At 70.6% G+C, this 56,071-nt stretch carries 52 protein-coding genes, 6 pseudogenes and 1 riboswitch (1 of these 59 cut by a window edge); of the genes and pseudogenes, 15 read left to right on the top strand and 43 right to left on the bottom strand.

The window, feature by feature from the left end; genetic code table 11:
- Nucleotides 1-66, bottom strand: the 5' portion of a protein-coding gene (locus ACIQM0_RS35725; RefSeq protein WP_401294787.1) for an ATP/GTP-binding protein. The gene continues 2,385 nt to the left of window position 1, outside the view; only the first 66 of its 2,451 coding nucleotides appear in the window; it begins with the start codon at nt 64-66; its stop codon lies beyond the left edge, outside the window.
- Between the two features lie 245 nt (nt 67-311).
- Between ACIQM0_RS35725 and gabT the strand changes: the two genes are divergently transcribed.
- Together gabT and ACIQM0_RS35715 are read left to right on the top strand one after the other, a co-directional pair.
- Nucleotides 312-1,652: a 4-aminobutyrate--2-oxoglutarate transaminase gene (gabT, locus tag ACIQM0_RS35720; RefSeq protein ID WP_401294785.1), complete on the top strand. Its 1,341-nt coding sequence runs from the start codon at nt 312-314 to the stop codon at nt 1,650-1,652.
- A 149-nt stretch (nt 1,653-1,801) separates the two neighbouring features.
- Nucleotides 1,802-2,617: a phosphatase PAP2 family protein gene (locus ACIQM0_RS35715; protein WP_401294784.1), complete on the top strand. Its 816-nt coding sequence runs from the start codon at nt 1,802-1,804 to the stop codon at nt 2,615-2,617.
- Here ACIQM0_RS35715 and ACIQM0_RS35710 read toward each other — a convergent pair.
- The 8 genes from ACIQM0_RS35710 to ACIQM0_RS35675 all read right to left on the bottom strand — a co-directional run bounded on the left by ACIQM0_RS35710 (nt 2,568) and on the right by ACIQM0_RS35675 (nt 12,271).
- On the bottom strand, nt 2,568-4,397 hold the full coding sequence (locus tag ACIQM0_RS35710; RefSeq protein WP_401294782.1) for a chitinase: 1,830 nt from the start codon (nt 4,395-4,397) through the stop codon (nt 2,568-2,570). The genes ACIQM0_RS35715 and ACIQM0_RS35710 overlap by 50 nt on opposite strands.
- Before the next feature lie 60 nt (nt 4,398-4,457).
- On the bottom strand, nt 4,458-4,940 hold the full coding sequence (locus ACIQM0_RS35705) for a hypothetical protein (RefSeq protein WP_401294780.1): 483 nt from the start codon (nt 4,938-4,940) through the stop codon (nt 4,458-4,460).
- Nucleotides 4,941-5,098: 158 nt separating this feature from the next.
- Nucleotides 5,099-6,514: an NAD(P)/FAD-dependent oxidoreductase gene (locus ACIQM0_RS35700; RefSeq protein ID WP_401294778.1), complete on the bottom strand. Its 1,416-nt coding sequence runs from the start codon at nt 6,512-6,514 to the stop codon at nt 5,099-5,101.
- A 23-nt stretch (nt 6,515-6,537) separates the two neighbouring features.
- Nucleotides 6,538-7,341 carry an ABC transporter permease gene (locus tag ACIQM0_RS35695; RefSeq protein WP_363025160.1) on the bottom strand — a complete coding sequence of 268 codons (804 nt, stop codon included), beginning with the start codon at nt 7,339-7,341 and terminating at the stop codon, nt 6,538-6,540.
- Entirely contained in the window at nt 7,341-8,267 is a 927-nt protein-coding gene (locus tag ACIQM0_RS35690; RefSeq protein WP_363025159.1) for an ABC transporter permease, read from the bottom strand. Before ACIQM0_RS35690 ends, ACIQM0_RS35695 begins: the two co-directional genes overlap by 1 nt.
- On the bottom strand, nt 8,264-9,412 hold the full coding sequence (locus ACIQM0_RS35685) for an ABC transporter ATP-binding protein (protein ID WP_401294776.1): 1,149 nt from the start codon (nt 9,410-9,412) through the stop codon (nt 8,264-8,266). The genes ACIQM0_RS35690 and ACIQM0_RS35685 overlap by 4 nt, the downstream gene beginning before the upstream one ends.
- 50 nt (nt 9,413-9,462) lie before the next feature.
- Nucleotides 9,463-10,713 (bottom strand): spermidine/putrescine ABC transporter substrate-binding protein, encoded by a 1,251-nt coding sequence (locus ACIQM0_RS35680; RefSeq protein WP_401294774.1) that lies wholly within the window; start codon nt 10,711-10,713, stop codon nt 9,463-9,465.
- Nucleotides 10,714-10,756: 43 nt separating this feature from the next.
- The gene (locus ACIQM0_RS35675) at nt 10,757-12,271 is read right to left on the bottom strand and encodes a gamma-aminobutyraldehyde dehydrogenase (protein WP_401294772.1); all 1,515 of its coding nucleotides are present in this window, start codon (nt 12,269-12,271) and stop codon (nt 10,757-10,759) included.
- A gap of 206 nt (nt 12,272-12,477) precedes the next feature.
- On the opposite strand from ACIQM0_RS35675, the gene ACIQM0_RS35670 reads away from it, so the two are divergent.
- Nucleotides 12,478-13,050, top strand: a complete 573-nt coding sequence (locus ACIQM0_RS35670; RefSeq protein ID WP_401294770.1) for an NADAR family protein — start codon at nt 12,478-12,480, stop codon at nt 13,048-13,050.
- An 88-nt stretch (nt 13,051-13,138) separates the two neighbouring features.
- Here the strand turns inward: ACIQM0_RS35670 and ACIQM0_RS35665 are convergent, their stop codons facing one another.
- Nucleotides 13,139-13,948, bottom strand: a complete 810-nt coding sequence (locus tag ACIQM0_RS35665; RefSeq protein ID WP_401294768.1) for a DUF4190 domain-containing protein — start codon at nt 13,946-13,948, stop codon at nt 13,139-13,141.
- A gap of 124 nt (nt 13,949-14,072) precedes the next feature.
- Between ACIQM0_RS35665 and ACIQM0_RS35660 the strand changes: the two genes are divergently transcribed.
- From ACIQM0_RS35660 to ACIQM0_RS35650, 3 genes are read left to right on the top strand one after another with little or no spacing between them, the layout of a single operon-like run.
- Complete coding sequence (locus tag ACIQM0_RS35660; RefSeq protein ID WP_401294766.1) at nt 14,073-15,107, top strand: adenosine deaminase; 1,035 nt, start codon at nt 14,073-14,075, stop codon at nt 15,105-15,107.
- A gap of 24 nt (nt 15,108-15,131) precedes the next feature.
- A complete protein-coding gene (locus ACIQM0_RS35655) occupies nt 15,132-15,836 on the top strand; it encodes a glycerophosphodiester phosphodiesterase (protein WP_401294764.1) in 705 nt (234 codons plus the stop codon).
- 13 nt (nt 15,837-15,849) lie between these two features.
- A complete protein-coding gene (locus ACIQM0_RS35650) occupies nt 15,850-16,707 on the top strand; it encodes an SAM-dependent methyltransferase (RefSeq protein ID WP_401294762.1) in 858 nt (285 codons plus the stop codon).
- An 85-nt stretch (nt 16,708-16,792) separates the two neighbouring features.
- Here ACIQM0_RS35650 and ACIQM0_RS35645 read toward each other — a convergent pair.
- The 4 genes and pseudogenes from ACIQM0_RS35645 to ACIQM0_RS35630 form a co-directional block, all read right to left on the bottom strand.
- Nucleotides 16,793-18,583, bottom strand: a pseudogene (locus ACIQM0_RS35645) (glycosyl hydrolase family 28-related protein); the annotation flags it as partial.
- Between the two features lie 180 nt (nt 18,584-18,763).
- Nucleotides 18,764-19,063, bottom strand: a pseudogene (locus ACIQM0_RS35640) (mycodextranase); the annotation flags it as partial.
- A 303-nt stretch (nt 19,064-19,366) separates the two neighbouring features.
- Nucleotides 19,367-20,530 carry a spermidine/putrescine ABC transporter substrate-binding protein gene (locus ACIQM0_RS35635; protein WP_401294837.1) on the bottom strand — a complete coding sequence of 388 codons (1,164 nt, stop codon included), beginning with the start codon at nt 20,528-20,530 and terminating at the stop codon, nt 19,367-19,369.
- A gap of 184 nt (nt 20,531-20,714) precedes the next feature.
- A complete protein-coding gene (locus ACIQM0_RS35630) occupies nt 20,715-22,154 on the bottom strand; it encodes a gamma-aminobutyraldehyde dehydrogenase (RefSeq protein ID WP_401294760.1) in 1,440 nt (479 codons plus the stop codon).
- Between the two features lie 163 nt (nt 22,155-22,317).
- On the opposite strand from ACIQM0_RS35630, the gene ACIQM0_RS35625 reads away from it, so the two are divergent.
- From ACIQM0_RS35625 to ACIQM0_RS35605, 5 genes and pseudogenes are all read left to right on the top strand, one after another.
- Nucleotides 22,318-22,824 carry an Lrp/AsnC family transcriptional regulator gene (locus tag ACIQM0_RS35625; RefSeq protein ID WP_363025139.1) on the top strand — a complete coding sequence of 169 codons (507 nt, stop codon included), beginning with the start codon at nt 22,318-22,320 and terminating at the stop codon, nt 22,822-22,824.
- A complete protein-coding gene (locus ACIQM0_RS35620; protein WP_363025138.1) occupies nt 22,809-24,188 on the top strand; it encodes an aspartate aminotransferase family protein in 1,380 nt (459 codons plus the stop codon). The genes ACIQM0_RS35625 and ACIQM0_RS35620 overlap by 16 nt, the downstream gene beginning before the upstream one ends.
- A 256-nt stretch (nt 24,189-24,444) precedes the next feature.
- Nucleotides 24,445-25,182: an ATP-binding cassette domain-containing protein gene (locus ACIQM0_RS35615; protein WP_363025136.1), complete on the top strand. Its 738-nt coding sequence runs from the start codon at nt 24,445-24,447 to the stop codon at nt 25,180-25,182.
- Nucleotides 25,164-26,348: a hypothetical protein gene (locus ACIQM0_RS35610; RefSeq protein ID WP_401294757.1), complete on the top strand. Its 1,185-nt coding sequence runs from the start codon at nt 25,164-25,166 to the stop codon at nt 26,346-26,348. The genes ACIQM0_RS35615 and ACIQM0_RS35610 overlap by 19 nt, the downstream gene beginning before the upstream one ends.
- A 63-nt stretch (nt 26,349-26,411) precedes the next feature.
- A pseudogene (locus ACIQM0_RS35605) lies at nt 26,412-26,879 on the top strand (Rossmann fold nucleotide-binding protein); the annotation flags it as partial.
- A gap of 171 nt (nt 26,880-27,050) precedes the next feature.
- On the opposite strand, the pseudogene ACIQM0_RS35600 reads toward ACIQM0_RS35605, so the two are convergent.
- Nucleotides 27,051-27,653 (bottom strand): annotated as a pseudogene (locus tag ACIQM0_RS35600) (glycosyltransferase 87 family protein); the annotation flags it as partial.
- Between the two features lie 578 nt (nt 27,654-28,231).
- Here ACIQM0_RS35600 and ACIQM0_RS35595 point away from each other — a divergent pair.
- Both ACIQM0_RS35595 and ACIQM0_RS35590 read left to right on the top strand, forming a co-directional pair.
- On the top strand, nt 28,232-29,452 hold the full coding sequence (locus tag ACIQM0_RS35595) for a sensor histidine kinase (RefSeq protein WP_401294755.1): 1,221 nt from the start codon (nt 28,232-28,234) through the stop codon (nt 29,450-29,452).
- A complete protein-coding gene (locus ACIQM0_RS35590) occupies nt 29,446-30,159 on the top strand; it encodes a response regulator (RefSeq protein ID WP_401294753.1) in 714 nt (237 codons plus the stop codon). Before ACIQM0_RS35595 ends, ACIQM0_RS35590 begins: the two co-directional genes overlap by 7 nt.
- A 13-nt stretch (nt 30,160-30,172) precedes the next feature.
- On the opposite strand, the gene ACIQM0_RS35585 is transcribed toward ACIQM0_RS35590, so the two are convergent.
- The 5 genes from ACIQM0_RS35585 to ACIQM0_RS35565 all read right to left on the bottom strand — a co-directional run bounded on the left by ACIQM0_RS35585 (nt 30,173) and on the right by ACIQM0_RS35565 (nt 35,564).
- A complete protein-coding gene (locus ACIQM0_RS35585; protein WP_401294752.1) occupies nt 30,173-31,198 on the bottom strand; it encodes an ABC transporter ATP-binding protein in 1,026 nt (341 codons plus the stop codon).
- A gap of 2 nt (nt 31,199-31,200) precedes the next feature.
- A complete protein-coding gene (locus tag ACIQM0_RS35580; RefSeq protein WP_401294835.1) occupies nt 31,201-32,814 on the bottom strand; it encodes an ABC transporter permease in 1,614 nt (537 codons plus the stop codon).
- Nucleotides 32,815-32,900: 86 nt separating this feature from the next.
- Nucleotides 32,901-34,004, bottom strand: coding sequence for a thiamine ABC transporter substrate binding subunit (locus ACIQM0_RS35575; RefSeq protein WP_401294750.1), 1,104 nt, complete (start codon nt 34,002-34,004; stop codon nt 32,901-32,903).
- An 82-nt stretch (nt 34,005-34,086) separates the two neighbouring features.
- A riboswitch (TPP riboswitch) is annotated at nt 34,087-34,203 on the bottom strand.
- Nucleotides 34,204-34,244: 41 nt separating this feature from the next.
- A complete protein-coding gene (gene rlmN, locus ACIQM0_RS35570; RefSeq protein ID WP_306086762.1) occupies nt 34,245-35,351 on the bottom strand; it encodes a 23S rRNA (adenine(2503)-C(2))-methyltransferase RlmN in 1,107 nt (368 codons plus the stop codon).
- Nucleotides 35,352-35,423: 72 nt separating this feature from the next.
- Nucleotides 35,424-35,564 carry a hypothetical protein gene (locus ACIQM0_RS35565; protein WP_401294748.1) on the bottom strand — a complete coding sequence of 47 codons (141 nt, stop codon included), beginning with the start codon at nt 35,562-35,564 and terminating at the stop codon, nt 35,424-35,426.
- A 211-nt stretch (nt 35,565-35,775) separates the two neighbouring features.
- Between ACIQM0_RS35565 and ACIQM0_RS35560 the strand changes: the two genes are divergently transcribed.
- Complete coding sequence (locus ACIQM0_RS35560; RefSeq protein ID WP_401294746.1) at nt 35,776-36,303, top strand: hypothetical protein; 528 nt, start codon at nt 35,776-35,778, stop codon at nt 36,301-36,303.
- Between the two features lie 71 nt (nt 36,304-36,374).
- Here ACIQM0_RS35560 and ACIQM0_RS35555 read toward each other — a convergent pair whose 3' ends face one another.
- The 5 genes from ACIQM0_RS35555 to rpsB form a co-directional block, all read right to left on the bottom strand.
- Nucleotides 36,375-37,460 (bottom strand): phosphatidate cytidylyltransferase, encoded by a 1,086-nt coding sequence (locus ACIQM0_RS35555; protein ID WP_401294744.1) that lies wholly within the window; start codon nt 37,458-37,460, stop codon nt 36,375-36,377.
- Complete coding sequence (gene frr, locus ACIQM0_RS35550; RefSeq protein ID WP_362966856.1) at nt 37,460-38,017, bottom strand: ribosome recycling factor; 558 nt, start codon at nt 38,015-38,017, stop codon at nt 37,460-37,462. Before frr ends, ACIQM0_RS35555 begins: the two co-directional genes overlap by 1 nt.
- Before the next feature lie 168 nt (nt 38,018-38,185).
- Complete coding sequence (gene pyrH / locus ACIQM0_RS35545; protein WP_329613641.1) at nt 38,186-38,962, bottom strand: UMP kinase; 777 nt, start codon at nt 38,960-38,962, stop codon at nt 38,186-38,188.
- A 158-nt stretch (nt 38,963-39,120) separates the two neighbouring features.
- Complete coding sequence (gene tsf, locus ACIQM0_RS35540) at nt 39,121-39,957, bottom strand: translation elongation factor Ts (RefSeq protein WP_401294741.1); 837 nt, start codon at nt 39,955-39,957, stop codon at nt 39,121-39,123.
- Between the two features lie 99 nt (nt 39,958-40,056).
- Nucleotides 40,057-41,007, bottom strand: coding sequence for a 30S ribosomal protein S2 (rpsB, locus tag ACIQM0_RS35535; RefSeq protein ID WP_073739114.1), 951 nt, complete (start codon nt 41,005-41,007; stop codon nt 40,057-40,059).
- A gap of 276 nt (nt 41,008-41,283) precedes the next feature.
- Here rpsB and ACIQM0_RS35530 point away from each other — a divergent pair.
- A pseudogene (locus ACIQM0_RS35530) lies at nt 41,284-41,802 on the top strand (murein hydrolase activator EnvC family protein); the annotation flags it as partial.
- Between the two features lie 227 nt (nt 41,803-42,029).
- Here the strand turns inward: ACIQM0_RS35530 and ACIQM0_RS35525 are convergent.
- From ACIQM0_RS35525 to ACIQM0_RS35440, 18 genes and pseudogenes are all read right to left on the bottom strand, one after another.
- Nucleotides 42,030-42,605, bottom strand: coding sequence for a TetR/AcrR family transcriptional regulator (locus ACIQM0_RS35525; RefSeq protein ID WP_401294833.1), 576 nt, complete (start codon nt 42,603-42,605; stop codon nt 42,030-42,032).
- A 142-nt stretch (nt 42,606-42,747) separates the two neighbouring features.
- Complete coding sequence (whiG, locus tag ACIQM0_RS35520) at nt 42,748-43,584, bottom strand: RNA polymerase sigma factor WhiG (protein ID WP_123461958.1); 837 nt, start codon at nt 43,582-43,584, stop codon at nt 42,748-42,750.
- Nucleotides 43,585-43,874: 290 nt separating this feature from the next.
- A complete protein-coding gene (dprA, locus tag ACIQM0_RS35515) occupies nt 43,875-44,984 on the bottom strand; it encodes a DNA-processing protein DprA (protein ID WP_401294831.1) in 1,110 nt (369 codons plus the stop codon).
- A gap of 221 nt (nt 44,985-45,205) precedes the next feature.
- Nucleotides 45,206-46,831, bottom strand: coding sequence for a YifB family Mg chelatase-like AAA ATPase (locus ACIQM0_RS35510; protein ID WP_401294738.1), 1,626 nt, complete (start codon nt 46,829-46,831; stop codon nt 45,206-45,208).
- Complete coding sequence (locus ACIQM0_RS35505) at nt 46,831-47,190, bottom strand: YraN family protein (RefSeq protein ID WP_401294736.1); 360 nt, start codon at nt 47,188-47,190, stop codon at nt 46,831-46,833. Before ACIQM0_RS35505 ends, ACIQM0_RS35510 begins: the two co-directional genes overlap by 1 nt.
- Nucleotides 47,191-47,274: 84 nt before the next feature.
- The gene (locus ACIQM0_RS35500; protein WP_003965949.1) at nt 47,275-47,583 is read right to left on the bottom strand and encodes a DUF2469 domain-containing protein; all 309 of its coding nucleotides are present in this window, start codon (nt 47,581-47,583) and stop codon (nt 47,275-47,277) included.
- Nucleotides 47,584-47,646: 63 nt separating this feature from the next.
- Nucleotides 47,647-48,135: an NUDIX hydrolase gene (locus ACIQM0_RS35495; RefSeq protein ID WP_401294734.1), complete on the bottom strand. Its 489-nt coding sequence runs from the start codon at nt 48,133-48,135 to the stop codon at nt 47,647-47,649.
- Nucleotides 48,125-48,865 carry a signal peptidase I gene (lepB, locus tag ACIQM0_RS35490; RefSeq protein ID WP_401294732.1) on the bottom strand — a complete coding sequence of 247 codons (741 nt, stop codon included), beginning with the start codon at nt 48,863-48,865 and terminating at the stop codon, nt 48,125-48,127. Before lepB (ACIQM0_RS35490) ends, ACIQM0_RS35495 begins: the two co-directional genes overlap by 11 nt.
- Nucleotides 48,866-48,914: 49 nt before the next feature.
- Nucleotides 48,915-49,820, bottom strand: a complete 906-nt coding sequence (gene lepB, locus ACIQM0_RS35485; protein WP_401294829.1) for a signal peptidase I — start codon at nt 49,818-49,820, stop codon at nt 48,915-48,917.
- Between the two features lie 209 nt (nt 49,821-50,029).
- Nucleotides 50,030-50,929, bottom strand: coding sequence for a signal peptidase I (lepB, locus tag ACIQM0_RS35480; protein ID WP_401294827.1), 900 nt, complete (start codon nt 50,927-50,929; stop codon nt 50,030-50,032).
- A complete protein-coding gene (gene lepB, locus ACIQM0_RS35475; protein ID WP_401294730.1) occupies nt 50,826-51,902 on the bottom strand; it encodes a signal peptidase I in 1,077 nt (358 codons plus the stop codon). Before lepB (ACIQM0_RS35475) ends, lepB (ACIQM0_RS35480) begins: the two co-directional genes overlap by 104 nt.
- Complete coding sequence (gene lepB / locus ACIQM0_RS35470; RefSeq protein ID WP_401294728.1) at nt 51,895-52,665, bottom strand: signal peptidase I; 771 nt, start codon at nt 52,663-52,665, stop codon at nt 51,895-51,897. Before lepB (ACIQM0_RS35470) ends, lepB (ACIQM0_RS35475) begins: the two co-directional genes overlap by 8 nt.
- Nucleotides 52,666-52,710: 45 nt before the next feature.
- Complete coding sequence (rplS, locus tag ACIQM0_RS35465; protein ID WP_401294726.1) at nt 52,711-53,061, bottom strand: 50S ribosomal protein L19; 351 nt, start codon at nt 53,059-53,061, stop codon at nt 52,711-52,713.
- Nucleotides 53,062-53,188: 127 nt separating this feature from the next.
- Nucleotides 53,189-54,010: a tRNA (guanosine(37)-N1)-methyltransferase TrmD gene (gene trmD / locus ACIQM0_RS35460; RefSeq protein WP_401294724.1), complete on the bottom strand. Its 822-nt coding sequence runs from the start codon at nt 54,008-54,010 to the stop codon at nt 53,189-53,191.
- Complete coding sequence (gene rimM / locus ACIQM0_RS35455; protein WP_363025082.1) at nt 54,010-54,639, bottom strand: ribosome maturation factor RimM; 630 nt, start codon at nt 54,637-54,639, stop codon at nt 54,010-54,012. Before rimM ends, trmD begins: the two co-directional genes overlap by 1 nt.
- A gap of 79 nt (nt 54,640-54,718) precedes the next feature.
- On the bottom strand, nt 54,719-54,958 hold the full coding sequence (locus ACIQM0_RS35450) for an RNA-binding protein (RefSeq protein ID WP_024492228.1): 240 nt from the start codon (nt 54,956-54,958) through the stop codon (nt 54,719-54,721).
- Nucleotides 54,959-54,960: 2 nt separating this feature from the next.
- Nucleotides 54,961-55,404 (bottom strand): 30S ribosomal protein S16, encoded by a 444-nt coding sequence (gene rpsP, locus ACIQM0_RS35445; protein WP_401294722.1) that lies wholly within the window; start codon nt 55,402-55,404, stop codon nt 54,961-54,963.
- 157 nt (nt 55,405-55,561) lie between these two features.
- Nucleotides 55,562-55,939 (bottom strand): annotated as a pseudogene (locus ACIQM0_RS35440) (hypothetical protein); the annotation flags it as partial.
- Nucleotides 55,940-56,071 lie beyond the last annotated feature (132 nt).

Here is a 56,071-nt window from a genome sequence, read left to right as displayed (position 1 = left end):
GGAGCGGCCGTCGGGCGGCTGCGCACCCCGCGTGCCCCGGGCGCCGTACGTGCCTTCGTTGTCCATGAACCATTGCCCCCTGACCAGCCAGGTCCGACCGCTGCACGGCCAATCTAGTGCGCGGACACGGGGAGTTCAGCAACGCGCCCGGATAGTGAAGGGGAACGGGCCGCCCCGTCCCCCGTACCGCCTTCTGTCCGCCGCGGACAAGGACACGCCCCCCACCACTCCCGATCGGAGCATGCCCGCGCCCCGTCCCCGCCCCTAGCCTGCAGAAACAGAAGCGTCCGAAACACCCCCAGGAGCCCCGCATGACCGCTATTCCGCAGGAGCGCCGCCTCGTCACCGCCATTCCCGGCCCGAAGTCGGTGGAGCTGCAGGCCCGCCGTCTCGCGACGGTCGCCGCCGGTGTGGGCTCCACGCTGCCGGTGTTCATCGCCCGTGCCGGTGGCGGGGTCATCGAGGACGTGGACGGCAACCGGCTGATCGACTTCGGCTCCGGCATCGCCGTGACGTCGGTCGGCGCCTCCGCCGAGGCCGTGGTGCGGCGCGCGTCGGCGCAGCTCGCCGACTTCACCCACACCTGTTTCATGGTCACTCCGTACGAGGGGTACGTCGAGGTCTGCGAGCAGCTCGCCGAGCTGACGCCGGGCGACCACGCGAAGAAGTCCGCGCTGTTCAACTCGGGCGCGGAGGCCGTCGAGAACGCGGTGAAGATCGCCCGTGCGTACACCAAGCGCACCGCCGTCGTCGTCTTCGACCACGGCTACCACGGCCGGACCAACCTCACCATGGGCATGACGGCGAAGAACATGCCGTACAAGCAGGGCTTCGGCCCGTTCGCGCCCGAGGTCTACCGGGTGCCGGTGGCGTACGGCTACCGCTGGCCGACCGGTGCCGAGAACGCCGGCGCGGAGGCGTCCGCCCAGGCCATTGACCAGATCACCAAGCAGATCGGCGCGGACAACGTCGCCGCGATCATCATCGAGCCGGTGCTCGGTGAGGGCGGGTTCATCGAGCCGGCCAAGGGCTTCCTCCCGGCGATCGCGCGGTTCGCCCAGGACAACGGCATCGTCTTCGTCGCCGACGAGATCCAGTCCGGCTTCTGCCGCACCGGCCAGTGGTTCGCCTGCGAGGACGAGGGCATCGTCCCCGACCTGATCACCACCGCCAAGGGCATCGCGGGCGGCCTCCCTCTGTCCGCGGTCACCGGCCGCGCCGAGATCATGGACGCGGCGCACGCCGGCGGCCTCGGTGGTACGTACGGCGGGAACCCGGTCGCCTGCGCCGGGGCCCTCGGCGCCATCGAGACGATGCGCGAGCTCGACCTGAACGGGAAGGCCAAGCGCATCGAGGAGGTCATGAAGGGCCGGCTCGCGGAGATGCGGGCGAAGCTGCCGAACGGCGAGCTCATCGGTGACATCCGCGGCCGCGGCGCGATGATCGCGATCGAGCTGGTGAAGTCCGGCACCAAGGACCCGAACCCGGAGGCGGCCGCGCAGCTCGCGAAGGCCTGTCACGCCGAGGGCGTCCTCGTCCTCACCTGCGGCACGTACGGCAACGTCCTGCGCTTCCTGCCGCCGCTGGTGATCGGCGAGGACCTGCTGGGCGAAGGTCTCGACGTCATCGAGCAGGCGTTCGCCACGGTCTGAGGCCGGCGGGTCCCGGAGGCGGCGCGCGGCGTTTCCTCCGGGGATGCCCGGCGCCCCGGTGAGGGCCTGTGAAGAAGGTGTGCGGGGGCGATGGCGGGATACCGTTCCCGCTGTCGGTCCCCCCATCGCCTGACGTACGGTTTCCGCAGATGAGAGAAACACCCCGCCCGCAGGGGACTGCGGGCGATACCGGGTCGGAGCTCCCCCAGCGCCGTCCTGGTCGTGCCTTCGCGCACACCACTGGAGCCTCGGGCTCCGGAACTCCTCACCGATCGGATGGCCGCCCGCCCCACACCCCCCGGGGCGCGCGGCACACCGGTCCTACCGTCCGGCCCGGAACAACCCCCCCTGTTCCGGGCCGGACGGCTCTTCTCGTTTCCGTGGTGTCGGGCCTGCTGGCGCTGTTCGCGCTCACGACCTGGCAGATCGCGGCCGGCGGCCCGCTGCGCGGCCTCGACGAGCGCGCAGGCCGGGCCCTGGTCGGTCACGGTCCGGCCCGGCTCACCGAATTCCTCGCCGATCTCGGCAATACGCAGATCGCGCTGCCGGTGCTGGGCTGCGCGATCGTCTGGAGCCTGGTGCGCGGTGAGCGCCGCGAGCCGTTGTACGCGGCGCTCACCATGGCCGCGGTGCCGCTGTTCGTCGTCCCGCTCAAGGACTGGATCGCCCGCCCCGGGCCGCTGACCGACGCCACCGGCTACTACCCCTCGGGCCATGCGGCGACCGCGGCGGTGGCGTACGGGGCCGCCGCGCTGCTGCTCGCCCCGTATGTGAGGCGCTCATGGATGATGCCCGTCGCCGCTGTCCTGCTGACGGCGGCGACGGGCATCGGTCTGGTGCTGCGCGGCTATCACTGGCCGCTGGACGTGCTGGGCAGCTGGTTCCTGTGCGGGCTGCTGCTCCTCCCGCTGGTGCTCAGCCGCCGAAGTAGGCGTCGAAGTTCTTCGAGAACTCCCAGTTGTTGAAGCGGTCCCAGTTGATCGACCAGGTCATCAGTCCGCGGAGTCCGGACCAGGTGCCGTGGGTGGCGTACGAGCCGCAGTCGGTCTTCTTCGTCAGGCAGTTCAGCGCCTTGGTGACCTCGGCGGGCGAGGTGTGGCCGTTGCCCGCCTGGGTGGAGGCCGGCAGGCCGATGGAGACCTGGTCGGGACGGAGACCGGGGAAGACCTTGGTCTGGTCGCCCGCCACCGGGAAGCCGGTCAGCAGCATGTCGGTCATCGCGATGTGGAAGTCGGCGCCGCCCATCGAGTGGTACTGGTTGTCCAGACCCATGATGGAGCCCGAGTTGTAGTCCTGGACGTGCAGCAGGGTGAGGTCGTCGCGCAGGGCGTGGATCACCGGGAGGTAGGCGCCGGCGCGCGGGTCCTGGCCGCCCCACGGGCCCGAGCCGTAGTACTGGTAGCCGAGCTGCACGAAGAAGGTCTCGGGGGCCATGGTGAGGACGAACTTCTCGCCGTACTTGGCCTTGAGGGTCTTCACCGCGGAGATCAGGTTGACGACGACCGGCGTGGTGGGGCTGCGGAAGTCGGTGTCGCCGGTGTTCAGCGAGAGCGAGTGGCCCTCGAAGTCGATGTCCAGTCCGTCCAGACCGTACTCGTCGATGATCTTGCTGACCGAGGAGACGAAGGTGTCACGGGCGGCGGTGGTGGCGAGCTGCACCTGTCCGTTCTGGCCGCCGATGGAGATCAGCACCTTCTTGCCCGCGGCCTGCTTGGCCTTGACGGCCGCCTTGAACTCGGCCGCGGACTCGACGTTCGGGCACTCGGCGACCGGGCAGAGCGAGAAGCGGATGTCGCCGGAGGTGACGGAGGTCGGCTCGCCGAAGGCCAGGTCGATGACGTCCCAGGAGTCGGGGACGTCCGCCATCCGGGTGTAGCCGGAGCCGTTGGCGAAGCTGGAGTGCAGATAGCCGACGAGGGCGTGGGCCGGCAGGTCCGTGTTGCCGCCTCCCCCGCTGCCGGCGGTCTTGGTGGTGGCGGGCACCGCGGCGGACTTGGCGGACTCGCCCGCCGCGTTGGTGGCGGTGACCTGGAAGCTGTACGCGGTGGAGGCCGCGAGACCCGTCACGGTCGCCGAGGTGCCGGTGGCGGAGAGGACCTTCGTGCCGCCCTGGTAGACGTTGTAGCCGGTGGCGCCCGCGGACGCCGTCCAGGACAGCGGGACCGAGGACGCGGTGGCCGTGCCGGCCTTGAGGCCCGCGGGCACCGCCGGGAGCGCGACCGGATCGCCGCCGGGGCCGACGAGGGTGAGGTCGTCGGCGTAGTAGGCGGGGGTGCCGTACCAGCCGTGCGTGTAGACGCTGACCGAGGTGGTGGACGCGCCGGTCTTGAACGTGGTGGTGAGCTGCTTCCAGCTGCCGGCGGACTGCGTCCAGGTGGACACGTCGGTCGTGCCGGTGCCGTCCGCGCCCAGGTAGACGTAGCTGCCCTGCACCCAGGCGCTCAGCGTGTACGTGGAGCTGGGCTTGACCGTCACGGTCTGGGAGCACTTGGCGTTGTCGCTGCCGGCCGGGGTCGCCTTCAGCGCCGAGGTGCCGCCGTGCACGGGGCTGCTGACAGCGGCTCCGCTGCCGCCCGTACAGCTCCAGCCGTCCAGGCCGGCCTCGAAGGTTCCGTTGCGCGCCAGATCGGCGTCGGCCGCGGCGGCGCTCGGCGCCGAGGCCGCCAGGCCGCCGGCGGCCAGCAGGGCGGCCGTGAAGGCGGCCAGAAGTCCGGTAATGCGAGCGGGGGGTCCCGTGCGTTCCACAACGGCCTCCGTGCAGGGGGGAATTGAGTGGCCACAACATGGTCCAGACCAATCCGGTTGTCAAGACCTCTGGCATCCGCCCGCCTCATCGATGTCCCCCGCCGCGGCCGCTCCCGCGGCCTCGTGCATCGCGAGTTCCAGCAGCGTGGCGTCGGTGAGCGTGCCCGATCCGTCGGGCGGGATCAGCCAGCGCACCCCGCCGGCGGCCCGCCGCGGATACGGCACCACGATCCAGGTGCCCTGGCCCGCGCCCCTGATCCCCGTGCCGATCCAGTGGTCGGCGGTGCCCGGCGGCACGAAGAACCCGATGCGGGCGTCGCCGAAGTCGGCGAGGACCGGCCCCGGCCGGTCGATGAGCCGGGTGAGCACATCGAGCGTCGGACGGCCCAGCTCTCCCGGCAGAATCAGCACGTCCCAGCGCTTGCCGGCAGGAAGGAGCGCGATCCCCTGCGGATTGCGCTCCCACTCCCACCGGCAGGCACCGGGATCCGGTGCCACCGACACGAGCCACTCGACCGCTGCCTTGACCTCCGAGCCAGTCATGGCCCGCCTCCGTTCCGTCTCGCACGGCAGGGTTCTGCCGCTGCGTTCACGGGAGAGAGCGGGGCGGGACCGATCCATTACGCGGGTTTGGCTACCAACCAGTAGTGAACTGGGTCACGGTGGGCCCGGCCGAGCGACGCCGCAGGTCACAGGCGGGTTCAGCTGTCGAAGCCGAGCCCCATCCGGTCCATCGTCCGCAGCCACAGATTGCGGTGGCCGCCGTTGTCGTCGGCCCTGGCCAGGGAGCGCTTCGTGAGCTCGATTCCGGCCCACGCGAGGGGCTCCGGCGGAAACGGCATCGGCTTGCTGCGCACCATCTCCAGCGCGGTCCGCTCCGTCCGCTCGCCGGCGAGGAGGTCGAGCATCACATCGGCGCCGAACCGGGTGGCTCCGACGCCGAGTCCGGTGTATCCGGCGGCATAGGCGACCCGGCCCTGATGGGCCGTACCGAAGAATGCGGAGAATCGGGAACAGGTGTCGATGGCGCCGCCCCAGGCATGGGTGAAACGCACTCCCGCCAATTGCGGGAAGCATGCGAAGAACTGCCCGGCGAGCTTCAGGAACGTTTCCGGCCGCTGGTCGAGATCGGCACTGAGCCGCCCCCCGAACGGATAGATCGCGTCGTATCCGCCCCACAGGATCCGGTTGTCCGCGGAGAGCCGGAAGTAATGGAACTGGTTGGCGCTGTCCCCCAGACCCTGCCGGTTCCGCCAGCCGATGGCGGCGAGCTGTTCGGCGGTCAGCGGCTCCGTCATCAGCGCGTAGTCGTAGACCGGGACGGTGTACGGGCGCACCCGCTTCACGAGCGACGGGAAGATGTTCGTGCCGAGGGCGACGCGGCGGGCGAGGACCTTTCCGTACGGGGTGCGGACCGCCATTCCGGTTCCGGTTCCGGCCAGCTCCAGGCCGCGGGTGTGCTCGTAGATCCGCACTCCCAGGTCGAGACAGGCCTGCTTGAGTCCCCAGGCCAGCTTGGCGGGGTGCAGCATCGCGACCCCGCGGCGGTCCCAGAGGCCACCCAAGAATGTCGGTGAGTCGACATGGGCGCGCAGTGCGTCACGGTCGAGGAACTCCACGCCGCCGAAGCCGCGCCGCTCCAGCTCCTGGTGCCATTCCCGCAGCTCTTCGAGCTGGTGGGGCTGGGTGGCGACATCGATTTCGCCGGTGCGCTCGAACTCGCAGTCGATGCCGTAGCGGGCGACCGCCTCCTCGATGGCGTCGAGGTTGCGCGCGCCCAGCTCCTCCAGTTTCCCGATCTCCTCGGGCCAGCGCTCCAGCCCGTTGGACAGGCCGTGGGTGAGGGAGGCGGCGCAGAATCCGCCGTTGCGGCCGGAGGCGGCCCAGCCCGTCTCGTGCCCCTCGATCAGTACGACATCGCGTTCCGGTTCGCGCTCCTTGGCGAGCAGCGCGGTCCACAGTCCGCTGTAGCCGGCGCCGATGACGAGGAGATCGCAGTGTTCGTCGCCGATGAGCGCGGGGAGCGCTTGTGGCCTGCCGGGGTCGTCCAGCCAGAACGAGACCGGCTTCGCGTCGGCGAGTGACTGGGCGGCGGTGCGCATGGCAACTGGGGCCATGGTTTCCAACTCCTTCGGGACTTTCAGGGTCGTGCGCTGTTCTTTCGCCGGTTCGCGATGAGCTGGCCGGCGAGAACCACCAGTACCGCAATGATGAACATTGCCGTGCCGATGACGTTGATCTGCACGGGCGTGCCGCGCTGTGCCGAGCCCCAGACGAACATGGGGAAGGTCACGGTGGAGCCCGCGTTGAAATTGGTGATGATGAAATCGTCGAAGGAGAGCGCGAATGCGAGCAACGCTCCCGCGGCGATTCCGGGGGCGGCGATCGGCAGGGTGACCCGTACGAAGGTCTGTACGGGCCCGGCGTACAGATCGCGCGCCGCCTCCTCCAGCCGGGGGTCCATCGACATGACGCGCGCCTTGACCGCCGTCGTGACGAAGCTGAGGCAGAACATGATGTGCGCGATGAGGATCGTCCAGAAGCCCAGCTGCGCGCCCATGTTGAGGAACAGCGTGAGCAGCGACGCGGCCATGACGACCTCGGGCATCGCCATCGGCAGGAAGATCAGCGAGTTGATCGCGCCGCGCGCCCGGAAGCGGTAGCGGACCAGGGCGAAGGCGATCATCGTGCCGAGCACGGTCGCGCCGACCGTGGCCCAGACGGCGATCTGGAGGGAGAGCGAGAGCGAGCCGCACATGTCGGCCACCCCGCAGGGGTCCTTCCAGGCGTCCAGCGAGAAGCGCTGCCAGGAGTAGTTGAACCGCCCGTTGGGCTTGTTGAAGGAGAACACCATCACGACGATGTTCGGCAGGATCATGTAGGCGAGGGTCAGCAGACCCGCGATGACGATGAGGTGGCGTCGCAGCCAGCGCAGTACGGGCATCAGACCAGGTCCTCCGTCCCGGAGCGGCGGATGTAGAGGGTGACCGCGATCAGGACGACCGCCATGAGGATGAACGAGAGCGCGGCCGCCGTCGGGTAGTCGAGGACGCGCAGGAACTGGGTCTGGATGACGCTGCCGACCATCTTGGTGTCGGTGGAGCCCAGCAGTTCCGCGTTGACGTAGTCGCCGCTGGCCGGGATGAAGGTCAGCAGGGTGCCGGAGACCACGCCCGGCATGGAGAGCGGGAACGTCACCTTGCGGAAGGTGGTGGCGGGGGTGGCGTACAGGTCCCCGGCGGCCTCGTGCAGCCGGCCGTCGATCCGTTCCAGCGAGGTGTAGAGCGGCAGGATCATGAACGGCAGGAAGTTGTACGTGAGGCCGCAGACCACGGCCATCGGTGTGGCGAGCACCCGGTTGGACTCGGTCCAGCCGAGCCAGCTGGTGACGTCCAGGACGTGCAGGGTGTTCAGCACGTCGACGACCGCGCCGCCGTCCGCGAGGATCGTCTTCCAGGCGAGCGTGCGGATCAGGAAGCTGGTGAAGAACGGGGCGATGACCAGCACCAGCACCAGGTTGCGCCAGCGGCCGGCCTTGAAGGCGATGAGGTAGGCGAGCGGGTAGCCGAGCAGCAGGCAGAGGATCGTCGCGGTGCCCGCGTACAGCAGGGACCGGATGAACTGCGGGTAGTAGTCGGTCAGCGCGTCCCAGTACGTCTGGAAGTGCCAGGTGACCTCGAAGCCCTTCTCCAGGGATCCGGTCTGTACGGACGTCGACGCCTGGTAGATCAGCGGCAGCGCGAAGAAGACGACGAGCCACAGGATGCCGGGGAGCAGCAGCCAGTAGGGGACGAGGCGCTTGCGGGTGGAGGGCTTGCGCACCTTCGGCTCCTCGACGGGAGCGGGCGGCGCCTCCTGGGTGACGCTCACGCCGCGTCCTCCACGGTCTCCACACCGGCGTCGATGTCCTGGGTGGCGTCCAGGCCGAAGGTGTGTGCCGGGTTCCAGTGCAGGACGACCTCGGCGCCGGCGGTGAGGCCCGCGCGCCGCTCGACGTTCTGCTCGTACACGTGGAGGGACTTGCCGGCCGGGCTCTCCACCACGTACTGCGTGGAGACGCCGATGAAGCTGGAGTCGACGATCCGTCCGGTGACCCGGTTGCGGCCCTCCGCTATCTCGTCCGCGTCGTCGCGGTGCGCGAGGGAGATCTTCTCGGGGCGGATGCCGAGGAGCAGCTTGCCGCCCTTCGTGGTCGGCTCCGGACAGCGGCCTGCGGGCAGCCGGAGCTTCCCGCCGCCGGCCGACACGACGGTGTCGGTGCCGGTGGAGAGGACTTCGCCCTCGATGAGGTTCGAGGTGCCGAGGAAGTTGGCGACGAACGTCGTCCGCGGGTTCTCGTAGAGATCGGCGGGGTCGCCGAGCTGCTCGACCCGGCCGGCGTTCATCACCGCGACGGTGTCGGCCATGGTCATGGCCTCCTCCTGGTCGTGGGTGACGTGGACGAACGTGATGCCGACCTCGGTCTGGATGCGCTTGAGTTCGAGCTGCATCTGGCGGCGCAGCTTGAGGTCGAGGGCGCCGAGCGGCTCGTCGAGGAGGAGCACCTGCGGGTGGTTGATCAGGGCGCGGGCGACGGCGACGCGCTGTTGCTGGCCGCCGGAGAGCTGGTGGGGTTTGCGCCGGGCGAAGTCGCCGAGCTCGACGAGTTCCAGCATGTCGTCGACCTGTTTCTTGACCGACTTGATGCCGCGCCGGCGCAGTCCGAAGGCGACGTTCTCCGTGATGTCGAGGTGCGGGAAGAGCGCGTAGCTCTGGAAGACCGTGTTGACGGGCCGCTTGTACGGGGGGAGGCCGGTGATGTCGCGGCCGCCGAGCGAGACGGTGCCGGTGGTGGCCTCCTCCAGGCCCGCGATCATCCGCAGAGTGGTGGTCTTGCCGCAGCCGGACGCGCCGAGCAGCGCGAAGAAGGAGCCCTGCGGGACGGTCAGATCGAGCGGTCGGACGGCGGCGAAGGAGCCGTACGTCTTGCTGATCCCGGTGAGGCGGACATCGCCGCCTGTCTGCTGCTGTGTCATGGATCGCAGTCCCAGTGGTGTCAGGGGGAGATCGGGGGGAGGGCGTGGCGTCAGGCGCCGATGAGCTTGGCGAACTTCTCCTCGTACGCCGTCTCTTCCTCGGCGGTCAGGGACCGGAAGGCGTGCGAGGCGGACGCCATCTTCTTGTCCGGGAGGATCAGCGGGTTGTCGGCCATCGAACGGTCGATCTTCGCGAGTTCCTCGCGGACCCCGTCGACCGGGCAGACGAAGTTGATGTACGCGGCGAGTTCGGCGGCGACCGGGGGCCGGTAGTAGTGGTCGATGAGCTTCTCGGCGTTGGTCTTGTGCCGTGCCTTCACCGGAACCAGCATGTTGTCGCTGGATATGACGTAGCCCGCGGCGGGTATCGCGTACTTGATGTCCGGGTTGCCGGCCTGGAGCTGGATGATGTCGCCGGCCCAGGCGACGCAGGCGGCGATGTCGCCCTTGTCGAGATCCGCGGTGTAGTCGTTGCCGGTGAAGCGGCGGATCTGGTTCCTGTCGACGCCCTTCTGGAGGCGGCCGATCGCGGCGTCGTAGTCGGCGTCGGTGAAGGTGCCGGGGTCCTTGCCCATGTCGAGCAGGGTCATGCCGATGGAGTCGCGCATCTCCGAGAGGAAGCTGACCCGGCCCTTGAGCTGGGGGTCGTCGAGCAGCTGGCTGACGGAGTCGATCCGGCGGCCGCCGGTCGCCTTGGAGTTGTAGGCGATGACGGTGGGAATCCCGGCCCAGGGGTAGGAGTAGGCGCGGCCGGGGTCCCAGTCCGGGGAGCGGAACTGGGCGGAGAGGTTGGCGTAGGCGTGCGGCAGGTTCGACGGGTCGAGCTTCTGCGCCCAGCCGAGGCGGACGATGCGGGCGGCCAGCCAGTCCGTGACGCAGATGATGTCGCGGCCGGTGTCCTGGCCGGCCGCGAGCTGCGGCTTGATCTTGCCGAAGAACTCGACGTTGTCGTTGATGTCCTCGGTGTACTTGACCTTGATGCCGGTCCGCTCGGTGAACTGCTCCAGGGTGGGCCGGTGCTTGCCGTCGTCGGTGACGTCCATGTACTCGGTCCAGTTGGAGAAGTTGACCTGCTTCTCCTTGGCCGAGTGGTCGTCGGAGGCCGCCGCGGCGTCCCCCTCCCGCTTCGCGGGAGGGATTCCGCACGCGCTCAGCGCGCCCAGCCCGCCGAGTGTGAGCGCGCCGGTACCGGAGGCGCGCAGCAGCGATCGGCGGGTGAGTGCTCCCCTGCCGCTGGTCAGAGTGCGACGCATCGCGGCCAGCTGGGCCGCGGAGAGACGCTCGGGCTCGTACTGCTCCATGCGCGTTGCCCTTTCGGGTGGGTGTGCGGCCGGTCCGGCCGGGTTATCGGTCCCCGAAGATCGTGCGGTGCCAGTCCTTGCGGGCGACCGCGGTGTTGTCGTACATGACGTGCTTGACCTGCGTGTACTCCTCGAAGGAGTACGACGACATGTCCTTGCCGAAGCCGCTGGCCTTGTACCCGCCGTGCGGCATCTCGCTGATGATCGGAATGTGGTCGTTCACCCAGACGCAGCCCGCCTTGATCTCGCGGGTGGCGCGATTGGCCCGGTACAGGTCGCGGGTCCAGGCGGAGGCGGCGAGCCCGTAGGGGGTGTCGTTGGCCAGCGCGATGCCTTCGTCGTCGGTGTCGAAGGGCAGCACGACCAGGACCGGGCCGAAGATCTCGGACTGGACGATCTCGCTGTCCTGGGCCGCTCCGGCGATCAGGGTCGGCCGGTAGTAGGCGCCGTCGGCCAGTTCGCCGCCGGGGGCCTCGCCGCCGGTGACGACGGTGGCGTAGGCGCGGGCGCGCTCGACGAATCCGGCGACCCGGTCGCGCTGGGCGTGGCTGATCAGCGGGCCTAGGTCGGTCTCCGGGGCGAACGGGTCGCCGACCCGGACGGTCGCCATCAGCTCGGCGACACCCTGCACGAAGGCGTCGTACAGCGGGCGCTGGACGTAGGCGCGGGTGGCCGCCGTGCAGTCCTGGCCGGTGTTGATGAGGGAGCCGGCGACCGCTCCGTTGACCGCGGCCTCCAGGTCGGCGTCGTCGAAGACCAGGAAGGGGGCCTTGCCGCCGAGTTCGAGGTGGAGGCGCTTGACGGTCGAGGTGGCGATCTCCGCGACCCGCTTGCCGACGGCGGTGGAGCCGGTGAAGGAGGTCATCACGACGTCGGGGTGGCCGACGAGGTGTTCGCCGGCGTCCTTGCCGGCGCCGGTGACGATGTTGATCACGCCGTCCGGGATGCCGGCCTCGGTGGCCGCCTGCGCGAACATCAACGAGGTCAGCGGGGTGATCTCGGCGGGCTTGAGCACGATGGTGTTGCCCGCGGCGATGGCCGGGAGGACCTTCCAGGCGGCCATCTGGAGCGGGTAGTTCCAGGGGGCGATGGAGCCGATGACGCCGATCGCCTCACGCCTCACGTACGAGGTGTGGTCGCCGTCGTACTCGGCGGCGGACTTGCCCTCCAGATGGCGGGCGGCGCCCGCGAAGAACGAGGTGTTGTCGACCGTTCCGGGCACGTCGAACTCGGTGGAGAGCTTGACCGGCTTGCCGCACTGGAGGGACTCGGCGTACGCGAAGTCGTCCGCCTGCCCGGCGAGGACGGCGGCGAAGCGGTGCATCGCCTCGGACCGCTCGGCCGGGGTGGCTCCCGACCAGCCGGGGAAGGCGTCACGGGCGGCGGCGACCGCCGCGTCGACATCGGCGGTGCCCGCCAGCTCGTACGTGTAGACGGTCTTGCCCGTGGCCGGGTTCACCACGTCGTGGCTGCGTCCCGATGTGCCGGGTCGCAGTCTTCCTCCGATGTACTGCGCGCCGTCCGCGAAGCGGTCCTGTACCTGGAAGCTGTTGCCCATCACGCTCTCCTCCGCCGCTGTCCCCGGAGTGCGGGGCGGCGTAGCTTCTGCTCGATTTGAGTGCCGATCCTGACAGAGGGGACCGAGCCCAACAAGTGATTCCGTTGTTGCCTTTTGGTTACGCAACGGAATCTGTCGACCATGTGTCGCGTCAGTGCGGAATTCCCCGTACGTAGTGTCAGTGGCGGATGCCAGACTCCCGTGTCATGGAACACATCGACGACCTCGTGGCGCGGACCGGCCGGGGCGAGAGGGTGAAGTATCTGAGGTTCTGGGGGCACCGGCCGCGCCCCGACGGAAGGACCGGCGCGAGCTGCCTCAGCCAGTGGTGGCCGTCGCCGTTCACGGTCGACGGGGTGACGTACGCGTCGGCCGAGCACTGGATGATGGCCGGCAAGGCGCGGCTGTTCGATGACGCCGCGGCGGCGGAATCGGCGGTGGCGGCGAAGAGCCCGGCCGAGGCGAAGAAGGTGGGCCGGCTGGTCCGCGGTTTCGACGAGGCCGTCTGGGAGCGCGAGCGGTACGGGCTCGTGGTGGCGGGCAGCCGCCACAAATTCGGCCAGGACCCGGCGCTGCGGGAGTTCCTGCTGGGCACGGGCGACCGGGTACTGGTCGAGGCGAGCCCGATGGACCGGATCTGGGGCATCGGGCTGGCGGCGGACGATCCGCGTGCGGAGGACCCGGCGGCCTGGCGGGGGCTGAATCTGCTCGGGTTCGCGCTGATGGACGCGCGGACCGGGCTGCGGGCCGCGGCCGGGGCGGAGACCCTGGCCATATGAGACGGCCCGTGGGGCGGTGGGTCGAATTCCCACCGCCCCACGGGCCACGCGCGACCGCGCGGCCGCACCGTCACTCCGACGAGCGGCTTTACCGCATCACACCGACGGCCGGGGAATCGACGACCAGCGACGCCGACATCGGCTCGTAACCGGAACCGCTGTCCTCTTCGAAGTGGTCGCCGGTGGCGGCCCAGATGACCAGCCCCAGGAACACGGCGCTGACGACGATGCCGATCGAGCCGAGGATGATGCCCGCGAGGGCCACTCCGCCGTTGTCGGCCTCACCCCGGCTGACCCGGCCCCGGCCTATCAGACCGAAGATCAGCGCGAGCACGCCGAGGATCACTCCGAGGCCGTACATGCAGAAGACGGCCACCGCGATGATGCCGAGCACCATGGAGGCGATCCCGAGCCCGTTCGCGGGCTGGGGTCCGCCCCAGACGGTCTGGCCGTAGCCGGGGTATCCCGGGTAGCCGCCGCCGTACTGCGGGGCCTGCGGGGCCGGGTAGCCGTACTGGCCCGCGGGCTGCTGGGGCGGCGGCGCCGCCGGGTAGCCGTACTGGCTGGCGTGCGGCGGGGCCTGCTGGCCCGGACCGTTCGGGCCGACCGGCGGGGGCGGCACGGCCCCCGGGCCGTACCAGCCGCCGGGGCCGGACGGCTGCCCCGCCTCAGGCGGGACGCCGAACCCTGCCGCGGGCGCGGGGCCGTTCCCGGTGCCCGGCTGCCCGCCCGCGTCCGGTGCGGTGGCCGGCATCGAGGTGACGGTCTGCTGGTCGTGGACGGCCGGCGGGCGGGCGTCCTCGGGCTCCTTCTTGTCCAGCGGCACCCTGTTGTCCGGCGGAGCCCACGGATCGCGCGGCACGGCCCCGTCCGCGGGCTGCTCTGTGTTGTCTGACATGGGCCTCCCCCATCGTGATGCCCGTCATGCTACGGCCAGCCCCCGTCCTACGATGACTTCCGTCCCCTGCCCGGTTCCCACATGGGTCCGGGCCCCGCACCACCCCCTGCCCCCGGAGGATCCGATGACCGATCTGCACCCCTTCATCGCGGGGCTGCCCAAGGCCGAACTCCATGTGCACCACGTCGGTTCGGCCTCGCCCCGCATCGTCGCCGAGCTGGCCGCGCACCACCCCGACTCCAAGGTCCCCACCGCCCCGGAAGCGCTGGCCGACTACTTCTCCTTCACGGACTTCGGCCACTTCATCGACGTCTACCTCTCGGTCGTGGACCTGGTCCGCACCCCGGAGGACGTCCGGCTGCTGACCTTCGAGGTCGCCCGCGACATGGCCCGGCAGAACATCCGTTACGCGGAACTGACCGTCACCCCCTTCTCCTCGACCCGCCGCGGCATTCCGGAGCAGGGCTTCATGGCGGCCATAGAGGATGCCCGCAAGGCGGCCGAGGCCGAGCTCGGAGTGGTGCTGCGCTGGTGCTTCGACATCCCCGGCGAGGCCGGACTCGAAGCCGCCGAGGAGACCACCCGGCTCGCCCTGGACCTGCGGCCGGAGGGGCTCGTCTCGTTCGGCCTCGGCGGCCCCGAGATCGGGGTGGACCGCCCGCAGTTCAAGCCCTACTTCGACCGTGCCATCGCCGCGGGCCTGCACTCCGTACCGCACGCCGGCGAGACCACCGGACCGCAGACGGTCTGGGACGCGCTGACCGCGCTGCGCGCCGAGCGCATCGGCCACGGCACCAGCTCCGTCCGTGACCCGGAGCTGCTGGCGCACCTCGCCGAGCACCGCATCGCCCTGGAGGTCTGCCCCACGTCGAACATCGCGACCCGCGCGGTGGCGGACATCGAGCAGCACCCGGTCCGGGAGATGGTGGAGGCCGGTGTGCTGGTCACGATCAACAGCGACGACCCGCCCATGTTCGGCACCGACCTCAACAACGAGTACGGGGTGGCGGCCCGCCTCCTCGGCCTCGACGAGCGGGGACTCGCCGCGCTCGCGAAGAACGCCGTCGAGGCGTCCTTCCTCGACCCCGCAGGCAAGCGCACGCTGAGCGACGAGATCGACACGTACACGACGAGCTGGCTGGAGGGCACCGGCCGGTGACCCTCCGGTGGTGACAATGGCCCCATGGCCACCCCTGTCACCGCTGTCGCCCATCGCGGCGATCCGTACCGTGTCCGCGAGAACACCCTCCCCTCGATCCGCTCCGCCCTCGAACGGGGGGCGGACGCGGTCGAGATCGACGTCCGGGTCACCCGCGACGGCGTGCCGGTCCTGCTGCACGACGCCACTCTGGGGCGGCTGTGGGGCCATGACCTGCGGCTGGACCGGCTCACCCGGCAGGAACTGACCGAGCTGACGGCAGGGGGCGTGCCGACCCTGCGCGAGGCGCTGCTCGCCCTCGGGGCGCACCGCGTCATGGTCGATGTGCCGGGCTCCACGGAGGACTCGGTGCGGAAGATCGTCGGGACGGTCCGGGAGTGCGGGGCCGGTGAGCGGGCCTACTACTGCGCGGGCCCGGAGGCGATGCTGCGGGTACGGGCCGCCGATCCGTCCGCCGAGATCGCGATGACCTGGACGACCCTCGCACCGCCGCGGGCAGCCCTGCTGGCGGCGGTGCGGCCGCGCTGGCTGAACTACCGGTTCGGACTGGTGAGCCGGGAGCTGGCGGACCGCAACCACCGGGACGGGCTGCTGGTCTCGGCCTGGACGGCGGACACCGGGCGCACCATGCGCCGGCTGCTCCGCCACGGCGTGGACTCCATCACCACCAACCGGATCGATGTGCTGCACACCCTGATCACCGACTCCGCCGGAGACGCCGCCCCTTGATCGGTCCGGCATCATGGACGCACCTCATCGTCCCGATGCCAGGCCAGGCGCCAGAGGAGCAGACGTGTCCGATCCCCGCAGCAACTCCTTACCCGCCCGTGTCCGTTCCGACATCGCCCACAACGCCCGGGTCTGGAACTACTGGCTCGGCGGCCGGGACCACTTCCCGGTGGACCGGGCCGTCGGCGACCGGGTCACCGGCATGTATCCGAGCATCGGTGAAGTGGCGCGGGCCGACCGGGCGTTCCTGGGCCGGACGGTGCGGTATCTGGCCGGTGACGCGGGCATCGGCCAGTTCCTGGACATCGGTACCGGTCTGCCGACCGCGGAGAACACCCATGAGGTCGCGCAGCACACCGCGCCCGACGCCCGTGTCATGTACGTCGACAACGACCCGATCGTCCTGGCGCACGCCCGCTCGCTGCTCACCAGCTCGCCAGAGGGTGCGACCGAGTACATCGACGCCGACGCCCGCCACCCCGAGGAGATCCTGCGGGCGGCCCGGCCGACGCTCGACCTGGAGCGGCCGGTCGCGGTCATGCTCCTGGGCATCCTCAACTTCGTCCTGGACACGGACGAGGCGCTGCGCATCGTGCGGCGGCTGATGGAGGCGGTGCCGTCGGGCAGCTATCTGGTCCTCACCCATCCCACGCTGGAGCTGGGCGGCGAGGGCAACGAGGCGGCGATGCGGTTCTGGAACGAGAACGCCACGCCCCCGATCACCGCCCGCAGCCGCTTCGAGTTCGCCGCGTTCCTGAGCGGGATGGACCTGGTCGAGCCGGGGATCGTCTCGTGCGCGCGCTGGCGGCCCGCGCCCGGCACCCGGGCCGTCGAGGTGGCCCAGTTCGGCGCGGTGGCGCGGAAGCGCTGACGTCCCGGCCGGGGCGCACGCGACGCCAGTGGGCCGCCCGGATCCGGGTCCTGGATCCGGGCGGCCCGGCGCAGCGGCAGGGCGTCTACCGTCCGTGCCCGTTGCCCCGCACCTCGGCGGCGGACTGCGCCGCACCCGTGTCGATCACGAACTGCGATCCGGGTTCGACCAGGACGTCTCCGTCGCGCGAGCCGCTGATCGTCACATCGGTGAGCGTCGCGCTGCCTCGCGCGCCGCCCATGGCGAGGATGCCGGAGCCGTTGGGCGACCCGGAGATCGTCACATTGCTGATCTTGGCGTCCGGGATCGCGCCTCCGCCGGTCTTGAACTGGATGCCGTCGTAGGTCGAGTCCTGGATGTCGGTGTCACGGATGGTGACGCCGGGGATGTCGGAGCCCTGGGCGAACAGGGTGATCGCCCCGAACTCCTGGTCCTCGTTCCAGAACGCGCCTCCGGTGCGGTAGAGCCCGTTGTTCGCGATCAGTGTCTGCCCGGAGAAGGGCACCGGGTCGTGGTCGGTGGCCAGCATGATGCCGGGGTAGTTCATGGTGTCGTACACCAGGTTGTTCTCGATCTTGTTGCCGTAGCCGCCGTACACCGCGATGCCGTTGGCCCGCCAGGGCAGCTGGATCGTGTTGTTGCCGAAGACGTTGTCGTGGCCGACGTCGACCGCGGGGTCCTTGACGTACTTGCTCGCCCACACCGCCAGCGAGTCGTCCCCGGTGTTGCGGAAGGACGAGTCGGTGACGGAGGAGTTGCGGGTGCCGTTGGTGAAGTTGATGCCGTCCGCGTAGGTGTTGCGGATGCGCATCCCGGTGAATTCGAGTCCGTCGCCGGGGCCCCACAGCTCCGGGATGTTGCTGTAGTCACGGCCGACCCAGGTGGCGACGTTGGCGTGCTCGATCCAGACGTTGGTGATCTTGGTGTCCTTGCCGAAGCGGCCGTTGAGACCGACGCCGCCCTCGGCGTTGCCGTCACCGCCCCGGATGGTGCCGGAGCCGAAGATCGCGATGTCCGAGATCTGGGTGTTGTCGTCGATGTCGAAGCCGAAGTTGCCCTCGTGCGGGTGGTTGATGCCGCCCGCGTCCTGCGGCGCGGTCAGCGTGTACAGCTGCGAGTGCCACATGCCGGCGCCCCGGATCGTGACGTCGCGGATACCGACCTGGTTGTACTGCCCGCGGTCCAGCGGGTCGTCGGTGAGGATCTTCTGCTCCTGCCGCCACTGCCCGGCCGGGATCCACACACAGTCGATCTCACCGTTCTGGTTGGCGGTGACGGCCTTCTGGATGGCGTCCGTGTCGTCGATCCCGTCGTCGGGGACCGCGCCGTACTCGGTGATCGAGGTGCACTCGGCGGGCTTGGGCGTGGGCGGTGCCACCTGCTCCAGGTCGACCAGGTCGACGACGTAGTACGCGGCGTCGTCACCGGCGTCGCGCTGGAGCCGGAAGGTGGTGCCCGCGGGGTAGGTCTTGTCGAGCAGGGCGTGCGACTCGTCGAACAGACGGCGCGCGTCCCCGCCTGGGGTGTTCGTCAGGCCTTCGGGCTCGTCCGTGCTGCCGTACAGCCAGCTGTGCTTGGACGACAGGTCCAGCTTCTGCACGAACGTGCCGTCTGCGTAGAGGCTCAGCGTCTTCTGTTGGCCGCCTCCGCCCGGCGCGTCGGGGATCGAGTTGCGGACGACGATGGAATTGGTGCTGCCGGTCGAAGTGAACTCCACGTGCTGGCCGGTGGAGTCGAGGCGTACCGACTTGCGCCCCGAGGACTCGGTGGCGAAGTTGGTGTGCCCGAAGGTGCGTGTGGCGTCCGTCTCCAGCAGGGTGCCGTCGTAGGTGCCGTCCTCCGCCTCGTACTCGTCGTACGGGGCCGAGGCGCCCCGGGCGGCCGCGGCGGCGGACGGCTCGGCTGCCACCGGCGCCGCGTGGGCGGCCGGTACGAGCCATGCGGCGGTCAGGGCGGCGCCGAGTGCGACGGCGATGCCCGGCCGGCTCCAGTCTCTCCTTGTCACAGCGTGCGTTCCTCTCGGTGTGGGGGGATGGTGCGTGTGGGGGGGGTGTCGCTAGGTGCCGCTGCCCGGCTCGGTCCAGGCGGAGCAGTCGTCCCAGGTGGTGTCCCAGCCGGTGTTGCCGCCGCCGTCGGTGAGCGTGAAGGTGCCGGAGCCCTCGGGGTAGGGGCAGTTGTATACGCCTGCCGCGCCGGTCCCGGTGGCGGTGACGTTCGACATCGTCACGGCGCCGGGCGTCTCGGCCTGGACGACGACCGTGCCGACGCCGTCGATGGCCGACCCGTCGACGGTCACGTTCTTGACGTCCTTGCCGGTGCCGCCGCCGGAGACGAACTCGTAGGCGCTGTAGGGGCTGACGTGCGCATGACACTTCCATTCTTCTGTGACTGCGCTTCCTCATGGGCGAGTTGGGGGGAGAGGGAAGCGCCTGACACTCAAGCATCACGAGCACATGAACACAAGATGTCGCTCAGTTATTGAAAATATTTGACATCCAGATGAAACAACCAACTGATACAGAGGCGCAGGGTGGGGCGGGTCGCTGGAAGGAGCCGTGCCGCCCCACAACGAAGCGGCACCACGCGCATTCCGCGTGGTGCCGCTGAACCTCAGCTGTGCCCGGAGAGAGCCCTCGTCACAAGCGCTCTGGGCAGTGCCTCACAGGCCGACGATGGAGTTCCACTTCTTGGCGAACCCGGTCCGCTCCTCGGACGTGATGTCGCGGGCGATGGCGAGCCGTTTGCGCATGGCGTCGTCGGGGAAGATCAGCGGGTCCTCGGCGAGTGCGGCGGTCTCCTCGTCCTTGGAGGAGGCCAGTACGTCGCGGGCGGCCGGGACCGGGCAGACGTAGTTGACCCAGGTCGCCAGTTCGGCGGCGACCTCGGGCTCGTAGTAGTAGTCGACGAGCCTCTCGGCGTTGCGCTTGTGGTGGGCGAGGTTGGGGATCATGAGTGATTCCGCCCAGAGCTCGGCTCCCTCCTCCGGCACCACGAACTCGATCTCCGGGTTGTCCGCCTGGAGCTGGATGACGTCACCGGAGTAGGCCTGGCAGGCGAGCACATCACCGGTGGAGAGGTCCTTGATGTAGTCGTTGCCGGTGAAGCGGCGGATGTGCTTCGTCTTCACCAGCTTCTCCACCTGGTCGCAGATGTCGTAGAAGTCGTCGCGCTTCCAGCGGGTGATGTCGACGCCGTTGCCCTGCATCAGCAGCGCGAAGGACTCGTCGAGTCCGGAGAGCAGCGTCACCTTGCCGCGCAGGTCGGGCGCCCACAGGTCGCTGAGGTGCCGGATCTCGCGGCCGAGCCTCTTGCGGTTGTACGCGATGCCGGTGATCCCGGACTGCCAGGGCACGCTGTGGGTGCGGCCCTTGTCGAAGGCGGGCGAGCGCAGCTGCGGATCGAGGTACTTCGTCACATTGGGCTGCTTGGCCCGGTCCATCTCCTGGACCCAGCCGAGCCGGACGAACCGGGCGGCCATCCAGTCGCTGATGACGATGAGGTCGCGCCCGGTCTGCTGGTGGTTCATCAGCGCGGGGCTGATCTTCCCGAAGAACTCGTCGTTGTCGTTGATCTCCTCGGTGTACGTGACGGAGATCCCGGTGCGTTTGCTGAAGGCGTCCAGGGTGGGCCGCTTCGACTGGTTCCTGTCATCGGTGTCGATGTAGAGCGGCCAGTTGGCGAAGTGCAGGGTGTGGTCGCCCGCGGAGGAGTCGCGTCCGGCGCGGTCACCGGGCTTCACATAGGCGGCGGGCACTCCGCAGCCGGCCAGCGTGGCACCGGCCGCCCCCGCCCCGAGGGCGCGGAGCAGGGACCGGCGGGACATGGGGTTCTTCGGGATCGCTCGCACCTGCGCAGGATGCCGGGCGGCGGGTGCCGCGGGCAATGGACCAACCGTCCAGCGGTGGCCGCCCCCCGCGCACACCCTGTCGATGCCGGGCGGGTCCGGGAGTACGGATGCGGCCCCGGGCGGGAGCCCGGGGCCGCATCCGTACGGTTCGCCGCGGCGGTCAGCCGTCGAGCGAGGTCATGACGTGCTTGATGCGGGTGTAGTCCTCGAAGCCGTAGGCGGAGAGGTCCTTGCCGTAGCCGGACTTCTTGAATCCGCCGTGCGGCATCTCGGCGACGAGCGGGATGTGGGTGTTGATCCACACACAGCCGAAGTCGAGGTTCTTGGACATCCGCATGGCGCGGCCGTGGTCCTTGGTCCACACCGAGGAGGCCAGGGCGTACTCGACGCCGTTCGCCCACTCCAGCGCCTGCGCCTCGTCGCGGAACGACTGGACGGTGATCACCGGGCCGAAGACCTCGTGCTGGATGATCTCGTCGTCCTGCTTGAGGCCGGAGACGACGGTGGGGGCGTAGAAGTAGCCCTTCTCGCCGACCCGGTGGCCGCCCGCCTCGACCTTGGCGTGGGCGGGGAGCCGCTCGATGAAGCCGCTGACCTGGGCGAGCTGGTTGGCGTTGTTGAGCGGGCCGTAGAGCACGTCCTCGTCGTCCGGCAGGCCGGTCTTCGTGTCGGCCGCCGCCTTGGCCAGCGCGGTGACGAACTCGTCGTGGATGGACTCGTGGACCAGGACGCGGGTCGCGGCCGTGCAGTCCTGCCCGGCGTTGAAGTAGCCGGCGACCGAGATGTCCTCGACGGCCTTGGCGATGTCGGTGTCCTCGAACACGACGACCGGCGCCTTGCCGCCGAGCTCCAGGTGGACCCGCTTGACGTCCTTCGCGGCGGACTCGGCGACCTGCATGCCGGCCCGTACCGAACCGGTGATGGAGGCCATCGCGGGGGTCTTGTGCTCCACCATCGCGCGGCCGGTGTCCCGGTCGCCGCAGATGACGTTGAAGACGCCCTTGGGCACGATCTGCCCGATGATCTCGGCGATCAGCACGGTGGACGCCGGAGTGGTGTCGGAGGGCTTGATGACGACGGTGTTGCCCGCGGCGAGCGCCGGGGCGAACTTCCAGACGGCCATCATCATCGGGTAGTTCCACGGCGCGACCTGGGCGCAGACACCGACCGGCTCGCGGCGGACGATGGAGGTGAGCCCCTCCATGTACTCGCCGGCCGAACGGCCCTCCAGCAGCCGGGCGGCCCCCGCGAAGAAGCGGATCTGGTCAACCATCGGCGGGAGTTCCTCGGTGCGGGTGAGCCCGACCGGCTTGCCGGTGTTCTCGGACTCGGCCGCGATGAGGTCCTCGGCGCGCTCCTCGAAGGCGTCCGCGATCTTCAGCAGGGCGCGCTGGCGTTCGGCGGGGGTGGCGTCGCGCCAGGCGGGGAAGGCCGCGGCGGCGGCGTCCATGGCGGCATCGACGTCGGCGGCGCCGGAGAGCGGCGAGGTCGCGTAGACCTCTTCCGTCACCGGGTTGACCACGTCGATGGTCCGCCCGTCGGCGGCGTCACGGAACTCTCCGTTGATGTAGTTGCGCAGACGGCGCACCTCGGTGGTCACAGCCGGCCCTCCTGCTCTGAAGTCCAATGGGTGAGACGCCCAGCGTAGTCGCTCGGGTAACGCTTTCGACATACCCAACCGCCGTGAACTTCGGATTCAGTGTGATTCAAGCCCTTCAACAACGAATTTCATCGATTGAGGGTTGCGAGACAGACGAGTCCCGGTGCACAGTGGCTCCGTGGCCAGTCGTAGCGCAGACTCCAGGACCGGGAACGGATCGTCCTCAACGGTCGATGCCGTGTCCCTCGCGATCATCGAGCAGCTCCAGGAGGACGGACGTCGTCCGTACGCCGCGATCGGCAAGGCCGTCGGCCTCTCGGAGGCGGCCGTGCGCCAGCGCGTCCAGAAGCTGCTCGACCAGGGCGTGATGCAGATCGTCGCCGTCACCGACCCCCTCACCGTGGGGTTCAGACGCCAGGCGATGGTCGGGATCAACGTCGAGGGCGACCTCGATCCCGTCGCGGATGCCCTGTCGGCCATGACCGAGTGCGAGTACGTGGTGATGACCGCGGGCTCCTTCGACCTGATGGTGGAGATCGTCTGCGAGGACGACGACCACCTGCTGGAGACGATCAGCAAACGCATCCGGGCCATTCCCGGCGTGCGCTCCACCGAGAGCTTCGTCTACCTCAAGCTCAAGAAGCAGACCTACATGTGGGGAACCCGATAGCCGTGAGCAAGGACCTCAGCCGGACCGCGTACGACCACCTGTGGATGCACTTCACCCGCATGTCGGACTACGAGAACGCGCCCGTTCCCACCATCGTGCGTGGCGAGGGCACCTACATCTTCGACGACCAGGGCAAGCGCTACCTCGACGGCCTGTCCGGCCTGTTCGTGGTGAACGCCGGCCACGGCCGTCACGAGCTCGCCGAGGCCGCGTACAAGCAGGCGCAGGAGCTGGCCTTCTTCCCGGTGTGGTCCTACGCCCACCCGAAGGCCGTCCAGCTGGCCGAGCGCCTCGCCGACTACGCCCCGGGTGACCTCAACAAAGTCTTCTTCACCACCGGTGGCGGCGAGGCCGTCGAGACCGCGTGGAAGCTGGCGAAGCAGTACTTCAAGCTCACGGGCAAGCCGACCAAGTACAAGGTCATCTCGCGTGCGGTCGCCTACCACGGCACCCCGCAGGGCGCCCTGTCCATCACCGGCCTGCCGGCCCTCAAGGCCCCCTTCGAGCCGCTGGTCCCCGGCGCGCACAAGGTGCCGAACACCAACATCTACCGCGCCCCGCTCTTCGGCGACGACCCGGTGGCCTTCGGGCGCTGGGCCGCCGACCAGATCGAGCAGGAGATCCTCTTCGAGGGCGCGGACACCGTCGCCGCCGTCTTCCTGGAGCCCGTGCAGAACGCGGGCGGCTGTTTCCCGCCCCCGCCCGGCTACTTCCAGCGCGTCCGGGAGATCTGCGACAAGTACGACGTGCTGCTCGTCTCCGACGAGGTCATCTGCGCCTTCGGCCGGCTCGGCACGATGTTCGCCTGCGACAAGTTCGGCTACGTACCGGACATGATCACCTGCGCCAAGGGCATGACCTCGGGCTACTCGCCGATCGGTGCCTGCATCATCTCGGACAGGCTCGCCGAGCCGTTCTACGAGGGCGACAACACCTTCCTGCACGGCTACACCTTCGGCGGCCACCCGGTCTCCGCGGCGGTCGGCCTGGCCAACCTCGACATCTTCGAGCGGGAAGGCCTCAACCAGCACGTCCTCGACAACGAGAACGCGTTCTTCACCACGCTGCAGAAGCTGCACGACCTGCCGATCGTCGGCGACGTCCGCGGCAACGGCTTCTTCTACGGCATCGAGCTGGTGAAGGACAAGGTCACCAAGGAGACGTTCACCGACGAGGAGACCGAGCGCGTCCTGTACGGCTTCCTCTCCAAGGCGCTGTACGACAACGGCCTCTACTGCCGGGCCGACGACCGCGGCGACCCGGTCGTCCAGCTCGCCCCGCCGCTGATCTCCGACCAGTCCACGTTCGACGAGATCGAGTCCATCCTGCGGTCCGTCCTGACGGAGGCCTGGACGAAGCTCTGACCGACAGCTCGATCGGCTGACCGACCGAGCTCGGTTCGACCACCGCTTGACCGTCCCCCCGACGGTCTTCCAGCGGTCATTTCATACGGTTCACGCGGCCCGGATGCGCCCAGTCGAGTGGGAAGAGGCGCACCCGGGCCGTGTGCTGTGCGCACACCGCGGTCCGAATCCTTACGGTGCCGAGTGACCGATCGGCCCCCTCTTCGTTCCCCCGTACGGGGGAACGGGATATCTGATCTGAACCGAGGTGTACGCCATGGTGGCCCCGCCGGACAACGACGTGATCTGGGCGCGCTCCCTGCACCACTCCCACAACGGCTCACCCGCGCTCGGCGGGGTGTCCCTGGGGATCCGCGACGGCGAGATCCTCGCCGTGACCGGCCCGCGCGGCAGCGGCAAGACCACGCTGCTGCACTGCCTGTCCGGCCAACTGGTGCCCGCCCAGGGGGAGGTGTGGTTCAACAGCGTCCCCGTCCACACCATGGGGCCCCGGCTGCGCGAACGGCTGCGCCGCGACAAGTTCGGCTGGATCGCCCCCGAGCCCCAGCTCGTCCCGGAGCTGACCACCTGGGAGAACACCGCCCTCCCGCTGCTGCTGCGCGGCGTCTCGCACCGGGAGGCCAAGAAGTCCGCCATGGAGTGGCTGGAGCGCCTCGACATCGGCATGTGCGCCAGGAAGCGGCCGCACACCCTCCAGCAGAGCCAGCGGCAGCGGATCTCGGTGGCCCGCGCGCTGGCCACCGCCCCCGCGGTGATCTTCGCCGACGAGCCGACCGCGACCCTCCACCGCACCGACCGCACCCATGTGCTGCGCACCCTGACCAGCGCGGCCCGCTCGCACGGCATCACGGTGGTCCTCGCCACGCACGACGCGGAGATCGCCGCCCTCGCCGACCGTGCGGTGCCGCTGCTGGACGGACGCCGGGTCGCCACGGTCGCCCTGCCGGCCGCAACCGACACGGAGGGGCGCGCGGCGTGCTCGCTCTCCGTCTAGCCCGCGGCTCCCATCCACTGGTCCTGATGCGGCGGCTGCTGGTCGCGGCCGCCTCCGCCGGGGTCGGCTTCCTCCTGCTGTGCACCCTGGGCTACGCCTCCGGGCACCCGGCACACGCCACCGGTTCCGTCCTGCGGCTGCTGTGGTGCTTCGTACCGCTGGCCGCCACCGTGCAGTTCGCCGTCGCGGTCGCCCGGACCGACCCGAGCACCCGCCCGCGCGCCGGGCTCTCCGCCGTCGGCCTCGGGCCGGTCCGGCTCAGTGTGCTGGCCGCCGTCTCCACCGCGGTCTCGTGCACCCTCGGCTCCATGGTGGCGCTGCTCTTCTTCCTCCATCTGCGCGGCGATCTGTCGGGGCTGCCGTTCGACGGTGCGGCGGCCGGGCTGCTCGGCGCGGAGGCGTCGCTGCCGCTGGCCGCCGTCCTGGTCCTGCTGACCCTGGTGCCCGCCGCGGCCGCCACGGCGAGCGCGCTGGCGCTGCGCACCAGGCCGGTGCGGGCAGCGGGCGTGCAGGACGGTTCGCAGGACCTGCTGCCCGAGGAGCAGGCCCCGGCCCCGGCCGCCCCGCCGGCCGGGCTGCCGTGGGGCGTGGCCCTGACGGCCGCCGGACTCGCGGTCGAGGCGTACGCGAGCCGCGGTTCCGCGGGCAGCCCGTTCCCGCTCCCCGGAAAGCTCGACTCCACTCCGGCCTGGGTCCTGGTGGGGTGGACGCTGACGGCGATCGGCCTCGCCACGGCCGGCCCCGGGCTGACCCATCTCGCCGGACGGCTGCTCCAGGCGGTGCGCCCCGGAGCCGTACGCCTGCTGGCGGGACGGGTACTGATGGACGAGTCACGCCGGATCGGCCGGCCGCTGGGTGTCGTCTGCGCGGTGCTCTCGGCCGTCATCGCCGCGTTCGCGCTGTACGGGACGGGTCCCCGGCCCTTCGGACCGCTCACCGCGCTCGGCGCCGTACTCGTCATCGGCTGCACGACGGCGACGCTGCTGACCTCGGCGCTGGAGGCGAAGCAGGCCCGCGCGGAAACGGCGCGGGCACTGCTGCGGCTCGGCGCCCCGGCCTCGGCGCTGCGGGCCGCGACGGCGCTGCGCGCGGCCGCACTGCTCCTCGTCTTCGCCCCACTGACCTGGGCGATCGCCGAGCTGGCCGCTCTTCCGCTGACCCCCTGAGCGGCCGAGCGGCCGGCCGGCCGCCATCGGGGCGCCCGCCCCGCCGGTCCGTGGCATGAGGCCGTGGAGAACCCGGACGAGAGCATTCCCGCACCCGGCGGCGAGATCGAGTCACTCGCCGCATTCGACGCGGCGGTCGCCGCCGGCTCGCTGGCCGGGCGCCGCGTCCAGTCCGTCGATCTGACGGACCGCACCGCCGCCCTGCTCACCGCCGACACGTCGGGGGCCGTCTTCCTCGGCTGCCCGATGGGGCCCGACGCGGCGACGAAGGTGCGGGCCGACGGGGCGTTCGTCTTCCCGCCGGTGCCGGGTCTGCCCTTCGCCCCCTACCGCAGACTGCTCTACTCCCCCGACGCGCTCTACGACGAGCTGACGAAGGGCGGTTACGAGGCCACGCCGGACGCCCGCGCCCACCACTGGTTCCAGGAGACGCGGTCCAACGGTGACGCGTTCGCGTCGATGCTCCGCGCGCTCCACGACGACGCGGTCTCCGACGCGCTGGACGCACTCCTGGCCGGGGCCGGGGTGGTCGTCTTCGGTGTCGGGTCGGACGGCATGTGCGCGCCGCCGCGTCCAGCCGTGCTGCGTCACGGCCCAGACGGCGAGGACCAGCGGATATACGAGGTAGCCGAAACGGGTGGCGGGCATGAGGACGACGGCGAGGCTCAGCCCGAGTGCCAGCCGCAGCGCGGCGGCGGGCGCCGTTCCCGGTGGCCGCACGAGCAGCGAACCGGCCAGCGCCAGGGCGCAGCACAGGAGCAGGACGAGGGCGACGGTCCGGCCTCCGGGCACCCCGGAGGCGAGCAGATGTCCCGGGAAGGGGGTCGCGGCCGGTGACACGGCACCGGCCAGCCCCAGCGGGTAGCGGACGACATGGGTGACGAAGGCCGACGGATCGCGCAGTACGGCCGGGAGCACCAGTACGGCGGTGGTGAGCCCCGCCGCGAGGGCGCAGCGCCACGCTGCCCCGCGCCCGGCGGCGCCGTCCCGGCGCATCGACATGAGCAGCACGACGACCACCGGGAGCGCGGGCCAGGCCGTCCACTTGAGGGCTGCGGCCAGGCCGGTCACCAGTCCGGCGGCGACCGGCCTGTGCCGTCCGGCCAGCGAGAGGCCCAGACACATCAGCCCGGCCACCGGAAGATCGACGCCGCCCACCGCCATCGGCAGGGCGACGAGAGGGACGGCGGCCAGTGCGAGGAGCGGCGGGCGGCGGGCGGCCAGTGCGAGCGCCCCGAGGAAGGCGGCTCCGGTCCACAGCCGGGGATCGGTCAACGGGCCCTCCCCGAACAGGGCGTGCGGCATCCCGAAGACGGCCATCGCGGGAAGGTAAGGATCGAAGTCCGCCACCGCCGCGGGGTCGGGGGCGTACGGTGAACCGGTCGCGAGCAGCGAATGCGCCGAGTGCGCGACGACTTGGACCTCCAGTTGCGCCCGGCCCAGGAGCACGAGGAGCGGCAGTGGCAGTCCCACGGCGCCGACGGCCGCGACGGCGGACGCCGTACGGCGGTTCCCGCGCAGGGCCGGCCACACCGCGCCGGCGTATCCGGCGGCGGCCGACGCGCCCCAGATCCGGTGCGGAGCGAGTCCGGAGCACAGCGCGAGGAGCAGGGCGGCCACCGCGCAGCCGGCCCACGCGCACGCACCGGCCGGGGCTCCCCGGCCGAACCGCTCCACGCGGGCGCCCCGTCGCACCGTCGCCGCCGCCGCGGCCGCCGCGGGATCTGCTGTTCCGTCCATGCATCCGAGGCTAGGAACGTGGCTCTCACGGCACGTCACACCGGAATCCGGTGTTCGCACTCAACCCGTGGCATGAGACGCGGCGGGGAATTCCACCCCTGCTCCGATGTGCCGGAGGTCCCCGGTGTCGAACAATCCTGGGTATGAGCAGCACGATCACGCCGCGCGCCCGGGTCCAGCGGGCGCGCCTGCGAACGCGCCGGTGGGCCTCGGCCCCCGCGTACCCCTGGCTGACGGGAGGTGCGCTGACCCTGTTCGCGGCAGGTGAGCTGATAGCCGTACCGGGCTCGGCGATCACCACGTTCGGGGTGCTGGTCTGTACGGCTTCGCTGATGTGGCGGGGTGTGCGGCCCGCCGTCTGCCTCCTCACGGTCGGCGCGGCCCTGCTCAGCTTCGGAACCGACGGCAACATGGCCTACGCGACGGTGGCCGGCACCCTGATCGGCAGCTACACGCTGGGCCGCCATCGCGTGCAGCACCCGGCCCTGCTCGTCGTCGGCGGTGCGCTGGCCTCGCTCACGGTCAACCTCGTGCACATCGACCGCTGGGCACGCGACGGATCGCCGGCGCTGCCCACGCTCCAGGGGAGTGACCGGCTGAGTCTCGGGCTGTACGCCGAGACGCTGGCCCTGACGGTGGTGATCCTGGGGGCGGTGAGCATGGGGGACGCGGTGCGCGCACGGGAGGAGACGCGGCAGGAGCGGGCGGCCGCCCAGTCCAGGCTGCTGGTGATGGAGCGCCGGCAGGCGGCGGAGGCGGAGCGGGCCGCCATCGCCAGGGAGTTGCACGACATGATCGCCCACTCCGTCTCCATGATCGCCGTGCAGGCGGAAGGGGCGACCTACACCACCCCGGGGCTGTCCCCGCAGGCCAGGGACGCCTTCCAGCAGATCGCGGGCACGGCACGCGCGTCGATGACCGAGCTGCGGCGGATGCTCGGCGTGCTGCGCACCGACCGGGCGGCGGGGACGGCGACGGCGCCGCAGCCGACGCTGGCCGGGCTGAACGACCTGGTCGAGCAGCACCGGGCGGTGGGCGGCACGGCGGAGCTGCGGATCAGTGGCGAGCGGGCGGAGTTGCCCCCGTCCTGGGAACTGTCGGCGTTCCGCATCGTGCAGGAGGCCCTGACGAACGTGCGCCGCCACGCGCCGGGGGCGCGGGCCGTGGTGGACATCGTCTACGGGACCGGTGTGCTGGCGGTCCGGGTCGGGGACGACGGACCGGGGCCGCGCGGCGCACCGGCCGAGGGCGCCGGCCACGGGCTGGTGGGGATGAACGAGCGGGCGGCGCTCCTCGGTGGCAGCCTCACCGCGGGCCGGGGCCCGGCGGGCGGCTTTCTCGTCGAGGCGGAGCTCCCGTGGTGATCCGGGTGGTGGTGGCCGATGACCAGGCCGTCGTACGGACCGCCTTCGCCGGGCTGCTCGGCACCCAGCCGGACATCGAGGTGGTCGGGGAGGCGGAGGACGGGGCGGCGGCGGTCCGCATCGCCGCCGAACACCGCCCCGACGTGGCCCTGCTCGACATCAGGATGCCGGGGCTGAACGGCATCGAGGCGGCTCGCGAGATCATCGCCGCCTCGGGCGGTGCGACCAGGGCGCTGATGCTGACGACGTTCGGGCTCGACGCGTACGTGTACGACGCGCTGACCGCGGGGGCCAGCGGCTTCCTGCTGAAGGACGCGACGTTTCCCGAACTGCTGCACGCGGTACGGGTGGTGGCCGACGGCCGGGCGCTGCTCTCGCCGGACATCACCGGGCGGCTGATCGCGGAGTTCACCAGGCAGCGGGTCGCCGCTCCGCCCGCGCGCTCCGTCGAGGGCCTGACCACCCGGGAGGTGGAGGTGCTCGTGCTGATCGCCCGGGGTCTGTCGAACGGGGACATCGCCGACCGGCTCACCATCACCGCGCACACGGTCAAGACCCACATCAACCGGCTGTTCGCGAAGATGGAGCTGCGGGACCGCGCGCAGGCGGTGATCCTCGCCTACGAACTGGGACTGGTCGTGGCCGGTTCCGGTGCGAACGGCTGCGGCGCGGGCGGGATACCGGCGGGGCCGGACGCGGGCCGGTGACCCGCGCGGCCGGTCACCGCACGGCGGGCAGTACGACGCTCTCCGACGCGTCGAAGGTGACGCCGACCCGCGCGCCCTCCTCCGGTGTGGCGCGCAGTGCGCACTCGGCGTCCAGGGCCGGGCCGTGCTCCGGCCTCAGTGTCACGGCGACGTGGTTGCCGCGGAAGGTGCGGGCGCCGACGGTGCAGCGCAGGCCGTCCTCCGGGGCGCCGATCCGGACTCCGGCCGGACGCACCAGCAGGTCGCAGGCCCCCTGAGGCGATCCCGCGGGCACCGGCACCTTGCCCCAGTCCGTGTCGGCGGCCTCGCCGGTGACCGTCGCCTCCACCACGTTGTCGAAGCCGAGGAAGCGGGCGACGAAGGCCGATGCGGGACGCTGCCAGACCTCCAGGGGGGTGCCCACCTGGGCGATGCGTCCGTCGCGCATCACGACGACGCGGTCGGCCAGCGCGAAGGCCTCGCCCTGGTCGTGGGTGACCGCGAGCACGGTCGTGCCCAACCGGCCGAACAGCGTGCGCAGTTCGACGACGAGGCGTTCGCGCAGGCTGCGGTCCAGCTGGCCGAGGGGTTCGTCCAGCATCAGCAGCTTGGGCCGGGGGGCGAGCGCCCGCGCGAGGGCGACGCGCTGCTGCTCGCCGCCGGAGAGCGCGGCGACGGCCCGCCGCTCGGCGCCGGGCAGCCCCACCAGATCGAGGAGTTCGGCGACCTTGCGGTCCCGCTCGCTCCGGCTCACGCCGTGCATCCGCAGCCCGAAGGCGACGTTGGCACCGACATCGCGGTGCGGGAAGAGCTGGTGGTCCTGGAACATCAGGCCGAGCCCGCGCCGGTGCACCGGCACCCCGGCCTGGTCCGCTCCGTCGAGCAGTACCCGCCCGCCGTCCGGATGCCGGAGTCCGGCGACCACCCGCAGCAGGGTCGACTTCCCGCTGCCGCTCGGCCCCAGCACGCAGACGATCTCGTGCTCGGCGACCTCCAGGTCCACCGCGTCCAGCGCCGCCCGGTCACCGAAGCGCACGGTGGCCGATTCGAGTGTCAGCATCCCTAGAACTCCCCGGATCGATCGGTGCGGATACGTTCGAGCAGCAGCAGCGACACCGCGCACACGAGCATCAGAATGGTGCTGAGGGCCATCGCCTGGCCGTAGTTGAGATCCCCGGACCGCCCCAGCAGCCGTGCCACGGCGACCGGGAGCGTCGGGTTGTCGGGCCGTGCGATGAACACCGTGGCGCCGAACTCGCCGAGCGACACGGCGAACGCGAAGCCCGCCGCGACCAGCAGCGCCCGGCGCACCAGCGGCAGATCCACCTCGCGCCAGGCCCGCAGCGGCGACGCGCCGAGCACCGCGGCCGCCTCGCGCAGCCGCCCGTCCACCGCGCGCAGGACCGGCAGCATGGTCCGTACGACGAACGGCACCCCGACCAGGGCCTGGGCGAGGGGCACCAGGATCCAGGAGGTCCGCAGATCGAGCGGCGGCTTGTCCAGGGTGATCAGGAACCCGAAGCCGACGGTGACGGCGGAGACCCCGAGGGGCAGCATCAGAAGGGCGTCGAAGCCTCTGACCAGCCGGCCGCCCCGCCTGGTCAGAGCCGCTGCGGCCAGGCCCCCGACGACCAGCGCGATGACGGTCGCGACCAGCGCGTACCGCAGCGAGTTCCCGATCGCTTCGAGCGGCGCGACCAGGAACGTACCGCTGTTCGCGTCCGCCGATGCCAGCGCCCGGTAGTAGTCGAGGCCGTGGCCGCCGGACACGTCGAGCGAGCGCTCCACCAGTACGGCGAGCGGCAGCAGGATCAGTACCAGCACGGTCAGCAGGACGCCTCCGAGCAGCGCCCACTGGCCCGCGCCGCGCGGCCTGCGGGCGGTCTGCGCCGGGTCGACGAGCTTCAGCGCGGTCTCCCTGCGCCGTACGGTCCAGGCGTGCAGGGCGAGGATGGCGCCGACCGCGGCGAACTGCACGAGTGTCAGCACGGCGGCGGCGGGCAGCGCGAGCAGCTGTGCGGTCTGGCGGTAGATCTCCACCTCCAGTGTGGAGAATCCGGGGCCGCCGAGGATCTGGACGACGCCGAAGGAGGTGAAGGTGAAGAGGAAGACCATCAGTGCCGCGGCGGCCACGGCGGGCGCGAGCGCCGGAAGGGTGACCCGTCGCCAGGCGGTGAACCGTCCGGCGCCGAGGACGCGGGCGGCCTCCTCCTGCCGCGGGTCGAGCTGCGACCACAGTCCGCCGACGGTGCGCACGACGACCGCGTAGTTGAAGAAGACATGGGCCAGCAGGATCGCCCACACCGTGGTGTCGAGCCGTACCCCCCACAGCCCGTCGAGGAAGCCGCCGCGCCCCAGCAACGCGAGGAACGCGGTGCCCACGACGACGGTCGGCAGGACGAACGGCACCGTGACGATCGCCCGCAGCAGTTGCTTGCCCGGGAAGTCGAACCGGGCGAACACATAGGCGCCCGGCAGTGCGATCAGCAGGGTCAGCGCGGTCGAGGCGAGCGCCTGCCAGAGGGTGAACCAGAGGACGTCCAGGATGTCCGGCCGGCTCAGCACCTCACCGAACCGGCCGAACTGCCAGACGCCGTCGGCCTTGAGCCCCCGCCCGACGATCGCCGCGACGGGGTAGGCGAAGAACACCGCGAAGAAGGCGACGGGCACGGCCATCAGGCCGAGCCGCACCGCGCTCCCGCGCCGTGACCGGGTCCGTGCGGCCTTCCCGCGCGCGCCCGGTCCGCGTACGGGAGTCCTCGCTACTTCACTACGAGCGAGGACCATGACTGGACCCACTGCTCACGGTTCTTGGCGATGGTGTCCGGGGCGACGGTCGCCGGCTTGTCCGCGGTGGCCCCGAACTCCGTGAAGAGCTCCGGCACCTTCGCGCCCTTGTTGACCGGGCTGACGAACATGTTGAGCGGCATGTCCTCCTGGAACTTCTTTCCGATCAGGAAGTCCAGCAGGGCCTTGCCGCCCGCCTCGTTCTTCGCGCCGTCGAGCAGACCGGCGAACTCGATCTGCCGGAAGCACGTCCCGGTGGCGACCCCGGTCGGGGCCGACTCGGGCTGCGGGTCCGCGTACAGCACCTCGACGGGCGGGCTGGAGGCGTAACTGACGACGAGGGGCCGGTCGGCCTTGGCCTTCCTGCCGCCCGCGGAGCCGGAGAACTCCTCGTTGTACGCCTGCTCCCAGCCGTCGACGACCTTGACGCCGTTGTTCTTCAGCTTCTTCCAGTAGTCCTGGTAGCCGTCCTCGCCGTAGGTGGCGACGGTGCCGAGGAGGAAGCCGAGACCGGGCGAGGACGTCGCGGCGTTCTCGGTGACGAGGAGGTTCTTGTACGCGGGCTTCGCCAGGTCGTCGAAGGACTTCGGCGGCGCGAGCTTCTTGTCGGCGAAGTACTTCTTGTCGTAGTTGACGCAGATGTCGCCGGTGTCGACCGGGGTGACCCGGTGCTTCGCGGCATCCAGCTGGACGTCGGACGCGACCTGATCGAGGCCCTCGGCCGCGTACGGCGTGAAGAGGCCGTTGTCGAGGGCGCGCGACAGCAGGGTGTTGTCGACGCCGAAGAACACGTCACCGCGCGGCGATCCCTTGGTCAGGATCTCCTGGTTGAGCGCGGCGCCCGCGTCCCCGCTCTTCAGCACCTTGACCGTGTAACCGGTCTCCCGGGTGAACTCCTTCAGCACGCCCTTGGACGCGTTGAAGGAGTCGTGGCTGACGAGGGTGACGGTCTTGGAGCCGGCGCCCTTGGTGCCGGCGGAGCCGGACGACGAGTCGTCGGAGCTGCCGCAGCCCGCGAGCGCGGTGGCCCCGATCGCGGCGGCGACGGCCGACACCGCGATCTTCTTGGTGGTGCTCATGTGATTCCTCCTGGGGGTGACCAGGAAGAGACGCGGCCCTGCCCGCGCCGGATCGGAACCGGAAGCGGGCAGGGCGCAACAGCTTGAGTAAGGTCCGAACTTCCTACCCGGAATGACCCGGGCGAGGTTCAGAGGGTCTGCGGCCAACCTGTCCTTGGTGCCGCACTCTCAGCGCTGTGGCGCTCCCCTGTCGGAATATGAAGTTGAATTCACGCCCAGGCTACACGGCCGGTTTCGGCCTCAGCGCTCGGATGCCGCCAGCTGCCCGCAGGCGCCGTCGATCTCCTGGCCCCGGGTGTCCCGGACGGTCACCGGCACCCCGTGGGCGGCGATGGCCTCGACGAACGCCTTCTCGTCCTCGGGCCGCGAGGCGGTCCACTTCGAGCCGGGCGTCGGGTTCAGCGGGATCAGGTTGACGTGCACCCGCTTGCCCTTGAGGAGCCGGCCCAGCCGGTCCCCCCGCCAGGCCTGGTCGTTGATGTCACGGATCAGCGCGTACTCGATGGAGATACGGCGACCGGACTTCTCCGCGTACTCCCAGGCCGCGTCCAGCACCTCGCGCACCTTCCACCGGGTGTTCACCGGTACGAGGGTGTCGCGCAGCTCGTCGTCCGGGGCGTGCAGCGAGACGGCGAGACGGCACTTGAAGCCCTCGTCGGCGAAGCGCAGCATCGCCGGCACCAGGCCGACGGTCGAGACGGTGATCCCGCGCTGCGACAGCCCCAGCCCGTCGGGCTCGGGGTCGGTCAGCCGGCGGATGGACCCGACCACCCGCTTGTAGTTGGCGAGCGGCTCGCCCATGCCCATGAAGACGATGTTGGAGAGCCGCGCCGGGCCCCCCGGTACCTCACCGTCGCGCAGGGCCCGCATGCCGTCCACGATCTGGTGGACGATCTCCGCGGTGGAGAGGTTGCGGTCGAGACCGGCCTGCCCGGTGGCGCAGAACGGGCAGTTCATCCCGCATCCCGCCTGGGAGGAGATGCACATCGTGACGCGCTCGGGGTAGCGCATCAGGACGGACTCGACCAGTGTCCCGTCGTGCAGCTTCCACAGCGTCTTGCGGGTGGTGTCGTCGTCGCAGCTGATGTGCCGGACCACGGACATCAGGTCCGGGAACAGCGCCTCGGCGAGCTTGTCGCGCGACGCGGCCGGAATGTTGTTCCACTCCGACGGGTCGTGCGCGTACCGCGCGAAGTAGTGCTGCGAGAGCTGCTGGGCGCGGAAGGGCTTCTCGCCGGTCGCGGCGACGGCTTCCTTGCGCTCGGCGGGCGTGAGGTCGGCGAGGTGCCGCGGCGGCTTCTTGGCTCCGCGGGGCGCGACGAAAGTGAGTTCTCCGGGCTTAGGCATGGTTCATCCAGTGTCGCAGACACGCCGGGGTGCGATCGGTCATCGTGCTGCCCGGCCCGCTGAGGGTACGGATCACTCCGCGACGAGGGCCCGGATCGCCTGGTCCGACCAGTGGCCGACGGCTTCGCGCGAGGAGGCGATGCAGGCCGCCACCGTGTCCACGTCCCGAGCACCCGCATCGAGCAGGCCCGCGTACGCCCTGGAGGGAGGCACCGGGGTCACTTCGCTCCACAGCTCCGGGCTCGATCGAACGCGCGCCGGCCATGATGTTCCTTCCCTGCTTGCCTCCGTTCCTCCAGCGTCCCAGACACACGGCAGTGGCCCCGCCCCACGCCATTGGGGGCGACGCAGCACCCCTGAGCCGGGCCGGACGGGGTACCCGGAGTGACAGGACAGCCCGCCGACCCAGCAGGAGGTATCAGCCGTGCACACCGTGAAGCACTGGTTCAGCCACAGCCTGGCCGCACAAGCCCTGGTGCTCTTCGTACTGGGGCTGGGCCTCGCAGCCGTGTGGCGCCGGGACGGTCATCCGGCGTTATGGGCGGTCCAGAGTCTTGTCTACACCGCGGTGGTCATCGGGTTCGTGGCGTACCAACGCCGCAGGACCAGCCGTGCGACCGGCGCGCGGCCCGACACGCTCGTCGACCTCGGCCGCAGGATCCGGCACCGCGAGGTGCCGGAGGATCCCGAGGAGCGGGCGGTCATGAGCCGGCTGGTCGAGGACCAGCTCGGGAAGTTGGAGCGGGGCAGCCGGTGGCTGCCCTACTGGCTGGGCTTCATGGGCCTGACCGCGGTGGGCATGCTGGTCCTCGGGGTCACCACCGGCTCACCGGCCCTCCCCGTGGTCTTCAGCGTGGGCGTGATCGTGTTCAGCTGCTGGCTCGTGTGGATACGCAAGCGGGCGATCGAGCGGTATCAGCACATGCGCTCGGCCCTGCGGGAACGCGGCTGACATCACCGGACACGAGTGGGGCCCACCGTCCATGGACGGTGGGCCCCACTCGTGGTGACGCGTACGGACGCTCAGCCGGAGCCGACGAACAGGACCATCAGCAGCCAGACCACCGGGGCGGTCGGCAGCAGGGAGTCCAGCCGGTCCATGATGCCGCCGTGGCCGGGAAGCAGCGTGCCCATGTCCTTGATCCCGAGGTCCCGCTTGATCATGGACTCGCCCAGGTCACCGAGGGTGGCGCTGGCGGCGACCGCGAGGCCGAGCAGCAGGCCCTGCCACCAGGCGCCGTCGTCGATCAGGAACTCCATGCACAGCGCACCGGCCACCATCGCGAAGGCCACCGCTCCGAAGAGGCCCTCGCGGGTCTTCCCGGGGCTGATCCGCGGCGCGAGCTTGTGCTTGCCGAACCGCCAGCCGACGGCGTACGCGCCGGTGTCGCTGACCACGGTCAGCAGCAGGAAGGTCAGCACTCGCTGCGGCCCGTCCCCCGCGGTCAGGAGCATGGCGACGAAGGTGGCCAGGAACGGTACGTAGAACGCGGCGAAGACGCCGGCCGTGACGTCCTTGAGGTAGCCCTCCGGCGGCTGGGTCATCCGCCAGACGAGTACCGCGAGGGCGGTCAGGGCCATGGCGGCCCAGGCGCCCTCGGCGCCCCGTGCGTAACCGGCCACGACCATCGCCGCGCCACCGACCGCGAGGGGAACGAGCGGCGCCTTGATGCCCTTGCGCTCATCCAGCCGGGAGGTGAGCTCCCAGAGGCCCACGACGACGGCGACCACGATCACACCGACGAAGACGGCCTTGACGATGAAGAGCGAGGCGACGACGACGGCACCCAGCCCGACGCCGACCCCTATGGCGGCTCCGAGATCACGGCCCGCACGTTTCTTCTGCGGGGGTGGCGGCGCGGTGGACATGGGCTCCTGCGGCTTCTCGTCGCGGAACAGGGGGCCGCCGCTCAGGCGTGCGGCCCCCTGGTCCCGGTCATCACGGTCGTCAGCGTCTCTACCTGCGTCGGGAACGTCCGGCACGATGGGCATGGGCCGAGTCTGCTGGGCGTTATGCACATCGTATGCAGGACCCGCCGGAGCGGCCCGCATCTCGGGAGCGGCACCGTGGCCGACGCCCTGCGGGGCGCCCCAGGAAGAGTCGTTCATCAGACTTCGAGCAGCTCGGCTTCCTTGTGCTTCAGCAGCTCGTCCACCTGCGCGACGTACTTCGCGGTGGTGTCGTCGAGCTCCTTCTCGGCGCGACGTACCTCGTCCTCGCCGGACTCCTTGTCCTTGACCAGCTTGTCGAGGATCTCCTTGGCCTTGCGGCGGACCGCGCGGATCGAGATCTTGGAGTCCTCGGCCTTGGTCTTCGCGACCTTGATGTAGTCGCGACGGCGCTCTTCGGTGAGGTCGGGGAAGTTCACCCGGATGATATTGCCGTCGTTGCTCGGGTTGACCCCGAGGTCGGAGTCGCGGATGGCCTGCTCGATGTTGCGCAGCGCCGTCTTGTCGAACGGCGTCACGACGGCCATGCGGGGCTCGGGCACCGAGAACGAGGCCAGCTGGTTGATCGGGGTCAGCGCGCCGTAGTAGTCGGCGACGATCTTGTTGAACATCGCCGGGTGCGCACGGCCGGTGCGGATCGCGGCGAAGTCCTCTTTCGCGACCACGACGGCCTTCTCCATCTTCTCCTCGGCCTCGAGGAGGGTTTCTTCGATCACCACGTGCTCCTGCGTGTCTTGAGTGGGCCCGGCGTGCTCGGGCCCGGCGGGTCCTGCGTCGCGTCCTCACCTGCACGGTGTCCGACCGGCAGGCCGTTGTCCATCCTTCGGGCCCCTACCGCGGGCCCCGGGAACTCACCGGGTCTCCCCGGTTCGGTCCCCCGGTTCTCAGGCCCGGGTGCCCCGGTCACTCACGAGCGAACCGATCTTCTCACCCTTGACGGCGCGGGCGATATTGCCCGCCGTCGTCAGTTCGAAGACGAGGATCGGCAGCTGGTTGTCACGGCAGAGCGTGATGGCGGTGGCGTCGGCGACCTTGAGGTCGCGGGCGAGCACCTCGCTGTACTCCAGCGCGTCGAACTTCACCGCTCCGGGGTTGGTCTTCGGGTCGGAGTCGTAGACCCCGTCCACACCGTTCTTGCCCATCAGCAGCGCCTCGGCGTCGATCTCCAGGGCGCGCTGGGCCGCGGTGGTGTCGGTGGAGAAGTACGGCATGCCCATACCGGCGCCGAAGATGACGACGCGGCCCTTCTCCAGGTGCCGTACGGCGCGCAGCGGGATGTACGGCTCCGCGACCTGGCCCATGGTGATGGCGGTCTGGACGCGGGAGTCGATGCCCTCCTTCTCCAGGAAGTCCTGGAGCGCGAGGCAGTTCATGACGGTGCCGAGCATGCCCATGTAGTCGGACCGGGCCCGGTCCATGCCGCGCTGCTGGAGCTCGGCGCCGCGGAAGAAGTTGCCGCCGCCGATGACGATCGCGATTTCCGCGCCGTCCCGGACGACCGCCGCGATCTCGCGTGCGATGGCGTGTACGACGTCGGGATCGACGCCGAGACCCCCGCCACCGGCGAACGCCTCTCCGGACAGCTTCAGCATGAAGCGTCCGGCCACCTTGCCGTCGTCGCGCCTGTGGTCACCTGTTGCGGCGTCCGCGCCCTTGTTCATGGAGATTCTCCTCGTGCACATACGAAGAAGGCCATTGCCGGTGGGTCCTATGTCCCTCAGCGGCAATGGCCTCCTCGTCAGATCTGCGGTCGTACGGCGGTGTGCGGCCGTCGACTGCACCAGACCCTATCGGGGTCCACCGTTTTTCGCGGACGGACTCAGATGCCGACCTTGATGCGCGAGAAGCGCTTCAGGCTGACACCGGCCTCGTCCAGGACCTTCTGGACGGACTTCTTGTTGTCCAGCGCATACGGCTGGCCGAGGAGGGTGGCCTCCTTGAAGAAGCCGTTGACGCGACCCTCGACGATCTTCGGGAGCGCGGCCTCGGGCTTGCCCTCGGCGCGCGTGGTCTCCTCGGCGACACGACGCTCGGTCTCGACGATCTCGGCCGGGACGTCCTCGCGGGAGAGGTACTTCGGCGCGAAGGCGGCGATGTGCTGGGCAAGGCCCTTCGCCAGCTCTGCGTCGGCCTTGTCGAGCTCGACCAGGACACCGATCTGCGGCGGCAGGTCGGGCATGGTGCGGTGCATGTACACGGAGACGTAGGCGCCGGTGAACTGCTCGAAGCGGTCCAGGACGATCTTCTCACCGAGGTTGGCGTTGGCCTCGTCGACGTACGCCTGAACCGTCTTGCCGGCCTCGATCTCGGAGGAGAGCAGCGCGGCCAGGTCGGCCGGGGAGGTGGCGGCGACGTGCGCGGCCAGCGCGTTGGCGACGGCCTGGAACTTCTCGCCCTTGGCGACGAAGTCCGTCTCGCACTTCAGCTCGAGCAGGACACCGGAGGTGTTGTCCTCGGAGATGAGGGAGACGACGGCGCCGTTCTCGGCAGAACGGCCCTCGCGCTTGGCGACGCCCTTCTGGCCCTTGATACGAAGGGCCTCGACGGCGCCATCGACGCTGCCGTCGGCCTCGTCGAGCGCCTTCTTGCAGTCCATCATGCCGGCGCCGGTGAGCTCACGGAGCTTCTTGACGTCAGCGGCGGTGTAGTTCGCCATGAGTCTGTATTTCTCTCTCGAAGTCTGAAAGATCTACGGGTGAACGGCGGGGGCGGTGCTTGTGGCACCGGCCCCCGCCGTCGTCAGCCGTGACGGGTGTCAGGCCTGCTCGCCGTCCGCGGCCGGAGCCTCGGCGGCGGGGGCCTCGACGGCCGGCGTCTCGGTGGCGGGAGCCTCGGCGGCGACCTCGGCCTCAGCCTCGGCCGGCGTCTCGGCCGCGTCCGCGACCTTCTCGGTCTCGGCGGAGGTCTGGACCTCGGCGTCGGCCTTCTTGTCGCCCTCGAGCAGGTCGCGCTCCCACTCGGCGAGCGGCTCGCCGGCGGCCTTCTCGCCCGGCTTCGAGTCGCCGGTCGCAGCGCCGGAGCGGGCGATGAGGCCCTCGGCGACGGCGTCGGCGATCACGCGGGTGAGCAGGGTGACGGAGCGGATCGCGTCGTCGTTGCCCGGAATCTTGTAGTCGACCTCGTCGGGGTCGCAGTTGGTGTCCAGGATCGCGACGACCGGGATGTGGAGCTTGCGCGCCTCACCGACGGCGATGTGCTCCTTCTTGGTGTCGACGATCCAGACGGCGCTCGGCACCTTCTGCATCTCGCGGATACCACCGAGGGTCTTCTCCAGCTTGGCCTTCTCGCGGGAGAGAACCAGGAGCTCCTTCTTGGTGAGGCCGGAGGCGGCCACGTCCTCGAAGTCGATGAGCTCAAGCTCCTTCAGACGCTGAAGGCGCTTGTAGACGGTGGAGAAGTTGGTGAGCATGCCACCGAGCCAACGCTGGTTGACGTACGGCATGCCGACGCGCGTCGCCTGCTCGGCGATGGCCTCCTGGGCCTGCTTCTTCGTACCCACGAACATGATGGAGCCGCCGTGGGCGACGGTCTCCTTGACGAACTCGTAGGCGCGGTCGATGTACGACAGCGACTGGAGCAGGTCGATGATGTAGATGCCGTTGCGCTCCGTGAAGATGAAACGCTTCATCTTCGGGTTCCAACGACGGGTCTGGTGACCGAAGTGGACGCCGCTTTCCAGCAGCTCCCGCATCGTGACGACGGCCATGGCCGTACTCCTTGAGGTGCTCGGTTATCGCGACCGCAGGATTGCTGTCGCGCCTGACGCCCCGACGCGCCGTGCCACGAGGGACCGAGGAGCGCGGCCACCTCCGTTGAGAGGGAGATGGCGGGGCGTGCGAAGTCGACCCGGTGACCCGGATCGCCACAAGAAGTGTACGGGACCCGTCGAGTGCCGGGTGACGGCGCTGTCCACAACCGGCCGGTACTCCACAGATCCGGTCCATGATCCCCGCGAACCGGCCCGGCGGGGGACGGTTGTGCCATGCGAAACACATCTGACCGGGACGGATGCCGTGCCCGGCCCCGGGGCCGCGGCGCACCGGGCGGCGGCCCGGGGCGTCTGGTGCGGGCGGCGTCGTCGGCGACCGCCGCGGCGCTTCTCGCGGTGGGGTGCTGCTGGGTCGCCGCGCCGGCCGCGGGACAGACGCCCGCACCGGTGACGGCGCCGGACCCGGTGGATCCGCCGGACCGCGATGGTGTCTGGCCGCTGGCGGGGCGGCCCGTGGTCGTACGGGGGTGGGAGCCGCCGGCCACGGAGTACGGGCGGGGGCACCGCGGGGTGGACCTCGGCGCCGGACCGGGAACGGCGGTGCTCGCGGCCGCCTCCGGCCGGGTCTCGTTCGCGGGCGGCGTCGCAGGACGAGGGGTGCTGGCCATCGAGCTCGCGGGGACGGGCGATCCACCGCTGCGGACCACGTACGAGCCGGTGCGCCCCTTGGTCGCCGAGGGGGACGAGGTCACCGCGGGGCAGGTGGTGGCGGTCATGGCGACGGGGCCGTCCCACTGCGCTTCGGGCTGTCTGCACTGGGGGCTGCGCCGCGCGGCGGCGTATCTGGACCCGCTGTCCCTGCTGCCGCCCTCACTGCTGCGGCGCGGACCGTCCCGGCTGCTGCCGGTGACCGGCGTACCCGAACCCGCACCGACGTCCGGCGGGGACCCGGCGGCGCCGCAGGACAACGGGCAGGCCTCCCCCGCACTGCTGAGGGGTGCCGTGTGGGCGCGCGGGCGTCAGCCCTGGCTGCCGGGGGCGCCCCGCACGCCGCAGAGGATCATGGCGACGGCGGTGTCCGCGATCACGCCCGGCTCCTCCGCCACGCTGAGTTCGATACGTCGCACCGCGGCGTCCACGGAGCCCTGCAGCAGCATGGCCGCCAGCCGGGGCTGCTCGTGGCCGAGGTCGCCGAGCGCCTCGACGATCATGGCGATCAGCCCGCCGTGGGCGGCACGGATCTTCTCGCGGGCGCCCGCGTCCAGTTCGCTCGCGGAGATCGCGACGACGGCCCGGTGGCGCCGGTCCCCCACGAGATCGAGCTGCCGTCGCACATACGCCTCGATCTTCTCCTCCGGCGTCTGCGCCCGCTCCATCGCGTTCTCCACCTCGGCCGCCCAGACGGGGAAGTCGACGGTGCAGAGTTCCTCCACGACGGCCGCGCGGGACCGGAAGTACTCGTAGACGGAGGACCGGGCGAGGCCCGTGCGTTCGGCGAGGGCGGGGAAGGTCAACGCCTCCGTGCCTCCCTCGGACAGCAGGGAACGCGCGGCGTCCAGGAGGGCGCCGCGCTGCATGGTCCGGTGCTCGGCCACAGAGGCCGCTCGAATCCTGGGCACGCGTCCACTCTACGGCGACCGGTGCCCGGGAGGGGGCGGGCGGCCCCGATCGGTGGCCGGAGCAGATCCGGCCGGGCGTCACCGGAGGCATTCTCCGGTGGTGTTCCCGGTGGTGTTGTCAGCGCCCGGCGTCGGCCAGTTTCGCGCGCAGCTGCAGTACCGACTTGGTGTGGATCTGGCTGACCCGGCTCTCAGTGACCCCGAGGACGTTGCCGATCTCGGCGAGGGTGAGCCCCTCGTAGTAGTAGAGCGTGACGACCGTCTTCTCACGGTCCGGGAGGGTGTTGATCGCTCGGGCGAGCAGCCTCCTGAGCTCACGGCCCTCGGCCACTTCGACCGGATTGTCGGCGGCGGTGTCCTCAAGCGTGTCCATCAGGCTCAGGCGGTCGCCACCCTCGCCGCCCACGTGGAGCAGCTCCTCCAGCGCGACCACATTGGCCAGCGACAACTGGCTGAAAACCGCGTGAAGTTCCTCCAGCGCGATCTCCATCTCCGCCGCGACCTCCGCCTCCGACGGGGTGCGCCGCAGCCGTGCCTCCAGCGTCGCGTAGGCGCGTTCCACCGCCCGCGCCTTCTGGCGCACGGAGCGGGGGATCCAGTCCAGCGCCCGGAGTTCGTCGATCATCGCGCCCCGGATGCGGGTGATCGCGTACGTCTCGAACTTGATCGCACGCTCGATGTCGAACTTCTCGATCGCGTCGATCAGCCCGAAGACCCCCGAGGAGACGAAGTCCGCCTGCTCGACGTTGGACGGCAGGCCCACGCTCACCCGCCCGGCGACGTACTTCACCAGGGGCGAGTAGTGCAGGATCAGCTGCTCCCGCAGCCGCTCGTCGCCCGTGGTCTTGTACGAACGCCACAGCTCGTCGAGCGAGGAGGGGGCGGGAGGGCGCACAGTGCCACGCGCAGCCGGTGGTACTGCCGCTCGGTCAGACCCGGAGGTGTGCTGGGGCATGTGGTGCCTTGAGCCGTTCTGCTGTGAATTGCTGGGGAATTTGCGTCTGGAGCGGGATCCTTGTGAGCGTAGCGTGACTGAAGTGTCGCGGTGCGCGCAGGATATGGGATCGGCGCTGTGCGCTTCCCGGAGAGCGGACACGACACCGGACTCGGCGACGGACATGACCGCGGACGCGGACGAGGACATGGCCGGCCTCCGGGGCCGACGCGTCGCGCGCCGGCCCCGGAGACGTTGCCGAACGATCCGCCGAGGTCATCGGCATCACCTTTTCACCCGAATGCCCCAGGTCAAGTACCGCCTCGCCGCGCGTCGTCATTGCAAATAGGCCGTCGCGTCAACTGCCATCCATCGCCATGACGTTCGACGAACCCCAGTGAGTGCAGTTCGTACAGCTTGGCGAGCGCCTCGTCGGCCCCCGTTCCGGCGGTGCGGGCCACCTCGCGTGCGTCGGCGGCGCCGCGGGCCGGCAGCGCGTCGAGAACCCGGGTGCAGCCGGCGTCCAGAAGGTCCCGCGGAAGCACCGGACCACGCCGGGGCGGGGCGAGCTCCCCCATGTCACCCACCAGTTCGGCGACTTCCGCCGCGTCCGTCACCAGCACTCCCTCTCCCCGCAGGAGTTCATGGACGCCGGCCGACAGACCGCTGGTGGCAGGCCCCGGAACGCCCATGGTGAAGCGGCCGAGCCGCTGGGCGCAGCGCGCCGTGACCAGTGAACCGCTGCGGTACTCCGCCTCGACCACGACGGTTCCCCGCGTCAACGCGGCGATCACCCTGTTCCGGAGGATGAACCGGGTGCGGGTGGGGTGTTCGGCCGGCGGCAGTTCACCGATGAGGAGCCCCTGTTCTGCCACGCGTCCGATCAGTTCGGCATGTCCGCGGGGGTACATGACGTCCACCCCGCAGGCCAGCACCGCCGCCGTCGCCCCGCCGGCGGCGAGGGCTCCCCGGTGAGCGGCCCCGTCGACCCCGAACGCCGCGCCCGAGACGACCACCCACCCCAGCTCCGCGAGTCCGGCGCCGAGCGTCGTCGCCATGTGCGCGCCGTACGGGGTGCAGGCGCGGGCGCCGACCACCGCGACGGAACGCAGCGCCCAGAGCCGCAGATCTGGCCTCCCGCGCACCCAGAGCCCGGTCGGCCGGGTGTCGCCCAGGTCGTCGAGCTGGCTCGGCCACTCGCGGTCGCCCGGACAGACGAAGCGCCCGCCGACCGCCGCCACTGCCTCCAGGTCGCGCCCGGGGTCGGCCACCTCCGCCCGCAGCCGATAGCCGGCCAGGCGCTTCGCCGTCATGCCGCCCAGCTGCTCGGCCGATCCGTCCCGGGCTGTGATCCGCCGCAGCAGTTCCACGGCGCCGCACTCCCGCAGCCAGCGGCCGCCCCGTTCGTCCCCCGGCTCCATGACCCGGGTCAGCGCGGCCCGCGCCAGCCGCTCCCCGTCGCCCACTCCACCGGAAGCCCTCCCCTGCCGCTCCCCGTCGCCCACCCCACTGGCGGCCCGCTTCTGCCGCTCGTCCTCGTCCACCTCACCGGAAGCCCCCACCTGCCGCTCCCGGTCACCCGTTCCCGGCGCCCTCGGAGGCCCTTCTGCCGCCCGGCCGCTCCCCCCGGCCACCTGCCCCGTCATGCCGCATCCGCCGTCATCGGGGCCCCTCGCGGAATCCCGGTGCGCAGCTCCAGCGCCACCGCGATGTCCGAGGCGTCCGGCCGGCCGGCGCCCCGCAGATCCGCGACGGTCCACGCCACGCGCAGGACCCGGTCCAGGCCGCGCGCGGTGAGCAGGCCACGCTCCATGTCCCGCTCGGCCGCCATCAGCGCCCCCGGCGCAGCGACCAGCCGGGTCCTCAGCTCATGTCCGGGCACCTCGCTGTTGGTGGTCCAGGGGGTGCCGGCCAGCCGCTCCGCCGCCCGCACCCGCGCCTCCCGCACCCGGGCGGCGACCGTCGCGGTCGACTCGCCCCGGCCGCCCTGCCCCATCAGGTCCGCGCGCTTGACGGGGTCGACGGCCACCCGCAGATCCACCCGGTCGAGCAACGGACCGGAGAGCCGGGCCTGGTAGCGCCGGACCGACGCGGGAGGGCATTCGCAGCCGGCCCCGCTCAGGGTGTGCCGCCCGCACGGGCACGGGTTGGCGGCCAGCACCATCAGGAAGCGTGCGGGCAGCCGCACCACCCCGGCGCTGCGGGCCACCACCACGTGCCCCGACTCCAGCGGCTGGCGCAGCGCGTCCAGGGCCCGTACGGAGAATTCCGGCGCCTCGTCCAGGAAGAGGATGCCGCGATGGGCCAGCGACACCGCGCCGGGCCTCGGCAGCCCGTTGCCCCCGCCGACCAGCGACTGCATGGTCGCCGAGTGGTGCGGCGCGCAGTACGGGGCCCGGGAGACCAGGGGTTCGCCCGGCGGCAGGATGCCCGCCACCGAGTGGACCGCGGTCACCTCAAGGGATTCCTGCCTGGTCAGGGGCGGCAGGATCGCGGGCAGCCGTTCGGCGAGCATGGTCTTGCCGGCGCCCGGCGGTCCGGACAGCAGGAGGTGGTGGCCACCGGCCGCCGCGACCTCCAGGGCCTTGCGCGGCCGCTCCTGGCCCGCGACGTCCGCCAGGTCCGGCCGGTGTCCCTCGCCCAGTGCCGAGCCCCTGGCGATGCCGGTGCCCATACCGGCGCCGGGCACCATGAGACCGGCCAGCATGGTGTCGGGACGCCCCTGGTCGTGGGGCTCCTGCTCCTCGGGCACCGGTTCGTCGCAGAGCACGGCGATCAGCTGCCGCAGGCTCCGCACGCCGAGCACGGAGACCCCGGGTACCAGGGCCGCCTCGCCCGCCGTCTGTTCGGGGACGACCACCTGCCGGTACCCGGCCTCCGCGGCGGCCAGCACGGCGGGCAGTACCCCGCGCACCGGCCGTACCCGGCCGTCGAGCCCCAGCTCCCCGATCATCACGACGTCGGCGATCGAAGCGGGGTCGATCCGCTCGGCCGCGCCGAGCACCGCACACGCCACAGCGAGATCGAAACCCGAACCGCCCTTGGGGACCGAGGCCGGGGAAAGACCCACCGTCAGCTTCTTCTGCGGCCACTCCGCACCGGAATTGACCACGGCCGCCCTGACCCGGTCGCGGCTCTCCACCAGGCTCTTGTCCGGCAGCCCCACCAGGGTGAAGGCCGCCACTCCCGCCTCCAGGTCCGCCTGGACCTCCACCACCACGCCCTCGACGCCGACCAGGGCCACCGAGCAGGCACGCGCGAACCCCATCAGGCCACCCCCCGCGCATGCTCGGCCAGCGGCGCGCCACGCCTGGGCAGCACCACGCCGACCAGGTCGATCCGCACCCCGCCGGGCGGCGGGCCGCCGTGCCGGTCCAGCCAGAGTTCGGCCAGCCGGCGCAGGCGGTCCGCCTTGGCCGGTGTGACGGCGGCCATCGGGTGCTCGAAGGCACCCGCCCTGCGCGTCTTCACCTCACAGATGACGAGCGCGTCGCCGTCCAGCGCGACGATGTCGATCTCGCCGGTGCGACAGCGCCAGTTCCGTTCCAGTACGGACATGCCGGCATCGGTCAGCAGCCGCGCCGCCAGATCCTCGCCGTACCGCCCGAGTGCCCCCCGTGCGTTCATATCGGCACCACCTCCGGCACCGACTCTGACGCGTCCGCCCGCAGCTAGTGGATCTTGGTGGACAAGCCGGCGGATGTGGACAACTCAGCCACCCGGAAGTTCGAGATCGCTCTTGTTGAGCTCCTCGATGTTGACGTCCTTGAACGTCAGCACCCGGACCTGCTTGACGAACCGTGCGGGCCGGTACATGTCCCAGACCCAGGCATCCGCCATGGACACCTCGAAAAACACCTCGCCCTGGACCGAGTGCACCTGCATCTCGTAGTCGTTGGTGAGGTAGAAGCGCCGTTCGGTCTCGATCACATATTTGAACAGACCGACGACATCGCGGTACTCCCGGTAGAGCTTCAGCTCCATCTCGGTCTCGTACTTCTCGAGGTCCTCGGCGCTCATTGACATGTTCCCCTTCAGCCGTGCGTTCCCCCATTGTGCGCCAGGCCCCGGCGCCCCGGACGCTCAGGCGATTTCGGGAGCCAGAACCAACGGCGAACGCGGGGGACCCTCGTCGAGCAGCGTGCGCAGCAGCCCGGCGAGTCTGGTCGGGTACACCGTCTCACGCGTCGCCGACAGTTCGGCGGAGGTCCACCACCTCAGACCCGCGACACTGCGCCGTTCCAGCCCGGTCTGCCCGCTGGTGTCCGTCAGGGTCTGCGTCGTGCGGGCGAGGAAGTACCACTCGTCCTGCTCCCAGCGCCGGCCGTCGAAGGGGAAGGAGCACTGCCGCTTCCAGAGGAGCGGGCCCAGCTCGACGTCCCGGATCCCGGTCTCCTCGGCCAGTTCGCGCAGCGCGGCCTGCTCGCGGGTCTCGTCACCCTCCAGCCCGCCGCCGGGGGTGAACCACCAGGTGCTCGCCGGGTCCTCCGGTTCGAACCCGTGCATCAGCAGGATGCGGTCGTCCGGATCGAGGAGTACCAGGCGGGAGACCTCGCGCTGCTCAGTGGACACCGGCGGGCGCCTTCCTCTGCTTGTTCCGCTTCGACCGGGCGGCGACCGGGCCGTACACGGCACCGGCCAGGATCAGCACCATGCCGCCGATCACGGCCCCGAGCTGAAGCTTGAGCGGTCCCGCCGACGACACCCCGCCCGGCAGCGCGGCGAAGGCCTGCGGCCGTCCGATCATGCTGCCCAGCGGCCAGGCGACGGCGTCCACCCGGGCCGTCACGGCGGTGCGGGGCACCGAGCCCTGTCCGCCGTCCTCCAGGTGGACCCGGGAGTCCAGCGAGACCCGGCGGTCGTCGCCCAGGAGAAAGAGCTGCCCCTTGGGCACCTCGGCCGTGAAGTCGTTCGCCGAGGCGGGGTCCGCCGTCTGCAGATACGGTTCCTCAACGGGTATGCCGTTGACCGTGAGCCGGCCGTCCTTCTCGCAGCAGGCGACCTTGTCGCCGCCGATCCCGACGACCCGCTTCACCATCGGCATCTCGCCCCACGCCGGATCGGTGAACACCACCACATCGCCGCGGCGCACCTCGCTGCCGTCCACCCGTTGGGCGAGAACCCGGTCGCCCGCGTTCACCGTCGGGGTCATCGACTCGGTCGGCACCGTGTACGGCCGGTACTCCACGGCTGCCCAGGCGAACCCGCCGAGGAAGAGCACACAGCCGACGGCCACCGCCAGCCCCGACAGCATGCTGCCGAGCCGGCCGCGGCCGTCATCCGTACGTCCTGTTCCACTCATCCCAGCGTCCCCCATCGGAGATCGACAATCGCTGATCCGAGTCGGCACCCTACCCGGCGGTACGTCCGCGGGTCAGCCTCCGCCTGCGCCGGATCACGAGCGGCAGGGCACCGGCGATGCCGAGCGCGCCGGGCGCCATCGCCGCCGAGGCGCTCATGCCCGGCTGGTCGAAGGTGTCCGGGACCGGCAGGGTCGCCCAGCGATTGAGCGGCCAGGCCACCACCACGGCCCGGCCCACCACGTCGTCGACCGGAACGAAGCCCTTGTTCACGTCGCTGGTGTGATAGCGCGAGTCCGAGGAGTCCTGCCGGTGGTCGCCCATCACCCAGATCTTGCCGTCGGGCACCTTGAACGGGCCGAAGGGCATGTCGTCGCACGCCGTGCCACCGGGGAAGATGTACGGCTCGTCGAGCGCCTTCCCGTTGACCTCGACGGGACCGCCCTTCTTGCAGGACACGGTGTCACCGCCGACCGCGATCGTCCGCTTGATCAGGTCCTTCTCCTGCGCCGACGGCATCAGCCCGATGAAGCTGAGGAACGTCTGCACCGCGTTCGGCTCAGGGGTCGGCTCCCCGTCCAGCCAGCCACTCGGGTCGTGGAAGACGACGACCTCGCCGCGCTCCGGCTCCGAGCCGAACCACGGCGTCAGCTTGTCGACCAACACCCGGTCACCCCGCTGAAGGGTGTTCTGCATCGAATCCGACGGAATGGAGAACGCCTGCACCAGAAACGTCTTGATCAGCAGCGCCAGAACCAGCGCGATACCGATGAGGAGCGGCAGCTCCTTCCAGAGAGGACGGGGCTTCTTGTTCCGCTTCCCGTCCCGGTCCGAGGTGGACGCGCTCTCCGGCCCGTCCGGATGCCCTGCGCCTCCCACCGGGTCGAAGGCGGAGTCGGCGGGCTGCGAGAGCCTCTCCGTGGACTGTCCGTGTCCAGCTCGTGCTTCGCCTGCCACGTCGCTCACATTCATTCCTCACTCTGCGCCATCGCCTGCCCACCGGGCCTGCCGAACACAAACCCGCCCCCCGTACAACGAGCGGGGGTTCCCCTGGGCTACCGCCCTCTCCGGGCCGGTGGAGACGGAGAGAGCGGCCGACCCACGACGGAGGCGCATCCGGCGGGCCCCGATGGAGCGACGGGGTACCGGCGGGCGACTCCGTACGCCTACCCCTGCCGCGCTTGCACGGCCCTGCTCCTCCTGCGCCAGAGCACGAGGGGCACGGCACCCGCGAAGCCGAGCGCACCGGGCGCCATCGCAGCCGCGGCGTTCAGACCCGGCTGGTCGAAGGTCTTCGGGATGGGCAGGGTCGCCCAGCGGTTGATGGGCCACGCGACCACGATGGCCCGGCCGACCACCTCGTCCGTGGAGACGGTGCCGCCGCCCGACAGCTCCTGGTGGTAGCGGGAGTCGAGGGAGTTCTGGCGGTGGTCGCCCATCACCCAGATACGGCCCTTGGGGACCTTGATCGGGCCGAACGGCTCGTCGTTGCAGGCGGTGTTCCCCTTGAAGATGAAGGACTTGTCGTCCAGCGCCTTGCCGTTGACCTTGACCGGGCCGTTCGACTTGCACTCCACCGTGTCACCGCCGATCGCGATGACCCGCTTGATCAGATCCTTCTCCTCGGCCGACGGCATCAGCCCGATGAAGCTCAGGAACTTCTGCACCGCGTTCGGGTTGGCTGCCGGGGCGTTCTCCAGCCAGCCACCCGGGTCGTGGAAGACGACGATCTCACCGCGCTCCGGCTCCGAGCCGAACCACGGCGTCAGCTTGTCGACCAGCACCCGGTCACCCCGCTGAAGGGTGTTCTGCATCGAATCCGACGGAATGGAGAACGCCTGCACCAGAAACGTCTTGATCAGCAGCGCCAGAACCAGCGCGATACCGATGAGGAGCGGCAGCTCCTTCCAGAAGGAGCGGGGCTTCTTCCGGGCCGTACTGCCGCCGCTCGGGGAGTCGCCGTCACTCCCCGTCCGGTCCGCCGCCGTCCCGGCCGACTCGGCATCCTCCGGAGTGTCCGGCCGGTCCTCGGGTCCGTCGTGTCCGGATCGTGCGCCCACCGCCACATCCCCCACATCTGCTCCTTATTCCGTGCCACCGCCTGCGACCTAGCCGGTGCAGGCCAACCACTCCCATAACGAGCGGGAGTTCCGCAGGGGTCGGGAGCCGGATCATTCCATTGGGATCCTCGGACACACTATTCGACGGTCCGGGGCCGGCCGCCGTCCCGGCGCGCGCGTCCGGGACCGAGGAGAACACCGAACGCTGCTCCAGCTTCCCCCAGTGCCCGAAGGGCCAGGCGATCACCACGGCCCGTCCCACTACGGCATCCTCGGAAACCGTCCCGTCGGCCGTCTTGTCCAGATGGAAACGTGAATCGGCGGAATTGGAGCGATGGTCGCCCATCACGAAGATTCGTCCGGCTGGAACCTTTACCTCGAATTTGATCGTGGAAGGGGGATTGCCGGGGAAGAGATAGGGCTCGTCGACCGCCTGGCCGTTGACCATGAGCCGGCCGTCCTCGGCGCAGCACTTCACCATGTCGCCACCGACGGCGACCACCCGCTTGATCAGGTCCTGTTCGTCGTCGGACGGCAGCAGGCCGATAAAGGTCAGCACCTGCTTCACCTGCTTGATGACGACAGGTGACTCCTCGGTCGTCACCGGGTTCGGCGGCGGCCAGTCGGAGGGGTTCTTGAACACGACCACGTCGCCGCGCTGCGGCCGGGACCCGAACCACGGCGTCAGCTTGTCCACGAGGACCCGGTCACCGATCCGGATGGTCTGCTCCATGGATCCGGACGGGATCACGAAGGCCTGTACCAGGAACGTCTTGAGGACCAACGCGATCACCAGCGCGACGGTGATGAGGACGGGTACCTCCCTCACGGCCGATCTGCGCCGCTTCCGCTTCACCTTGCGGGCCAGTTTGCGCCGCTCAGCCCGGGTGGGCAACGAGCGGGCGGTCCTCGGACCGCCGCCGGTGGACGCCGGTACCCCGGGATCGGCGGCGTCGTGCGCCCGCCCGTGGTTACCCATGCGTCGCGCCCGGCGCGGGCACTCCGCCGAAGGCCGCGCTCTGAGGGAGGGAGCCCAGCCGCCCCAGCGGCCAGCCGATCCAGTCGACCCTGCCGATCACCCTGTCGACGGGAACCATGCCGCCCCCCGGTTCGCCCAGGTGGTCACGGGAGTCCCGGGAACGGCTGCGGTGATCGCCCATCATCCAGAGCGTGCCGTCCGGCACGACGATGTCGAACGGGACCCGGGACGGCGCATCACCCGCGAACAGGTAGTCCTCGTCCAGCGGCCTGCCGTTCACCTCGGCCCTCCCCCGCTTGTCGCAGCAGACCACCCGATCGCCCCCCACACCCACCACCCGCTTCACGAAGTCGGTCTCGGCGGGCTCCGCGAGCCCCAGGGATGCCGCCGCGGCGTGCAGCAGTCCGGTGACGGGGTTCTGCCGCGGCGCCTCCTGCAGGAAGGAGCCGGTGCCGTCGAAGACCACCACGTCCCCGCGCCGCGGTTCGGACCCGAAACGGTACGCCAGCTTGTTGACCAGCACCCGGTCCCCGACCTGCAGCGTGGACTCCATCGAGCTGCTGGGGATCAGGAAGGGCTGCACCACGAAGGCGCTGAAGAGCAGGACGAAGACCGCGCAGACAGCACCGAGCGCGAGGGTGCGCCGCCAGGACATCGAGGCGGCGAAACGGTGCGGGATACGCGAAAAGCGCGACCTCTCCTCCGGCCCCGTAGGGTCTGCGGAGGAGCGGTCGCGCTCCGTGGTTCTTGCTTCCGTGTCCATCGGGGCCAGAGCTTATCCGGCCGTGCTGTGGACCTGGGAGCCAGCTCAGCGGTCGCGCTTCTCCTTGATCTTCGCGGCCTTGCCGCGCAGCTCACGGAGGAAGTACAGCTTGGCGCGACGGACGTCACCGCGGGAGACGAGCTCGATCTTCTCGAAGATCGGGCTGTGCACCGGGAAGGTGCGCTCGACGCCGACGCTGAAGGAGACCTTGCGGACCGTGAAGGTCTCGCCGACGCCCGCGCCCTGACGGCGGATGACGATGCCCTTGAACTGCTGGATACGGGAGCGGTTGCCCTCGATCACGCGCACGTGAACGTTGACGGTGTCACCGGGGCGGAACGCCGGTACGTCGGTGCGCAGCGAGGCGGCATTGACGCCATCGAGCAGGGAAGTCATGTTGTCTGCTTTCTTCGCCAATGCCACAGGTCATCGACGGGAGAGTGATGAGTTCGGGGTGCTGATCGCGTCGGGCGGGCGTCTTTCCCCCTGTGGCAGGGGCGCGCGTCGGACGTACAGCAGCGGCCTATTCTTCCACGGCGTCGGGCCTACACCAAAATCGGCCGCCGGGCTCGGGTGACCAGCCCAGGATCGAGAGCATCTCGCGGTCCTTCTTGTCGAAGCCCGCCGCCTCGCAGCGCTCGATGAGATCGGGCCTGTTGAGCGCGGTACGGCGGAAGGCCTCGTCCCGGCGCCAGCGCGCGATCCGGCCGTGGTGGCCGCTCAGCAGCACGTCCGGGATCCCCCGGCCGCGCCACTCGGGCGGCTTGGTGTAGACGGGCCCCTCCAGCAGATCGGCCATGGCGCCGGGGGCGAAGGAGTCGTCCCGGTGCGATTCCGCGTTGCCGAGCACGCCGGGCAGCAGCCTGGCCACCGCCTCCGTGATCACCAGCACCGCGGCTTCCCCGCCCGCCAGCACGTAGTCGCCGATGGACACCTCGACGACCGGCATCCGGGTGGCGTACTCCTCGGTCACCCGCCGGTCGATGCCCTCGTAGCGGGCCGGGGCGAAGATCAGCCAGGGCCGCTCGGAGAGCTCGACGGCGAGTTCCTGGGTGAACGGCCGGCCGCTCGGTGTCGGCACCACGAGCACCGGGGAGTGGGCACCGGTCTCGTAGCCGTCGGCCAGGGTCTCGTCCAGGGCGTCGCCCCACGGCTCGGTCTTCATGACCATGCCGGGACCGCCGCCGTAGGGGGTGTCGTCGACCGTGTTGTGGCGGTCGTACGTCCACTCCCGCAGATCGTGCACGTGCACGTCGAGGCGTCCGCGGGCGCGGGCCTTGCCGACGAGCGAGACGTTCAGCGGTTCGAGGTACTCGGGGAAGATCGTGACGACGTCGAGGCGCATCAGTCGTCGTCCCCGGGCTCAACAGGACCGGGCTCGACTGAACCGTCCGCACGGGGCCCGGCGGACTCCGCGCCAGCGGCCGAAGACTCCTCGTCGCGCGAGGAGACCACCACGGCCTCGCTCTCGTCGATGAGGCCCGGCGGCGGAGTGATCACCGCGCGCTGCTCCTCCAGGTCGATCTCGGAGACGATCTCCTCGACGAACGGGATCATCACCTCGGTGCCGTCGGGACGCTCCACGATGAAGAGGTCCTGCGACGGCAGGTGCGTGATCTCGGTGATCCGGCCGATCTCGGTGCCGTCGGCGAGAACCACGTCCAGGTCCATCAGCTGATGGTCGTAGAACTCCTCGGGGTCCTCCGGGAGCTCCTCCGGGTCGACGTCGGCGATCAGCAGCGTATTGCGCAGTGCCTCGGCGCCCGTACGGTCCCGTACGCCCTCGAAACGCAACAGCAGCCGGCCGCTGTGCACCCGGCCGGTCTCGATCGTCAGCGGTCCCGTCGAGGCCGGCTCTGTGGCCAGTACCGCACCGGGTCCGAGCCGGATCTCCGGCTCGTCCGTGCGCACCTCGACGGTGACCTCGCCCTTGATGCCGTGGGCGCGACCGATCCGCGCGACTACCAACTGCACCTTGTGTCTCTCCTGTCGTACGACGACGGGCCGGGGCGGGCTCTTGGCCCTCCCCGGCCCGTGCCGGTGTTCAACTCTGTCAGCGAACCTGATCCACATCGACGAGGTCGACGCGGATACCACGGCCGCCGATGGCGCCGACGACGGTACGCAGCGCGCGTGCGGTGCGGCCGTTGCGGCCGATCACCTTACCGAGGTCATCGGGATGGACCCGGACCTCGAGCACACGGCCGCGACGCAGGGTGCGCGAGGCGACCTGCACGTCCTCGGGGTTGTCGACGATGCCTTTCACGAGGTGCTCGAGAGCCTCCTCGAGCATGCTCAGGCCTCGGTCGACTCGGCGGGCGTGGCTGCGTCAGCAGCCTCGTCCGCCTTCTTGTCGGCCTTCTTCGCCTTCTGCGTGATGGCCTCGCCCTTGGACTCCTCTGCGGTGTCCTTGGTCAGGGCCTCGAACAGGGCGCGCTTGTCGGGCTTGGGCTCCGGCTGCAGAAGCGGCGCGGGGGCCGGGAGACCCTTGTGGGCCTGCCAGTCACCGGTGAGCTTCAGGATCGCGAGAACCGGCTCGGTCGGCTGGGCGCCGACGGACAGCCAGTACTGCGCGCGCTCTGCGTTGACCTCGATGCGCGAGGGGTTCTGCACCGGGTGGTACAGGCCGATCTCCTCGATGGCCCGGCCATCACGGCGGGTACGGGAGTCGGCGACGACGATGCGGTAGTGAGGCGAACGGATCTTGCCCAGACGCTTCAGCTTGATCTTGACTGCCACGGAAGTGGTGTCTCCTGGTCTATGACGTGGTTGGGCACAACGAAGATGCCACGTGGGGTTGCGGTACTCGAGTGCCCGATGGACGCGTCAGCCGGAGGAGAGAGGGGTCCTATGCGGCTGTCGAGTACAGCTAGCCATTGTGCCACACCACATCGGCTCACCCCACCGCGACCACTGCCTCCGGGATCCGGAACGGCTTTCCGCAGCCGCCGCAGACGATCGGGGCCTGCGCGAGGACCGAGGGGACGACGCGCACGTTGCGACCGCAGTCGCAGACGGCCTTGACCCGCACACCCCCTCCGGAGGAGCCGTGCCGGGCGGCCGGGCCGCGGAAGGAGCGCTTGGTGTCGGCGGCGGTGGCCACGGTGTGCGCCTTGAGGGCGCGCTGCAGCCGTTCCGTCGTCGGGCGGTACCGGCGCTTGGCCTCGGGGTTGAGCGTGACCAGCGAGAAGCCACTGCTGGGGTGGGGCTCCTCGGCATGGTCGAGGCCCAGCTCCTCGGCGATCGCGAGGAATCGACGGTTGTGGTATCGGCCGGGGGGGGGGGGGGGGGGGGCCCCCCCCCCCCCCCCGCCGGGCGCCCCCCCCCCCCCCCGGGGGCCCGGGGGGGGGGGGCGGGGGGGCCCCCCCCCCGCCCCCCCCCGCCCCCACACGACGCGGGCCGGGCC

It is taken from the genome of Streptomyces sp. NPDC091387 (assembly GCF_044756945.1).
In the GTDB taxonomy this organism is placed as follows: Bacteria; Actinomycetota; Actinomycetes; order Streptomycetales; family Streptomycetaceae; genus Streptomyces.
The sequence above is the reverse complement of the archived record's forward strand: the minus strand, read 5'-3'. Positions and strand labels throughout refer to the sequence as shown.

Coding starts and splice junctions, on each gene's coding strand:
- gabT (WP_401294785.1), top strand. CDS start 312: ATGACCGCTATTCCGCAGGAGCGCCGCCTCGTCACCGCCATTCCCGGC.
- ACIQM0_RS35715 (WP_401294784.1), top strand. CDS start 1,802: ATGAGAGAAACACCCCGCCCGCAGGGGACTGCGGGCGATACCGGGTCG.
- ACIQM0_RS35705 (WP_401294780.1), bottom strand. CDS start 4,940: ATGACTGGCTCGGAGGTCAAGGCAGCGGTCGAGTGGCTCGTGTCGGTG.
- ACIQM0_RS35700 (WP_401294778.1), bottom strand. CDS start 6,514: ATGGCCCCAGTTGCCATGCGCACCGCCGCCCAGTCACTCGCCGACGCG.
- ACIQM0_RS35695 (WP_363025160.1), bottom strand. CDS start 7,341: ATGCCCGTACTGCGCTGGCTGCGACGCCACCTCATCGTCATCGCGGGT.
- ACIQM0_RS35685 (WP_401294776.1), bottom strand. CDS start 9,412: ATGACACAGCAGCAGACAGGCGGCGATGTCCGCCTCACCGGGATCAGC.
- ACIQM0_RS35680 (WP_401294774.1), bottom strand. CDS start 10,713: ATGGAGCAGTACGAGCCCGAGCGTCTCTCCGCGGCCCAGCTGGCCGCG.
- ACIQM0_RS35675 (WP_401294772.1), bottom strand. CDS start 12,271: ATGGGCAACAGCTTCCAGGTACAGGACCGCTTCGCGGACGGCGCGCAG.
- ACIQM0_RS35670 (WP_401294770.1), top strand. CDS start 12,478: ATGGAACACATCGACGACCTCGTGGCGCGGACCGGCCGGGGCGAGAGG.
- ACIQM0_RS35665 (WP_401294768.1), bottom strand. CDS start 13,948: ATGTCAGACAACACAGAGCAGCCCGCGGACGGGGCCGTGCCGCGCGAT.
- ACIQM0_RS35660 (WP_401294766.1), top strand. CDS start 14,073: ATGACCGATCTGCACCCCTTCATCGCGGGGCTGCCCAAGGCCGAACTC.
- ACIQM0_RS35655 (WP_401294764.1), top strand. CDS start 15,132: ATGGCCACCCCTGTCACCGCTGTCGCCCATCGCGGCGATCCGTACCGT.
- ACIQM0_RS35650 (WP_401294762.1), top strand. CDS start 15,850: ATGGACGCACCTCATCGTCCCGATGCCAGGCCAGGCGCCAGAGGAGCA.
- ACIQM0_RS35635 (WP_401294837.1), bottom strand. CDS start 20,530: ATGTCCCGCCGGTCCCTGCTCCGCGCCCTCGGGGCGGGGGCGGCCGGT.
- ACIQM0_RS35615 (WP_363025136.1), top strand. CDS start 24,445: ATGGTGGCCCCGCCGGACAACGACGTGATCTGGGCGCGCTCCCTGCAC.
- ACIQM0_RS35595 (WP_401294755.1), top strand. CDS start 28,232: ATGAGCAGCACGATCACGCCGCGCGCCCGGGTCCAGCGGGCGCGCCTG.
- ACIQM0_RS35585 (WP_401294752.1), bottom strand. CDS start 31,198: ATGCTGACACTCGAATCGGCCACCGTGCGCTTCGGTGACCGGGCGGCG.
- ACIQM0_RS35580 (WP_401294835.1), bottom strand. CDS start 32,814: ATGGCCGTGCCCGTCGCCTTCTTCGCGGTGTTCTTCGCCTACCCCGTC.
- ACIQM0_RS35575 (WP_401294750.1), bottom strand. CDS start 34,004: ATGAGCACCACCAAGAAGATCGCGGTGTCGGCCGTCGCCGCCGCGATC.
- rlmN (WP_306086762.1), bottom strand. CDS start 35,351: ATGCCTAAGCCCGGAGAACTCACTTTCGTCGCGCCCCGCGGAGCCAAG.
- ACIQM0_RS35555 (WP_401294744.1), bottom strand. CDS start 37,460: ATGAACGACTCTTCCTGGGGCGCCCCGCAGGGCGTCGGCCACGGTGCC.
- pyrH (WP_329613641.1), bottom strand. CDS start 38,962: ATGAACAAGGGCGCGGACGCCGCAACAGGTGACCACAGGCGCGACGAC.
- tsf (WP_401294741.1), bottom strand. CDS start 39,957: ATGGCGAACTACACCGCCGCTGACGTCAAGAAGCTCCGTGAGCTCACC.
- rpsB (WP_073739114.1), bottom strand. CDS start 41,007: ATGGCCGTCGTCACGATGCGGGAGCTGCTGGAAAGCGGCGTCCACTTC.
- whiG (WP_123461958.1), bottom strand. CDS start 43,584: ATGCCCCAGCACACCTCCGGGTCTGACCGAGCGGCAGTACCACCGGCT.
- dprA (WP_401294831.1), bottom strand. CDS start 44,984: ATGGAGCCGGGGGACGAACGGGGCGGCCGCTGGCTGCGGGAGTGCGGC.
- ACIQM0_RS35510 (WP_401294738.1), bottom strand. CDS start 46,831: ATGGGGTTCGCGCGTGCCTGCTCGGTGGCCCTGGTCGGCGTCGAGGGC.
- ACIQM0_RS35505 (WP_401294736.1), bottom strand. CDS start 47,190: ATGAACGCACGGGGGGCACTCGGGCGGTACGGCGAGGATCTGGCGGCG.
- ACIQM0_RS35500 (WP_003965949.1), bottom strand. CDS start 47,583: ATGAGCGCCGAGGACCTCGAGAAGTACGAGACCGAGATGGAGCTGAAG.
- lepB (WP_401294732.1), bottom strand. CDS start 48,865: ATGAGTGGAACAGGACGTACGGATGACGGCCGCGGCCGGCTCGGCAGC.
- lepB (WP_401294730.1), bottom strand. CDS start 51,902: ATGGGTAACCACGGGCGGGCGCACGACGCCGCCGATCCCGGGGTACCG.
- lepB (WP_401294728.1), bottom strand. CDS start 52,665: ATGGACACGGAAGCAAGAACCACGGAGCGCGACCGCTCCTCCGCAGAC.
- rplS (WP_401294726.1), bottom strand. CDS start 53,061: ATGACTTCCCTGCTCGATGGCGTCAATGCCGCCTCGCTGCGCACCGAC.
- trmD (WP_401294724.1), bottom strand. CDS start 54,010: ATGCGCCTCGACGTCGTCACGATCTTCCCCGAGTACCTCGAACCGCTG.
- ACIQM0_RS35450 (WP_024492228.1), bottom strand. CDS start 54,958: ATGCTCGAGGAGGCTCTCGAGCACCTCGTGAAAGGCATCGTCGACAAC.